This window comes from Anaerostipes sp. MSJ-23 (genome assembly GCF_018918155.1).
In the GTDB taxonomy this organism is placed as follows: Bacteria; Bacillota; Clostridia; order Lachnospirales; family Lachnospiraceae; genus Anaerostipes.
Genome location: NZ_JAHLPY010000011.1, coordinates 1 through 57,164 on the forward strand (window position 1 = coordinate 1; position 57,164 = coordinate 57,164).

The 57,164-nt window shown below is 36.0% G+C and carries 58 protein-coding genes, 4 tRNA genes, 1 riboswitch and 1 other annotated feature (1 of these 64 running past the window's edge); of the genes, 58 read left to right on the forward strand and 4 right to left on the reverse strand.

Translation table 11 applies throughout. The features are described 5' to 3' along the window. Positions 1-231 precede the first annotated feature (231 nt). The 7 genes from KQI71_RS08055 (at position 232) to KQI71_RS08085 (ending at position 5,790) form a co-directional block, all read left to right on the forward strand. Positions 232-1,425, forward strand: a complete 1,194-nt coding sequence (locus KQI71_RS08055; protein ID WP_216435403.1) for a MerR family transcriptional regulator — start codon at positions 232-234, stop codon at positions 1,423-1,425. 12 nt (positions 1,426-1,437) lie between these two features. Further along, positions 1,438-2,283 carry a dTDP-4-dehydrorhamnose reductase gene (gene rfbD, locus KQI71_RS08060; RefSeq protein ID WP_216435404.1) on the forward strand — a complete coding sequence of 282 codons (846 nt, stop codon included), beginning with the start codon at positions 1,438-1,440 and terminating at the stop codon, positions 2,281-2,283. 17 nt (positions 2,284-2,300) lie between these two features. Beyond that, positions 2,301-2,855, forward strand: coding sequence for a dTDP-4-dehydrorhamnose 3,5-epimerase (gene rfbC / locus KQI71_RS08065; protein WP_216435405.1), 555 nt, complete (start codon positions 2,301-2,303; stop codon positions 2,853-2,855). 27 nt (positions 2,856-2,882) lie between these two features. Next, the gene (gene rfbA, locus KQI71_RS08070; protein ID WP_216435406.1) at positions 2,883-3,764 is read left to right on the forward strand and encodes a glucose-1-phosphate thymidylyltransferase RfbA; all 882 of its coding nucleotides are present in this window, start codon (positions 2,883-2,885) and stop codon (positions 3,762-3,764) included. A gap of 9 nt (positions 3,765-3,773) precedes the next feature. Next, a complete protein-coding gene (gene rfbB, locus KQI71_RS08075; RefSeq protein WP_216435407.1) occupies positions 3,774-4,796 on the forward strand; it encodes a dTDP-glucose 4,6-dehydratase in 1,023 nt (340 codons plus the stop codon). A gap of 9 nt (positions 4,797-4,805) precedes the next feature. Continuing rightward, a complete protein-coding gene (locus KQI71_RS08080) occupies positions 4,806-5,270 on the forward strand; it encodes a VanZ family protein (protein WP_216435408.1) in 465 nt (154 codons plus the stop codon). Between the two features lie 82 nt (positions 5,271-5,352). Continuing rightward, positions 5,353-5,790 (forward strand): hypothetical protein, encoded by a 438-nt coding sequence (locus tag KQI71_RS08085; RefSeq protein ID WP_216435409.1) that lies wholly within the window; start codon positions 5,353-5,355, stop codon positions 5,788-5,790. 63 nt (positions 5,791-5,853) lie between these two features. Here the strand turns inward: KQI71_RS08085 and KQI71_RS08090 are convergent, their stop codons facing one another. Continuing rightward, complete coding sequence (locus tag KQI71_RS08090) at positions 5,854-6,669, reverse strand: HAD family hydrolase (RefSeq protein WP_216435410.1); 816 nt, start codon at positions 6,667-6,669, stop codon at positions 5,854-5,856. 124 nt (positions 6,670-6,793) lie between these two features. Between KQI71_RS08090 and KQI71_RS08095 the strand changes: the two genes are divergently transcribed. The 26 genes from KQI71_RS08095 (at position 6,794) to yihA (ending at position 32,380) form a co-directional block, all read left to right on the forward strand. Next, on the forward strand, positions 6,794-7,555 hold the full coding sequence (locus KQI71_RS08095) for an N-acetylmuramoyl-L-alanine amidase (protein WP_216435470.1): 762 nt from the start codon (positions 6,794-6,796) through the stop codon (positions 7,553-7,555). 349 nt (positions 7,556-7,904) lie between these two features. After that, positions 7,905-8,603 (forward strand): polysaccharide deacetylase family protein, encoded by a 699-nt coding sequence (locus KQI71_RS08100; RefSeq protein ID WP_330655372.1) that lies wholly within the window; start codon positions 7,905-7,907, stop codon positions 8,601-8,603. An 80-nt stretch (positions 8,604-8,683) separates the two neighbouring features. Then, positions 8,684-8,877, forward strand: a riboswitch (cobalamin riboswitch). A 134-nt stretch (positions 8,878-9,011) separates the two neighbouring features. Then, complete coding sequence (gene cbiQ / locus KQI71_RS08105) at positions 9,012-9,773, forward strand: cobalt ECF transporter T component CbiQ (RefSeq protein WP_216435411.1); 762 nt, start codon at positions 9,012-9,014, stop codon at positions 9,771-9,773. Between the two features lie 9 nt (positions 9,774-9,782). Further along, positions 9,783-10,619 (forward strand): energy-coupling factor ABC transporter ATP-binding protein, encoded by an 837-nt coding sequence (locus KQI71_RS08110; RefSeq protein ID WP_216435412.1) that lies wholly within the window; start codon positions 9,783-9,785, stop codon positions 10,617-10,619. 45 nt (positions 10,620-10,664) lie between these two features. Continuing rightward, on the forward strand, positions 10,665-11,411 hold the full coding sequence (locus KQI71_RS08115; protein ID WP_216435413.1) for an energy-coupling factor ABC transporter permease: 747 nt from the start codon (positions 10,665-10,667) through the stop codon (positions 11,409-11,411). Positions 11,412-11,423: 12 nt separating this feature from the next. Beyond that, entirely contained in the window at positions 11,424-11,747 is a 324-nt protein-coding gene (locus KQI71_RS08120) for an energy-coupling factor ABC transporter substrate-binding protein (protein ID WP_216435414.1), read from the forward strand. Beyond that, a complete protein-coding gene (locus KQI71_RS08125; RefSeq protein ID WP_216435415.1) occupies positions 11,722-12,504 on the forward strand; it encodes a sirohydrochlorin cobaltochelatase in 783 nt (260 codons plus the stop codon). The genes KQI71_RS08120 and KQI71_RS08125 overlap by 26 nt, the downstream gene beginning before the upstream one ends. Before the next feature lie 18 nt (positions 12,505-12,522). Next, a complete protein-coding gene (gene cobI, locus KQI71_RS08130) occupies positions 12,523-13,221 on the forward strand; it encodes a precorrin-2 C(20)-methyltransferase (RefSeq protein WP_216435416.1) in 699 nt (232 codons plus the stop codon). 69 nt (positions 13,222-13,290) lie between these two features. Continuing rightward, positions 13,291-14,469 (forward strand): cobalt-precorrin-5B (C(1))-methyltransferase CbiD, encoded by a 1,179-nt coding sequence (gene cbiD / locus KQI71_RS08135; RefSeq protein ID WP_216435417.1) that lies wholly within the window; start codon positions 13,291-13,293, stop codon positions 14,467-14,469. Further along, positions 14,466-15,224: a precorrin-4 C(11)-methyltransferase gene (cobM, locus tag KQI71_RS08140; RefSeq protein WP_216435418.1), complete on the forward strand. Its 759-nt coding sequence runs from the start codon at positions 14,466-14,468 to the stop codon at positions 15,222-15,224. The genes cbiD and cobM overlap by 4 nt, the downstream gene beginning before the upstream one ends. Next, the gene (locus KQI71_RS08145; protein ID WP_216435419.1) at positions 15,221-16,306 is read left to right on the forward strand and encodes a cobalt-precorrin 5A hydrolase; all 1,086 of its coding nucleotides are present in this window, start codon (positions 15,221-15,223) and stop codon (positions 16,304-16,306) included. Before cobM ends, KQI71_RS08145 begins: the two co-directional genes overlap by 4 nt. Further along, positions 16,303-17,034 (forward strand): precorrin-3B C(17)-methyltransferase, encoded by a 732-nt coding sequence (cobJ, locus tag KQI71_RS08150; RefSeq protein WP_216435420.1) that lies wholly within the window; start codon positions 16,303-16,305, stop codon positions 17,032-17,034. The genes KQI71_RS08145 and cobJ overlap by 4 nt, the downstream gene beginning before the upstream one ends. Before the next feature lie 18 nt (positions 17,035-17,052). Then, positions 17,053-19,074 carry a precorrin-6A reductase gene (gene cobK, locus KQI71_RS08155; RefSeq protein ID WP_216435421.1) on the forward strand — a complete coding sequence of 674 codons (2,022 nt, stop codon included), beginning with the start codon at positions 17,053-17,055 and terminating at the stop codon, positions 19,072-19,074. Further along, positions 19,067-21,463 (forward strand): cobyrinate a,c-diamide synthase, encoded by a 2,397-nt coding sequence (locus KQI71_RS08160; RefSeq protein WP_216435422.1) that lies wholly within the window; start codon positions 19,067-19,069, stop codon positions 21,461-21,463. Before cobK ends, KQI71_RS08160 begins: the two co-directional genes overlap by 8 nt. Before the next feature lie 15 nt (positions 21,464-21,478). Then, the gene (locus KQI71_RS08165) at positions 21,479-22,045 is read left to right on the forward strand and encodes a bifunctional adenosylcobinamide kinase/adenosylcobinamide-phosphate guanylyltransferase (RefSeq protein WP_216435423.1); all 567 of its coding nucleotides are present in this window, start codon (positions 21,479-21,481) and stop codon (positions 22,043-22,045) included. Beyond that, on the forward strand, positions 22,039-22,782 hold the full coding sequence (locus KQI71_RS08170) for an adenosylcobinamide-GDP ribazoletransferase (RefSeq protein WP_216435424.1): 744 nt from the start codon (positions 22,039-22,041) through the stop codon (positions 22,780-22,782). The genes KQI71_RS08165 and KQI71_RS08170 overlap by 7 nt, the downstream gene beginning before the upstream one ends. Before the next feature lie 18 nt (positions 22,783-22,800). After that, a complete protein-coding gene (locus KQI71_RS08175) occupies positions 22,801-23,130 on the forward strand; it encodes a bifunctional adenosylcobinamide kinase/adenosylcobinamide-phosphate guanylyltransferase (protein WP_216435425.1) in 330 nt (109 codons plus the stop codon). Continuing rightward, positions 23,127-23,723, forward strand: coding sequence for a histidine phosphatase family protein (locus tag KQI71_RS08180; RefSeq protein ID WP_216435426.1), 597 nt, complete (start codon positions 23,127-23,129; stop codon positions 23,721-23,723). The genes KQI71_RS08175 and KQI71_RS08180 overlap by 4 nt, the downstream gene beginning before the upstream one ends. Continuing rightward, complete coding sequence (gene cbiB, locus KQI71_RS08185; protein ID WP_216435427.1) at positions 23,710-24,696, forward strand: adenosylcobinamide-phosphate synthase CbiB; 987 nt, start codon at positions 23,710-23,712, stop codon at positions 24,694-24,696. The genes KQI71_RS08180 and cbiB overlap by 14 nt, the downstream gene beginning before the upstream one ends. A gap of 12 nt (positions 24,697-24,708) precedes the next feature. Beyond that, a complete protein-coding gene (locus tag KQI71_RS08190; protein WP_216435428.1) occupies positions 24,709-25,758 on the forward strand; it encodes a pyridoxal phosphate-dependent aminotransferase in 1,050 nt (349 codons plus the stop codon). 2 nt (positions 25,759-25,760) lie between these two features. Continuing rightward, a complete protein-coding gene (locus KQI71_RS08195) occupies positions 25,761-27,272 on the forward strand; it encodes a cobyric acid synthase (RefSeq protein WP_216435429.1) in 1,512 nt (503 codons plus the stop codon). After that, positions 27,265-27,783, forward strand: a complete 519-nt coding sequence (locus KQI71_RS08200) for a cob(I)yrinic acid a,c-diamide adenosyltransferase (RefSeq protein WP_216435430.1) — start codon at positions 27,265-27,267, stop codon at positions 27,781-27,783. Before KQI71_RS08195 ends, KQI71_RS08200 begins: the two co-directional genes overlap by 8 nt. 13 nt (positions 27,784-27,796) lie before the next feature. Continuing rightward, a complete protein-coding gene (locus KQI71_RS08205; protein ID WP_216435431.1) occupies positions 27,797-28,438 on the forward strand; it encodes a precorrin-8X methylmutase in 642 nt (213 codons plus the stop codon). A gap of 282 nt (positions 28,439-28,720) precedes the next feature. After that, positions 28,721-30,838 carry a glutamine synthetase III family protein gene (locus tag KQI71_RS08210; protein ID WP_216435432.1) on the forward strand — a complete coding sequence of 706 codons (2,118 nt, stop codon included), beginning with the start codon at positions 28,721-28,723 and terminating at the stop codon, positions 30,836-30,838. Between the two features lie 109 nt (positions 30,839-30,947). Continuing rightward, positions 30,948-31,718: a polysaccharide deacetylase family protein gene (locus KQI71_RS08215; RefSeq protein ID WP_216435433.1), complete on the forward strand. Its 771-nt coding sequence runs from the start codon at positions 30,948-30,950 to the stop codon at positions 31,716-31,718. Between the two features lie 44 nt (positions 31,719-31,762). Further along, a complete protein-coding gene (gene yihA, locus KQI71_RS08220) occupies positions 31,763-32,380 on the forward strand; it encodes a ribosome biogenesis GTP-binding protein YihA/YsxC (protein ID WP_216435434.1) in 618 nt (205 codons plus the stop codon). Here yihA and KQI71_RS08225 read toward each other — a convergent pair. Then, positions 32,372-32,890 (reverse strand): DUF4364 family protein, encoded by a 519-nt coding sequence (locus KQI71_RS08225; protein WP_216435435.1) that lies wholly within the window; start codon positions 32,888-32,890, stop codon positions 32,372-32,374. The genes yihA and KQI71_RS08225 overlap by 9 nt on opposite strands. A gap of 109 nt (positions 32,891-32,999) precedes the next feature. On the opposite strand from KQI71_RS08225, the gene KQI71_RS08230 reads away from it, so the two are divergent. Genes KQI71_RS08230 through spoVAE form a run of 5 tightly spaced genes read left to right on the forward strand, consistent with a single transcriptional unit; the run spans position 33,000 to position 35,878 of the window. Continuing rightward, on the forward strand, positions 33,000-33,626 hold the full coding sequence (locus KQI71_RS08230; protein ID WP_216435436.1) for a stage V sporulation protein AA: 627 nt from the start codon (positions 33,000-33,002) through the stop codon (positions 33,624-33,626). Then, a complete protein-coding gene (locus tag KQI71_RS08235; protein ID WP_216435437.1) occupies positions 33,613-34,029 on the forward strand; it encodes a stage V sporulation protein AB in 417 nt (138 codons plus the stop codon). The genes KQI71_RS08230 and KQI71_RS08235 overlap by 14 nt, the downstream gene beginning before the upstream one ends. Before the next feature lie 15 nt (positions 34,030-34,044). Continuing rightward, positions 34,045-34,509: a stage V sporulation protein AC gene (gene spoVAC / locus KQI71_RS08240; protein ID WP_216435438.1), complete on the forward strand. Its 465-nt coding sequence runs from the start codon at positions 34,045-34,047 to the stop codon at positions 34,507-34,509. Next, a complete protein-coding gene (spoVAD, locus tag KQI71_RS08245) occupies positions 34,506-35,522 on the forward strand; it encodes a stage V sporulation protein AD (RefSeq protein ID WP_216435439.1) in 1,017 nt (338 codons plus the stop codon). Before spoVAC ends, spoVAD begins: the two co-directional genes overlap by 4 nt. Then, positions 35,522-35,878 (forward strand): stage V sporulation protein AE, encoded by a 357-nt coding sequence (gene spoVAE, locus KQI71_RS08250; RefSeq protein ID WP_216435440.1) that lies wholly within the window; start codon positions 35,522-35,524, stop codon positions 35,876-35,878. Before spoVAD ends, spoVAE begins: the two co-directional genes overlap by 1 nt. A gap of 138 nt (positions 35,879-36,016) precedes the next feature. Here spoVAE and KQI71_RS08255 read toward each other — a convergent pair whose 3' ends face one another. After that, positions 36,017-38,545, reverse strand: coding sequence for a transglycosylase domain-containing protein (locus tag KQI71_RS08255; protein ID WP_216435441.1), 2,529 nt, complete (start codon positions 38,543-38,545; stop codon positions 36,017-36,019). 94 nt (positions 38,546-38,639) lie between these two features. Here KQI71_RS08255 and KQI71_RS08260 point away from each other — a divergent pair, with 94 nt between their 5' ends. Together KQI71_RS08260 and KQI71_RS08265 are read left to right on the forward strand one after the other, a co-directional pair. Then, positions 38,640-38,942, forward strand: coding sequence for a DUF6514 family protein (locus tag KQI71_RS08260; RefSeq protein ID WP_216435442.1), 303 nt, complete (start codon positions 38,640-38,642; stop codon positions 38,940-38,942). After that, positions 38,926-39,579, forward strand: a complete 654-nt coding sequence (locus tag KQI71_RS08265; protein WP_216435443.1) for a YigZ family protein — start codon at positions 38,926-38,928, stop codon at positions 39,577-39,579. Before KQI71_RS08260 ends, KQI71_RS08265 begins: the two co-directional genes overlap by 17 nt. A gap of 67 nt (positions 39,580-39,646) precedes the next feature. Here the strand turns inward: KQI71_RS08265 and KQI71_RS08270 are convergent, their stop codons facing one another. Beyond that, complete coding sequence (locus KQI71_RS08270) at positions 39,647-41,314, reverse strand: 2-isopropylmalate synthase (RefSeq protein ID WP_216435444.1); 1,668 nt, start codon at positions 41,312-41,314, stop codon at positions 39,647-39,649. Positions 41,315-41,378: 64 nt separating this feature from the next. After that, positions 41,379-41,623: a binding site (T-box leader), on the reverse strand. Between the two features lie 136 nt (positions 41,624-41,759). Here KQI71_RS08270 and KQI71_RS08275 point away from each other — a divergent pair. From KQI71_RS08275 to lon, 18 genes are all read left to right on the forward strand, one after another. Continuing rightward, on the forward strand, positions 41,760-42,134 hold the full coding sequence (locus KQI71_RS08275) for a hypothetical protein (protein WP_216435445.1): 375 nt from the start codon (positions 41,760-41,762) through the stop codon (positions 42,132-42,134). 89 nt (positions 42,135-42,223) lie between these two features. Further along, complete coding sequence (locus KQI71_RS08280; RefSeq protein WP_216435446.1) at positions 42,224-44,611, forward strand: response regulator; 2,388 nt, start codon at positions 42,224-42,226, stop codon at positions 44,609-44,611. After that, positions 44,601-45,362, forward strand: coding sequence for a response regulator transcription factor (locus tag KQI71_RS08285; protein ID WP_216435447.1), 762 nt, complete (start codon positions 44,601-44,603; stop codon positions 45,360-45,362). The genes KQI71_RS08280 and KQI71_RS08285 overlap by 11 nt, the downstream gene beginning before the upstream one ends. A 118-nt stretch (positions 45,363-45,480) precedes the next feature. Continuing rightward, positions 45,481-46,113, forward strand: a complete 633-nt coding sequence (locus KQI71_RS08290) for a cytidylate kinase-like family protein (RefSeq protein ID WP_216435448.1) — start codon at positions 45,481-45,483, stop codon at positions 46,111-46,113. A 75-nt stretch (positions 46,114-46,188) separates the two neighbouring features. Beyond that, on the forward strand, positions 46,189-47,436 hold the full coding sequence (gene urtA / locus KQI71_RS08295) for an urea ABC transporter substrate-binding protein (protein ID WP_216435449.1): 1,248 nt from the start codon (positions 46,189-46,191) through the stop codon (positions 47,434-47,436). Positions 47,437-47,455: 19 nt separating this feature from the next. After that, positions 47,456-48,361: an urea ABC transporter permease subunit UrtB gene (gene urtB / locus KQI71_RS08300; RefSeq protein WP_216435450.1), complete on the forward strand. Its 906-nt coding sequence runs from the start codon at positions 47,456-47,458 to the stop codon at positions 48,359-48,361. A 17-nt stretch (positions 48,362-48,378) separates the two neighbouring features. After that, positions 48,379-49,476 carry an urea ABC transporter permease subunit UrtC gene (gene urtC / locus KQI71_RS08305; RefSeq protein ID WP_253287998.1) on the forward strand — a complete coding sequence of 366 codons (1,098 nt, stop codon included), beginning with the start codon at positions 48,379-48,381 and terminating at the stop codon, positions 49,474-49,476. A gap of 9 nt (positions 49,477-49,485) precedes the next feature. Then, entirely contained in the window at positions 49,486-50,250 is a 765-nt protein-coding gene (gene urtD / locus KQI71_RS08310; protein WP_216435451.1) for an urea ABC transporter ATP-binding protein UrtD, read from the forward strand. Then, entirely contained in the window at positions 50,250-50,942 is a 693-nt protein-coding gene (gene urtE / locus KQI71_RS08315; RefSeq protein ID WP_216435452.1) for an urea ABC transporter ATP-binding subunit UrtE, read from the forward strand. Before urtD ends, urtE begins: the two co-directional genes overlap by 1 nt. 233 nt (positions 50,943-51,175) lie before the next feature. Next, positions 51,176-51,246 (forward strand) — tRNA-Gln (locus KQI71_RS08320). A gap of 5 nt (positions 51,247-51,251) precedes the next feature. Continuing rightward, positions 51,252-51,324 (forward strand) — tRNA-Lys (locus KQI71_RS08325). Between the two features lie 84 nt (positions 51,325-51,408). Continuing rightward, positions 51,409-51,479 (forward strand) — tRNA-Gln (locus KQI71_RS08330). 5 nt (positions 51,480-51,484) lie between these two features. Beyond that, positions 51,485-51,557, forward strand: a tRNA-Lys gene (locus KQI71_RS08335). Positions 51,558-51,735: 178 nt separating this feature from the next. After that, positions 51,736-52,575 carry a MetQ/NlpA family ABC transporter substrate-binding protein gene (locus KQI71_RS08340; protein WP_216435453.1) on the forward strand — a complete coding sequence of 280 codons (840 nt, stop codon included), beginning with the start codon at positions 51,736-51,738 and terminating at the stop codon, positions 52,573-52,575. Positions 52,576-52,725: 150 nt separating this feature from the next. Beyond that, positions 52,726-53,736, forward strand: a complete 1,011-nt coding sequence (locus KQI71_RS08345; protein ID WP_216435454.1) for a methionine ABC transporter ATP-binding protein — start codon at positions 52,726-52,728, stop codon at positions 53,734-53,736. A 1-nt stretch (position 53,737) separates the two neighbouring features. Continuing rightward, positions 53,738-54,400, forward strand: coding sequence for a methionine ABC transporter permease (locus tag KQI71_RS08350; RefSeq protein WP_216435455.1), 663 nt, complete (start codon positions 53,738-53,740; stop codon positions 54,398-54,400). An 88-nt stretch (positions 54,401-54,488) separates the two neighbouring features. Then, positions 54,489-54,983, forward strand: coding sequence for a ubiquinone biosynthesis protein (locus KQI71_RS08355; RefSeq protein WP_216435456.1), 495 nt, complete (start codon positions 54,489-54,491; stop codon positions 54,981-54,983). Positions 54,984-55,136: 153 nt separating this feature from the next. Further along, on the forward strand, positions 55,137-57,164 hold the 5' portion of the coding sequence (gene lon / locus KQI71_RS08360) for an endopeptidase La (RefSeq protein WP_216435457.1). Its footprint extends 249 nt past the window's final position; only the first 2,028 of its 2,277 coding nucleotides appear in the window; it begins with the start codon at positions 55,137-55,139; its stop codon lies off the right edge, out of view.

The window sequence follows — 57,164 nt, forward strand, 5'->3', positions numbered from 1 at the left end:
TTCCATGTATGGACTTAGCACCAATTTCTGCTGTTGTTCGATCATAAAAACACCGCCTATATTTGATAGATACATTGTACCAAATATAGACGGTATTATCTACTTTTTCAGTGCCCTCGATTGAGGGGCAGGGGAGTTGAATAGGCGAAGCCTATTTTTTGTAAAAATTTGCTTGACCATTCCCTTACGTCACCCTTTATGATAGTCTATAGAGACAAAGGGGGTGTTTTGATGACGAAAGATGGATATTATACATCCGGAGAGTTTGCAAAGAAGGCAAATGTAACATTAAGAACCGTTCGCTATTATGATCGTCAGGGAATTTTAAAGCCGAGTAAGATTGCAGAAAATGGTTATAGATTGTATACAGATGCGGATTTTGCAAAGCTTCAGAAAATTTTGTCATTGAAATATCTTGGTTTTTCTTTGGAAGAGATTATGACGATGACAATCAATGATGAAGATCAGGATTTTATTCGGGAATCTATTGGTTTGCAGCTGTACCTTGTTCAAAAAAAGATGGAACATTTAAAGATGGTGGAACACTCTTTGAGAGATATGGAAGAGCAGATGGAACATGCACAAAAAATTGATTGGAATGAAATGATTAATCTGCTGCATGTGACAAATATGGAACATGGATTGGTAGAACAGTATAAGAACGCTTCGAATTTAGATATCCGAATCAATCTTCATCAGAAATATTCTCAAAATCCGATTCCATGGTTTGATTGGATTTATGATCATTTAAATTTACAAAAAAAGGATCAAGTATTAGAGCTTGGATGTGGAAATGGAGAACTTTGGAAGGGACATGAAAATGATTTACCGGAAGGGGTTCATGTGATTTTATCTGATCAATCGCAAGGAATGGTGAAAGATGCAAGAAAATATGTGGGTGATGGAAATGGACAGATTTCTTATGAAACGATCGATTGCAGGAAGATTTTGAAAGAAGACGCTTCGTTTGACAAGGTGATTGCAAATCATGTGTTGTTTTATTTGGAGGATAGGAAGAAGGCACTGAAAGAGATTCGAAGAGTGATGAAGTCAGATGGAGTATTTGTATGCAGTACTTATGGAAGCAGTCATATGCAGGAAATTACAAAGCTGATGAAAGACTTTGATGAAAGAATTACGTTATCAGATCATCGTTTATATGATGTTTTTGGATTGGAAAATGGGAAAAAACAGTTAGAAGAAGTTTTTTCATCAGTAGAAGAAGTTGATTATGAAGACGAATTGCTTGTTGATCAGCCGGAACCTTTAATTTCTTATATTCTTTCCTGTCATGGAAATCAGCAGGAATATTTGAATCATCGTTATATAGAATTTAAAGATTTTGTGAGAAAGAAGATAGCGGCAGAAGGTGTGATGAAAATTACAAAATCTGCTGGAATTTTTATTTGTAAATGTAAATCTTAATAAGGAGGAATTATGAAAGTTTTTGTTACAGGAGTTAAAGGCCAGCTCGGTTATGATGTGATGAATGAACTTGCAAGTCGTGGAATCGAAGCGGTCGGTGTAGATATTGAAGAAATGGATATTACCAATGCTGATCAGGTGAGAAAAGTCATTACAAAGGCAGCACCAGATGCGGTGATTCATTGTGCGGCCTATACAGCGGTAGATGCGGCAGAAGATAATGTTGATATTTGCAGAAAAGTTAATGCAGAAGGAACGGAAAATATTGCAAAAGTCTGTGAAGAGTTAGACATTAAAATGATGTATATTAGTACAGATTATGTATTTAATGGAAAGGGAAGCCGTCCATGGAAGCCGGATGATGAGAGAGAACCATTAAATATCTATGGACAGACAAAATATGAAGGAGAACTTGCGGTTGAGAAACATGTAAAAAAATTTTTTACAGTCCGTATTGCATGGGTATTTGGAGTTAATGGAAAGAATTTTATTAAAACAATGTTAAATCTTGGAAAAACTCATGATCATTTAACTGTTGTCAATGATCAGACGGGTTCACCAACATATACTTATGATCTTGCAAGACTTTTAGTAGATATGATTCAGACAGAAAAATATGGAAGATATCATGCAACCAACGAAGGGCTTTGTACATGGTATGAGTTTGCATGTGAAATTTTTAAGCAAGCAGGAATGAAGGTATCAGTTGCACCGGTAAGCAGCGATGAATATCCAGCGAAAGCAAAACGCCCGGAGAATAGTCGTATGGATAAGAGTAAACTCGTAGAAAATGGATTTACTCCGTTACCGTCTTGGCAGGATGCTTTAAGTAGATATTTAAAAGAAATTGAGTATTAAGAAAAAGGAGAATTATCATGGGAAAAATTACAGTAACACCTTGTGAAATTGAAGGACTTTATGTGATTGAGCCAACAGTTTTTAAAGATGAAAGAGGATATTTTGTAGAAACTTATAATCAAAATGATATGAAAGAAGCGGGACTTGATATGGTTTTCGTACAGGACAATCAGTCAATGTCTACAAGAGGTGTACTCCGTGGACTTCATTTCCAGAAACAGTATCCACAAGGAAAACTTGTTCGTGTAGTTCGGGGAAAAGTATTTGATGTTGCCGTTGATTTAAGATCAGAATCTAAAACTTATGGAAAATGGTTTGGTGTAGAACTATCGGCAGAAAATATGAAACAGTTTTATATTCCAGAAGGATTTGCTCATGGTTTTTTAGTGCTTTCTGATGAAGCAGAATTTTGCTATAAATGTACAGATTTCTATCATCCTGGAGATGAAGGAGGACTTGCATGGAATGATCCTGAAATTGGCGTTGAATGGCCATTAGAAGAAGGAGTTGATCTAATCATTTCTGAAAAAGATCAGAAGTGGAAAGGGTTAAAAGATACATTTAAATTTTAAAATGCCCACGGGGAGAAAGGGAAACAAATGAAAGGAATTATACTTGCCGGAGGTTCCGGTACAAGACTGTACCCATTAACAATGGTAACATCGAAACAGTTATTGCCAATCTATGATAAACCAATGATTTATTATCCGCTTTCTGTATTAATGAATGCTGGGATTCGTGATATTTTAATTATTTCCACACCGGATGATACTCCAAGATTCGACTCCTTATTAGGAGATGGTCATCAATTTGGAATTCATTTATCTTATGCTGTACAACCATCTCCAGATGGACTTGCTCAGGCATTTATCATTGGGGAAGATTTTATTGGGGATGATAATGTTGCGATGGTACTTGGAGATAATATTTTCCATGGACATGGACTGAAAAAAAGACTGTTGCGTGCGGCAAATAAAAAACAGGGAGCTACCGTATTTGGATATTATGTGGATGATCCGGAACGTTTTGGAATTGTTGAATTTGATTCCGATGGAAAAGCAATTTCGATCGAAGAAAAACCAGAAAAACCAAAATCTAATTATTGTGTAACTGGTCTGTACTTTTATGATAATCGTGTGGTAGAATATGCGAAGCAGCTTAAACCATCTGCCAGAGGAGAGCTGGAAATTACAGATTTAAATAAAATTTATTTAGAAAATGGAGAACTGGAAGTTGAATTACTTGGTCAAGGATTTACATGGCTGGATACAGGAACACATGAATCCTTGGTAGAAGCGACTAATTTTGTGAAAACAGTAGAAACACATCAGCATAGAAAAATTGCATGTTTGGAAGAGATCGCATATCTAAATCACTGGATCACAAAAGATCAGCTATTAACAGACATTGAACCATTAAAGAAAAATCAGTATGGACAATATCTACTGGATGTTGTTGCAGGAAAATTTTTGGATAAGTAGGAGAAAAAAATGAAAATATTAGTAACCGGTGGAGCCGGATTTATTGGAGGAAATTTTGTTCATCATATGGTGAATAAATATCCAGAAGATGAGATTGTAAATCTTGATTTGTTGACATATGCAGGAAATTTAGAGACATTAAAACCAGTAGAAGACAAACCAAATTATAAGTTTGTCAAAGGAGATATCGCAGATCGTCCATTTATTATGGATCTGTTTGAAAAAGAAAAATTTGATATTGTTGTGAACTTTGCAGCAGAAAGTCATGTAGATCGTTCGATTGAGGATCCTTCCATTTTTGTAAAAACCAATGTAGAAGGAACGGTTGTATTGTTAGATGCAGCAAAAAAATATGGTGTGAAACGTTATCATCAAGTATCCACAGATGAAGTTTATGGAGATCTTCCATTAGATCGCCCGGATTTATTCTTTACAGAAGAAACACCGCTTCATACATCAAGTCCATACAGCAGTTCGAAGGCAAGTGCTGATCTGTTTGTATTAGCTTATTATCGAACATTTGGACTTCCAGTAACAATTTCTAGATGTTCGAATAATTATGGACCATATCATTTCCCAGAAAAATTAATTCCATTAATGATTAGTCGTGCGCTGGCAGATGAGGAACTTCCAGTATATGGAAAAGGAGAAAATGTTCGTGATTGGCTGCATGTATCGGATCATTGCGAAGCAATTGATTTGATTATTCATCATGGAAAAGTTGGAGAAGTTTATAATGTCGGAGGACATAATGAACGTACAAACTTAGAAGTTGTAAAGACGATTTTAAAAGCACTGGATAAACCAGAAAGCCTGATTAAATTTGTAACGGATCGTCCTGGACATGATATGCGTTATGCAATTGATCCAACCAAACTTGAGACAGAACTTGGATGGAAACCAAAATATAACTTTGATACTGGAATTGCGCAGACAATTCAATGGTATTTAGATAACAAAGACTGGTGGCAGAACATTTTATCTGGGGAGTATGCAAATTACTTTGATAAAATGTATGCAAACCGTCTATAGGGGCTTTGTATGAAGAACTTTCATAAAAATACAAAACGGCTGTTATACTGGGGGATAACAGCCGTTTTGATGGTTCTTATTTTTTCTTTCTCTGCAAAAAATGGAACAACTTCCTCTAACATGAGCATTCATTATGCAAAAGAATTAGCAAAATTTCTAGGCTGGATTGGAATTTTTCAGATTCAATCATCCGCTGATCTTATGATGCATGCGAAAAATGTTCATACATTTGTAAGAAAAACTGCACATTTTACAGAATATGCTGTGCTCGGATTTTTTACTTATCGGGCAGTATCTTGTGATATAGATAATCGAAAAAAGGCGATGTTAACTGCACAATTGATTTGTACCGGTTATGCATCTACGGATGAGATCCATCAGCTTTTCGTCCCTGGACGAGAAGGAAAAGTTTTTGATGTATTCATTGATAGCTGCGGAGCCTTTTGTGGAATTTTGTTCTCTGCTTTTTTGTAAAAGAGGATCCTTTTCTTTTTGGATATGTTATGATTGAGATAATAAAAAAGGTTGGTAAATCGAGAAGGAAGGGAGAGAAAGAATGAAAAAAAGAGTTATTTTCTTCGTTACAATTTTATGTTTTGGCATAATGATTGGGTGTAAAGAAAAAAATCAGCCAAAGAAAAAGAGCATTCAGCCATTTTGTGGAGAATGGAACTGTGAAAAGACACCACTGGAACATAAAAATTTATATTCTGGGTATTTGAGATTAGTCGTTAAAAAGAATGGAAACTTTATAATGTATGATGTAGAAGCTGGAAATCCAGGAATTGAAGGAAAGATGGTCATCAATTCTAAAAAGGAACTTACTTTAAAATGTAAAAATTCTGAAGATTTCGATCCTCCTGTTGGATGGGGAAAGATGCACAAGACACAAAAAATTAAATATCAGTTTATAAGAAAAAATAAAAAGAAAAAACTAAGACTAACTTATGGAAAAGGAAAAGGGAAAACAACTCTAGTATTTTATAAAAAATAAAAAGAAGGTCGAATTCCTAAAGAGATATATGATTTCTAAGGAGGACATTCGACCTTTTTTCATCTATCTTAATAATAAGTGTTTTTCAATAAAGTTTGCAATCCCATCATGATTGTTATCTTCGGTGATATAATCAGCAACACTTTTTGTCTTCTTACTTCCGTTTGCCATGACAACGCCAACACCAGCATGTAATGTCATATCATAATCATTATCAGCATCTCCAAATGTGCAAAGATTATCCATCGAAAAATGATGAAGTTCCATGACTTTTTTTAGACCAAAAGCTTTAGAAATTCTTGGATCCATATATTCAAAAAGCAATTTGCTTGTCTGAAGACAGGCAGATTTAAACTTTTCACTGTGGAAAGTCTTACTACGCTTAATGACCTCGGGCATTACTTTTGGATTGCATACGATTAGAAGTTTTAACTGTGGTTTTCTTAAAAATTTATCAAAATCAATAACTTTATAAGGAAGTTGATCGGTTTTAGAAAGCTCTTTTATTAAGTTATCTTCCTTTGGGGTGTATAGGACGCCATCTCCATGAATACAAAAATTGACATCCATATCTTGAAAGTGTTTGATAATATCTTGAATTAGTCGGCCATCTAAAGGATAATTTTGCTCATAGTGGTCATAAGCATAATCATAAATTTCTCCACCATTGCTTCCAACGATCATATCGACCATTCCATCGATGCCCCAGATGGGAAATAGGCGTTTAATACTAGGAACATCTCTTCCGGTGGAAATACCAAATAAAATACCGTGGTCTCGAAGTGATTGGATTGCTTGGATTGTTTTGAAAGTAATGATGCCATGATCGTTTAAAAGGGTGCCGTCAATATCACACATAACTGCTTTGATATGATTCATAATCTTTAGTTTCTCCTGTTTGTATAAATTTTTTTCCCTACATTTTATATTGTACCATAATTTGGTACACAAATCTTAAAACAGTGCATATCTTATCAGAAGAGAAATAGATGTGAGGTTTACGATGGCAGGAGTCATTTTAGATGCCGGGCATGGTGGATATGACGCTGGTGCACAATATAATAGAAGAAAAGAAAAGGATGATAATCTCCGTCTTGCACTTGCAGTAGGAGAGATTCTTTCACAAAACGGAATTCCAGTTTCTTATACAAGACAGAGTGATATTTATCAGTCACCGACACAAAAAGCAAGAATTGGAAATGAAAGTGGGGCAGATTATTTTATTTCTTTCCATAGAAATGCAAGTCCGAATGCGAATCAATATCATGGAGTAGAAACATTGGTATTTGATGACAGTGGAAGAAAAGCCGAAATGGCAAGAAATATCAATGCAAATCTCGAAGATATTGGGTTTCGAAATATTGGGGTAAGGGAACGTCCAAATCTTGCGGTTCTTCGAAGGACCGATATACCAGCAATTTTAATCGAGGCTGGTTTTATCAATTCAGATCAGGATAATCAACTTTTTGATGAACGTTTTGGGGACATTGCAAAGGCGATTGCAGATGGAATTATGAAGACAATTGGAAGTGGACAGCAGGCACTGAGGGGAATCTATCGGGTGCAGATTGGATTGTACAGCAATTTTTCAAATGCTCGCTATGCATTAAATGAAGCGTTAGCACAAGGATATGATGGGGATATTGTTTATGAAGAACCATATTATGCTGTACAGCTTGGAGAATTTGATACGCTAGATGAAGCTGTAAAATTGGAAAATGAGCTTCGTCAAAAAGGGTATGATACTCTTGTTATAAAAAAATAAAAAGAAAATGTGCTATATCAACAAACACGGATTGAAAGAAAGTTAGTCTGTGTTTGTTGGTCGTAATTTTGCAGTGTATAAAAGATGAAAGTATCAGATAAAAATAAGAAGAATATTAAAAATAGATAGACGATGATTAAAATCTTTTCGCAGTATAATTGCTAAGGAGCATTAAATTAGATAGGAATTGCTCTTTTTGATTGTAGGAATGTTTGTATTTGATATGACATAAACTAGAGGAAAAGATGGGAAATCTGAAATGAAAGTTTTTTGGAAATATCTGGTTTTTGGAATGGTTATTCTAGGATTTGGCGTTTTTTTTCGGGCAAATCGTATTCAGGAGAATTCTGTGAAATTTTTGAAGAACAATGTATATGTCTGGAGTGAAAGTGATGCAAGAAAGCTTCCGATTTACTGTGTGGATACAAAGAAAAAAGTATTAAGTCTTACCTTTGATGTTGCCTGGGGAAACGAAGATATGAAAGAAATCCTTGAAATCTTGAAAAAGGAGGATGTGGTAGCCACCTTTTTCTTTTGTGGAGATTGGATTCGTCGATTTCCAGAAGATGTAAAACGTGTTTCAAAAGCAGGACATGATATTGGAAATCATGGAGATCGTCATAAATATATGACAAAGCTTTCTGATCAGGAGCAGCAGGAAGAAATCAGAGGAGCAGATGATAAAGTAAAAGGACTTCTTGGGATGTCAATGGATTTATTTCGGCCTCCATATGGAGATTATGACAGCCGTGTGATAAAAAATGCAGAAAAAATGGGGTACTATAGTATTCAGTGGTCAATTGATAGTCTTGATTGGCAAGAACCACAACCAGAAGACTTGATCAAAAAAGTATGTGAACATAAAAAGTTGGCGCCTGGTGGAATCATTTTGATGCATACTGGAACAAAGTGTACAAAAAAAGCATTGCCACAGATCATCCGTAAATTAAAGAAACAAGGATATACGTTTGTGCCAATTTCCAAGTTGATTTATCGAAAACATTATCGAATCAATCCGGAAGGAAAGCAGATGTTATTTTATCAATGAAGAAACTGCAGGATTCTTGTCAAATTATTAACAAGAGTCTTGCAGTTCTTTTTTTCCTATGCTATACTGAGAAAGTTGCGAAAAATTGAACATAAGAAGGTGCCTGACAGAAATAGGTCAGGATAATAGGGAATCAGGTGAGAATCCTGGACAATCCCGTTGCTGTGTAAGCGGAGTGTTTTTTGTGCCTTTGGGTAGTCACTGTTGAAAAATGGGAAGACAGAGAAACATGTGGATGCGAAGTCAGAAGACCTGCCTTTTTATGCGTAACTTTTAGTTCTGCGGTCGACGGACACTAAGAGACAGATCCTTTGAAAAAGTAATAAAATATTCGAAGGATTCTTTCTGATACCCGTTTGTAACCGAAGATATGGTTCAAATGGGATTTTTTCATTTTAGGAGAAAAAAATGCAAATTGATTATTATGCTTATCAATCAAAAATGAATACATGGAATAGAGAATGGAAAGTCATTGTCTGTGTGGTTACGCTATGTTTTATCATAGGATTGAATCGTTTGCCAATTTCCTTGGTGTCACTTGTGGTTATGAGTAGTTTGACACTTTTTTGTGGAAAGACGCCATGGAAGATTTATCGACGTTATATGATGGTACCGTTCGTTTTTTTGGTGATTAGTGCTCTTGCGATTGCATGTGAGGTTTCTTTTCACGCACTTGGTACATGGAATCTATCGTTTCACTTTTTTTATTTATGTTTTACAAAAACAAGTGTAGATCGTGCCATTGGAGTGTTTTTTAAGGGACTTGCCGGAATGAGTACACTATATATGCTTTCTTTTTCAACGCCAGTACATGAGATCATTGTAGTGCTTAAAAAAGTACACCTGCCTGTAATGCTTGCAGATTTGATGAATTTAATTTATCGATATATTTTCCTTCTGTTTGATGTAGCGGCACAGATGCAGACGGCAGCGAAAGCCAGACTTGGATATCGAAATTTTCGAATTTCCATGAAAAGTTTTGCTATGATGGGTGGAAATTTATTTTTCCTATCGATGAAAAAAGCGAATGCATATGCAGATGCTATGGAGGCAAGAGGATATCATGGAGAATTATTATTTTTAACAGAAGAACATCCGGTTTTATGGTGGCAGGTTGTTGGAAGTTTAGTTTTTTTTGTAGTGTTAGTGATTATTTTTAAACAATGTTAGGATGAAAATATGGAAAAAACGATAATAGAGACAAAAGATCTGTCTTTTTCTTATGAGGAAAAGCAGGTATTAAAGAAAATAAATGTTAGCATTCGAAAAGGTGAAAAGATTGCGGTTATGGGCTGTAATGGAGCTGGAAAATCAACATTTTTTTTGAATTTAAATGGAGTTTTGCAGCCGGATGATGGAACTATTTTTTTTCACGGAGAAAAGATGGGAAAAAAGAATTTTTTAAAGCTTCATGAAAAAGTAGGGTTTGTATTTCAGGATGCGGATAGCCAGATGATTGCATCAAATGTAAAGGCAGAAATTTCTTTTGGACCAATGAATTTGGGCCTTTCCAGGCAAGAGGTGGAAAAAAGAGTAGAGGATGCCGTTGCCTATATGGAGCTTGGGGATTTTATAAATCGTGCACCGCACTATTTAAGCGGTGGTGAGAAAAAAAGAGTGAGTATTGCGGATATTCTTGCTATGCAACCGGAAGTTTTGATTTTTGACGAACCAATGGCAGCATTAGATCCGGTGAATGCACAAAATGTAGAAGAGGTTTTAAATCGAATTCATGAGGATGGAAAGACATTGATCATTGCAACACATGATGTAGAATTTGCCTATCGTTTTTCAACAAGAATTCTTGTGTTTTGTGATGGAGATATTATCGCAGATGGAACACCAGATGAAATTTTTCATAGAGAAGATGTCTTAGAGCGTGCGCATTTAAAGCAACCTTCCATTATGACAATATGGGAGGCTTTGGTGGATCAAAAGATTGTTCCAGAAGAAATTAATCCACCCAAAACAGCAAAAGAAGCAGCAAAAAAAATCCAAGAGGATTTTTATATATAAATAGAAGAAACTAACTCATTGTGTCAAAAAGGGAGGATTTTAACAATGACAAAGAAACAAAAGAAAATTTTTCAGTGGAGTGTGGCATTTGCGATTGCTTTTGCAGTCTGTCCAAATGTTCATGCAATGCATATTATGGAAGGATATTTACCACCTTCTTACTGTATTCTCTGGGGTGTAATTTGTATTCCGTTTCTTGTAAAGGGATTTTTTGGAATGCAAAAAATGACAAAAAATAACAGAAAATCAATGACAATGCTTGCTATGGCGGGAGCATTTATTTTTGTTCTATCTGCATTGAAAATTCCATCTGTAACCGGAAGTTGTTCTCATATGACTGGAACCGGACTTGGAGCTATTTTATTTGGACCAGGAATTGTTAGTATTCTTGGAATCATCGTATTATTATTCCAGGCAATTTTACTTGCTCATGGTGGATTAACAACTCTTGGAGCGAATACATTTTCTATGGCAATTGCAGGACCTTTAGTATCTTATGGTATTTATCATGGATTAAAGAAGTGTAATGTAAATCGTAAAGTAAGTATTTTCCTTGCAGCTGCAATTGGAGATTTATTTACTTATTGTGTAACAAGTATTCAGCTTGCACTTGCATATCCAAGTGCACATGGTGGAGTTGCAAAATCAGCAGTTCAGTTTCTAGGAGTCTTTGCTCCAACACAGCTTCCATTGGCCATTCTTGAAGGAATTTTAACAGTTATGATCATGATTGCTTTGGAAACTTATGCAAAACCAGAACTTGGAGCAATCGGATTTAAAGAAGCAGAATAAGGAGGAAATACAATGAAGAAGAAAAATGTAAAGACAATGATTTTGCTTTTGATTGCAGCAGCAGCTATTATTATTATTCCTCTGTTTGCACTTCAGGGTGCAGAATTTGGAGGATCTGATGATGCGGGAAGTCAGAAAATTGAAGAAATTCAGGGAAAAGGATATAAACCATGGTTTACACCAGTTTTTGAAAAAGCATTACATGGAGAAATTCCAGGGGAAGTGGAAAGTCTTCTGTTTTGTGTTCAAACTGGAATCGGGGTTGGGATTCTTGCATTCCAGCTTGGAAAGATGGTAGAAAGGAAAAAATATGAAGACAGGGACGATCGTCGTTAGCTTTGGAACAAGCCATGCAGATGCGAGACAAAACAGCCTTCGTGCAATTTATCAGGATATTGTACAGGAAAAAAAAGAAGATTTTATCGATGAAGCCTATACAAGTGGCATGATTCTTGATAAACTCTCTAAGGAAGGAATAGAAATTGATACGGTTGATCAAGCACTTCAAAAAGCAGTGGAAAAAGAAGTCACAGATCTTTTTGTTGTTGTCACTCATATGATTCCTGGAATTGAGTATCAGAAAATTCTTGGAATCATCGATCATTATAAGGATCAATTTAAAAATATTAAAGTTACAACACCGGTTCTTGATAAAGAAGAAGACTGTCAGTCACTGGTTCCTGTCTTAAAAGAAATGTTTTCTTTTGAAGACTCCTATGAATATATTCTAATGGGGCATGGAAGTGAAGATGCGGCCAATATTCGTTATGCACAGATGAATGAAGCATTAAAAAAAGCGGGCCTTTTTTATGTAAGGATTGCTTCAGTGGAAGCAAAACCGGATCTTTCTGATGCTATGCAGCATTTAGAAGCAATGGAACAGAAAAAAAAGGTGATATTATATCCGTTTATGGTTGTTGCAGGGGATCACGCAAAAAATGATATGGCAGGAGATGAAGAAGAGTCCTATGCGACAATGTTAAAAAAAGCCGGATATGAAGTGGAAATTCATATCAAGGGACTTGGAGAGTATCCACAGTTTCGTAAGATTTATCTTGAAAAATACCGGAAAATTTGTGACCTTTCAAAATAGATAGACAGGGGAAGCAATATGGCAGGAAAATTATATGGTGTCGGCGTTGGACCGGGAGATCCACAACTTTTGACGCTGAAGGCGGTAAAAATCATAGAATCATGTGAAATCATCGGAATTCCATCAAGGAAAAAGGAAACTTGTACGGCCTATCAGATTGCAAAGGGTGCCGTTCCTTTGATTGAGGAAAAAGAAATTGTTTGTATTCCGGTTCCGATGACGACAGATGAGAAAAAACTTGAGAGTGCGTATCAAAAAGGAAGTGCCCTCTTAGAGTCTTTTATGGATAAAGGAAAAAATATTGCCTTTTTAAATCTTGGAGATCCAACGGTTTATGGTAGCTATATGACGATTCACGCTCATGTGCGAAAGGATGGATATGAAGCAGAAATTGTGAATGGTGTTCCATCTTTTTGTGCGGTGGCAGCGACGTTGGAACTTTCTCTTGGAACAAGAAATGAAAATATCCATATTCTTCCAGGATGTTATGATGAGAAAGAGATCACGAAAGAAGATGGAACAAAAGTGTTAATGAAGTCTGCCGGAAAGATTGGCGAAGTAAAGAAAAAATTACTGGAACTTGAGTCATCTGGGCAGGCAAAAGCATATGCTGTTGTGAATTGTGGGATGAAAGATCAAAAAGTTTGTGAAGATATTCAGAAACTGGATGAATCTGCGGGATATTTTACAACGGTTATTTTAAAAGATCAGAAATAAAGTAATAGGCAGACATCGTCTGCCTTTTTGCTGTGTAAGAAGAATTTTTGACGGATTAAGGATAGAAGTATGGAATCATATGTAAGAAAAAATCAAAAAAAGTTAAGATGTGGTTTTACGACAGGGACATGTGCAACAGCTGCAGCGAGTGCAGCTGCTACAAGGCTTCTTTTTGGAATTGTAAAAAAAGAAGTTCGTGTGCATACTCCTAAGCAGGTTATACTATCCATACCGGTTTATGAAGAAAAAACGGAAATAAATGCTGCACAATTTTTTGTAGAAAAAGATAGTGGAGATGATCCGGATGTGACAAATCATACAAAAATCCATGTTTGCGTACGTAAGGTTTTTGAAAAATATAAATCGAACTATGTTTTTTATGATTCTGTTTATCCATTGTTATCATTGGATGGTGGAATTGGTGTTGGTCGGGTTACAAGAGAAGGATTGGAACAAAATATTGGATACGCAGCGATTAATAAAGTTCCAAGGAGTATGATTTTTCAAGCGGTGGAAGAAGTAAGAAAAATGGCATCCTATGAGGGAAGGCTGCATATAACGGTGATCGTTCCAGAAGGGGAGCGCTTAGCAAAAAAAACATTTAATCCGAAACTTGGAATTGAAGGGGGAATTTCAATTCTTGGAACCAGTGGGATTATTGAGCCAATGAGTGAAAAAGCGATTGTGGATACGATCGAAACGCAAATACGGCAGTTAAGTCGTCAAGGAGAAAAAAGTCTTCTTGTCACACCTGGAAATTATGGGCAAAGTTATGCAGCAAAATATTGTGGGTTAAATTTGGAAGATAGTGTGAAGTGCAGCAATTATATTGGAGAGACTATTGATCTTGCAGTTTCTTATGGGATGAAGCGTTTCCTCTTAGTTGGAAATATTGGAAAACTCTGCAAGCTTGCAGCAGGAATTATGAATACACATTCTAAAGTAGCAGATGGAAGAAAAGAAATTTTTATTACACATACCATTTTTTCAGGAGGGACACGATGGATGGCAGAGGAGCTTGCAGATTGTATTACGACAGAAAAGATGCTGGAAAAATTGGAAGTATGGGGACTTAGGGAAGACGTGATGAAAAGTATTTGCCAAGAAATTACGAAAGTATTAAAACATCGTATGGGGGAAGATATGGAATTTGGGGTCCTTTTATTTTCGGAAAATTTTGGATTCCTTGGAGAAGTAGGAGATGGAAAAAAATTAATAAGTCAAATCAGGGAGGAACAAAAAAGATGATTCATTTTGTAGGAGCAGGACCAGGAGCAAAAGATTTAATCACATTACGTGGATATCGGCTTTTAACTCAAGCAGATGTTGTGATCTATGCGGGATCATTGGTAAATCCTGACCTTCTTCAGGACACAAAAGAAGGGTGTGAAATTTATAATAGTGCTTATATGACATTGGATGAAGTCCTTGGAGTTATGGAAGTGTCAGAAGAGGAAAACCAATCTGTGGTTCGGCTTCATACGGGCGACCCATCTCTTTATGGTGCAATTCGAGAACAGATGGATGCATTGAGAGAGAAAAAAATTCCATTTGATATTTGTCCAGGAGTGAGTTCATTTTCTGGTGCAGCAGCGGCACTCGAAATTGAATATACATTACCAGAGGTTTCTCAAAGCTTGATTATTACAAGAGCACAGGGAAGGACGCCGGTTCCTCAAAGGGAATCTTTGACTTCCTTTGCGGTTCATCAGTCTACGATGGTTTTGTTTTTGTCTTCTTCATTAGCGCATAAAGTGAGAGAGGACTTAATCCGTGGAGGTTATGATAAGCAGACGCCGGCCGCAATTGTGTACAAAGCAACATGGCCAGAAGAAAGAAAAATTGTAACTACTTTAGATCGTCTTCCGTTTGTGATGGAGGAAGAAGAAATTACAAAAACGGCTTTGATTATCATTGGAAATATCCTTGGGGATTTTTATGAAAAATCAAAATTATATGATCCATCATTTACAACAGAATACCGGAAAGGAATTCAAAAATGAAAATATGGATGGCAGCCTGTAGTAAAAAGGGCTATGAACAGATGATAAAAGTGAAAAATTTATGGATGAGGCAGGATCCAATGACACAATTTTGGACAGTTGTAAAGTGTAAATCTATGCCGAAACAATCGATTCCAGAAAGTCTTTCAAAAAATGTAAAAGAAGCTTTTTTCTGGGCAGATGCCATGATTTTTTTCTGTGCCACTGGAATTGCTGTTCGAATGGTTGCACCATGGATTTTACATAAATCGAAAGATCCGGCAGTTCTTACAATGGATGAGACAGGAACTTTTATTATTCCTTTATTATCCGGGCATGCAGGTGGGGCTAATGAACTTGCAAAGAGGATCGGTAAGATGACAGGAAGTCTTGCAGTAATCACGACGGCAACGGATCGAGAGCATTTATTTTCGGTGGATGACTTTGCAAGAAAAAACCATTTAGTTTTATCTGACTGGAACAAAGCAAAAAAGATGTCAGCGGGTCTTTTAGATGGAAAAGAGGTAAAGATCTTCTCTAATTTTTATATTGAAGGAGAAGTCCCGCGTCAGATAGAAGTTTGTACTATAAAATCAGAAAAAGAAAAGCAAAGTTTTCTAAAAGAGGATGTTTTTATGATTGTGTGGATTTCTTTGGATCCACCATCAAAAGATTTTTTGAAAGAATATGGGGAAGAAAATATATTATGGCTTGTTCCAGCGGCTGTAATTGCTGGTGTCGGATGCAGAAAAGGAATCTCTTATGAAAAAATCGATTGCGCCATTTATGAGACGTTTAAAGAGGAAGGAATTTGTATAAAGGCATTGGATTTGATAGCGACGATTGATTTAAAGAAAGAAGAGCCAGGGCTTGTATCTTGGTGTCAAAAATATAGGAAGAAGCTTTGTTGTTTTTCTTCAGAACAATTACAAAAAGTCCCAGGGCATTTTCATTCATCGGCTTTTGTTAAAAAAGTTACTGGAACGGACAATGTATGTGAGAGGAGTGCAGTAGCCTGTGGGGGAGAATTGATTTGCGGAAAGAAGAAAAAGGATGGTGTAACGGTAGCACTGGCAAAGAAGAAAGTGAGGATAAAATTTTGAGTTCATTATTATATATTGTAGGGATTGGACCTGGAAAAGTAGAGGCGATGACAATGGAAGCCAAGCAGGCATTAAAAGAAAGCGAGGTAATTGCCGGTTATACCGTATATGTGGATCTAATACGTCCTTATTTTAAAGAAAAAGAGTATATAATGACTGGAATGAAACAGGAAAAAGAACGTTGTAAATTGGCATTGCAGTCTGCACAAAGTGGAAAAACAACATCCGTTGTATGCAGTGGAGATGCCGGTGTCTATGGAATGGCAGCACTTTTGATTGAGATGGGGAAAGAATATCCTAATATTGAAATTCAGGTGATCGCGGGTGTTACAGCTGCATTATCAGGAGCCGCAGTTTTAGGAGCACCTATTGGACATGATTTTGCAGTAATCAGTTTGAGTGATTTGATGACACCATGGGAAAAAATTGAAAAACGTCTCGCTTGTGCAGCAATGGCAGATCTTATTATCTGTCTTTATAATCCATCTAGTCGGAAAAGAAAAGATTATTTAAAAAAAGCCTGTGAAATTATTTTAAAATATCAGCCAGAGTCATTAGTTTGCGGATATGTAAAAAATATTGGAAGAGAAGGAAAAGAGGCAAAAATTCTTTCTCTTGGTGAGTTGAAAGATACAACCGTTGATATGTTTACAACGGTATTTATCGGAAATAGTCAAACAAAACAGATCAAAAATCAGATGGTAACGCCAAGAGGTTATCAATTATAAGTAAGAAAGGAGACGAAAATGGCGGCAATTACAGTTTTTGGAGGTACAACAGAAGGAAGAATTCTTGCGGAGGCATTTGGGGATACCTCTCTTGAACTGTTCGTATGTGTTGCAACATCTTATGGGGCATCTCTTCTTCCAAAATGTAAAAACATTAACATTCATACCGGACGTATGGATGTGCAGGAAATGAGAGATTTTCTTTTAAGTCATACATCAGGCTGTTGTTTGGATGCAACACACCCTTATGCTCAAGATGTAACAAAAAATATTAAAGAAGCTTGTAAAGAAGCTGGAATTTTGTATGTTCGTATTTTCAGAGAAGAAGGAGCTCATCAGGAAAAAGAACAGGGAATTTATTATAAAAAGGATCTTAGACAAGCCATTAAGTTTTTAAAAAAACAGGAAGGAAATATTTTGATTACAACGGGTAGTCGTGATTTAGAAGCTTATACACAAATTCCAAATTATGAAGAACGGTGTATTGCGAGAGTTTTACCTGGAATTGAGGTCTTACAAAAATGTGAAAGTCTTGGATTTCATGGAAAACATGTGATTGCGATGCAGGGACCTTTTGGTGAAGATTTCAATTATTGGATGTTAAAGGAAACAAAAGCTTCTTGGCTTGTAACAAAAAATTCTGGGCGCACTGGAGGTTATGAAGAAAAATGTGCAGCCGCAATACGTGCCGGCGTTGGAGTTGTTGTAATAGGGAGACAGGAAAAAGAAACAAAAGAAGCAATGGATGTTTTGGAAGCAATTGAATGGGTAAAAAAAAGATATAATCTCGCTATTGATGAAAAATGGCTCGATGATTTAAAAAAACGCCAGATTTATCTGATAGGAATGGGGCCTGGAAATCCTAAAATGATGACAATTTTAGCAAAAGAGGCATTGGAAAATAGTGATGCTGTCATCGGTGCCGGAAGAGTTCTTCAAATATGGGAAGAAGATACGAAAAAGCCCAAATATAATTGCTATAAGAAAGAAGATATTTTTGATATTTTAAACGATCATCCAGAATATCAAAAAATATCGATTGTTTATTCTGGTGATCTTGGGTTTTATTCTGGAGCAAGAGGGATGAAAGAATTATTTCCAGATGCAAATGTGCATATGATTTCTGGAATTGCATCCCCGGTTGCATTTTTAAATGAGCTTGGAATTCCGTGGAGTGAAGTTTTTTTGACAAGTTGTCATGGAAAACATCAAAATTTATTGTCTTTGATTCAGGAACATCGTTATGTATGCAGTTTGCTTGGAAGTGAGAATACAGTAAAAGATACATGTGAGCAATTAATTGCGTGTAAAATGACGGATGTAAATGTTGTCCTTGGAGAAAAAATTTCTTATCCAGAAGAAAATGTAACGAGAGGAAATCCAAAAGATTTTCTTTCTATAAAATATGATCCGCTTTCTATAGTTTTATTTGAAAATCCGAGAGTACAAAAAGAGGTAAAAGGGTTCGGAAAAAAAGATACTTCTTTTATTCGTGGAAAAGTTCCAATGACAAAAGAAGAAGTGCGTACGATTTTATTATCGAAATTACATTTAAGGAAAGATTCCATACTTTATGATGTTGGAGCCGGAACCGGATCAGTATCTATTGAAGCGGCCCAAAAATGTAAAGATGGAATGGTTTATGGAATTGAGAAGAAGGAAGAAGCCATCCATTTGCTGCATAAAAATAAAAAGAAATTTGGCGTTTCTAACTTTAAAATTATAGAAGGAGAAGCTTCTGAACAAATAGATATCTTGCCACGACCAACGCATGCATTTTTAGGAGGAACCGGAGGCAAGATGATGGCAATCATAGAAAAAATCCGAGAAAAAAATAAGGATACACGGTTTTGTATAACATCGGTTACACTTGAAACATTGAAACAACTTGAAATACTGCAAAAAAAATTTCCAGAGTATGAAACGATGGAAATCATTCAGATTCAAGTATCAAGAGCAGAAACGATGGGAAAATATCATTTGATGAAAGCACAGAATCCAGTTTGGATTGCAAGTTTTGGAGGAAAAGAAGATGAGTAATCATATGGCAAGAGTATTATTTACAGCGCCTAAAAGTGGAAGTGGCAAGACGATGGTCGTTTGTGGAATGATTGAAGCACTGAAACGAAAAAATAAGATTCCTGCTTGCATAAAATGTGGACCAGATTATATTGATCCGATGTTTCATCGGAAGGTTCTTGGAATTGATTCTGGTAACCTTGATTCATTTTTTACAGAAGGGGAGACGATTCGTTATCTTCTTGTAAGAAAGATGGAGAATGCGGATATTACTTTGATGGAAGGGGTCATGGGATATTATGATGGTCTTGGAGGGCAGTCTGAAAAGGCAAGTACTTATGAAATCGCTCAAATTACAAAAACGCCGGTTATTTTAGTAGTGGATGGACATGGAGCTAGTGTTTCTTTGGCAGCGGTGATTCAAGGAATGATAAAATATCGGAAAGATAGTAATATTCAGGGAGTGCTTTTAAATCGTGTATCTGCTGGTTATTATGGACGGTTAAAGGAACTGATTGAAAAAGAATGTCAGGTAAAAGTTGTTGGATATTTACCGGATATGAAAGATCTTTATGTTCCATCAAGACATTTAGGATTAATTACTCCGGAAGAAATGAAGGAATTTCATCGATGGGCAGAACAGATTGCAATTCAGATGGAAGAAAGTGTCGATCTTGAAGCAATCATGGAAATTGCTGCACAGGCACAAAAATGCGAGGGAAAGAGACCACAACTTCCAAAAATTCATGGAAAAGTAAAGCTGGCGGTTGCAATGGATGAAGCCTTTTCCTTCTATTATAAAGAGAATTTGGAATTGCTTTGTGAGATGGGAGCTCAGATTGTTACTTTTTCTCCTCTGCATGATGAATCTTTGCCAGATGATATTGATGGAATTTTGTTTGGTGGAGGTTATCCGGAAAACTATGTAAAAGAGTTGGAAAAAAATAAGAAGATGCGTATGCAGATCCAAAGACTTTTAAAAGACAAAATGCCGTGTCTTGCCGAATGTGGAGGCTTTTTATATTTACAAAAAAGCTTAGAAGGCAGCCATGGAAGTTATGGAGAAATGACAGGAGTTTTTGATGGAGAAGGGTTTAAAACGTCAAAACTTAAACGATTTGGTTATGTGCAGCTTGAAATAAAGACGCCAGGGATTCTTGGCGAACGTGGTCAGATCATTCGTGGACATGAATTTCATTACTGGGATTGTACAAAGAATGGAGAAGATTTTGTGGCAAAAAAACCAACGGGAAAAATTTCTTATGATTGTATGATTCATACGCCATTTGTGGCAGCTGGTTTTCCGCATCTTTATTATTATAGTCATCCAGAAATGATACATTCTTTTCTTCAGGCATGCAAAAGATTTCAAGCACAAAGGCTTGCAAGAAAGCATTGGGATGCGATAGCAAAACCAATTGATAGTCTTGGTCAGTTGGAAAAATTGGTTATCCAGTTATGTAAAATTTCAGGCGATTCAAAACCCTGGAACCTTCAAAAAAGAGCTTTGCTTATTTTATGTGCGGATCATAGGGTCGTAGACGAGGGAGTTACTCAGACGGGAAGTGAAGTTACAAAGATTGTAGCTGAAAATTTTGCAAAAGGATGCTCTACGGTAAATTATATGGCTGAAAGTGCCAATGTTGATATTTATACGATTGATGTTGGAATGGATACTGCGGCTTATCCGGAAAAAAATCTTGTGCAACATGCAGTTATTGATCGAAAAATTGCAAGAGGAACCAGAAATATTGCAATAGAAGCGGCTATGACAAGAAAACAATATGAGCGTGCCATAGAAACTGGAAGGGAGCTAGTGAGGGAATTAAAGGAGAATGGTTATCAGGTTCTTTCAATAGGAGAGATGGGAATTGGAAATACAACTCCATCTAGTGCGCTTACATCTCTTTTCCTTTCAGAGCCTATTGAGAAAGTAACTGGACGAGGAGCTGGATTGTCAGATCAATCATTGGAAAGAAAAAGAATTGTTGTAAAAAAGATCGTAGACCGGGTAAAGAAAAACAAAAATAATACACCAGAGGAAATTCTTATAGAAGCTGGAGGTTATGAAATTGTGGCAATGACTGGTATATTTCTTGAAGCAAAAAGACAGAGAATACCGGTGATTCTTGATGGAGCGATTTCAGCCGCCGCAGCACTGGCAGCAGCAAAGATCGATCCAGGAACGGTAGAAATCATGATTGCTTCTCATGTATCTAAAGAAGGTCTTGCACCGTTGATTTTAAAAGAACTTGGCCTTCGTGCGATTGTCCATGCAGATATGAGCCTTGGAGAAGGAAGTGGAGCCATAACATTGTTTCCTTTGCTTGACATGGCAATGAATGTTTATAAAAATATGGGGACTTTTGAAGAATATAACATTGAAGAATATAAAAGATTTCATTCATAGAAAGGAATAGAAAGGATGCTATATCTTATCACCGGTGGAAGTGCCAGTGGAAAATCAGAATATGCAGAAAATCTTGCAGTAAAAAAACATAGAGAAATATTTGGGGATGGGAAGCTTTTGTACGCAGCTTTTATGTATCCGTATGATGAAGAATGTAAACAGAGAATTGAACGACATAGACAAATGCGAAAGGAAAAAGGATTTGAGACGATAGAGCCTTATATATGCAAAGATGATATTTCATTTGGTAGGAGAGATGTTGTTTTGATGGAATGTATGTCGAATCTTCTTGCAAATGAGATGTATTTGGACGGTGGGGTAACCAAACGTTATCCAGGAAAATGTTATGAAGATTTAGAAGATATCATTATATCTTACATAAAAAAGGTAGAGGAAAACGTCGGATGTGTTGTCATCGTAACCAATGAGATATTTGCGGATGGAATGCCGAAGGATTTAGAAATGCGTTCTTATGTTACAATCCTTGGGCAAATCAATCAGAAACTTGCAAAGATGAGTACGGCAACAGTGGAAGTGGTTTGTTCGATTCCTGTTTTTTTGAAAGGAGAAGAGAAATGTTAAAATCCATGATCATTGCATTTTCAACGTATTCTAAAATTCCAATGCCGCAGATTGAATGGGATAAGAAAAGTATGCACTATAGTCTTTGCTTTTTTCCATTTGTTGGGCTTGTCATTGGTGTCATCTTTGTATTTGGATATGAAATTCTACGATGGATTGGATTTGGGAAAATAGCAATTTCAGCTATTTTAACAGTACTTCCGGTGTTATTAAATGGAGGAATTCATATGGATGGTTTTCTTGACACCATTGATGCAAAAAGTTCTTATCAACCAAAGGAAGAAAAACTTCGCATTTTAAAAGATCCACATATGGGTGCATTTGCAGCAATTTATGGATGTGTCTATTTGTTGCTTTCGTTTGGTCTTGTTAGTGAGATAAATCAGCATACCATTTTTCTTGTTGCAGCAGGATTTATATATTCAAGGATTTTAAGTGGATGGTCTATCAAGACTTTTTTAAAAGCAAAACATGATGGAATGGCGGCAACGACTTCAGATGCAGCATCAAAAAATGTAAAGTGGATTCTTATAATAGAAGGAATTTGTACAGCCATTGGAATGCTAGCTTTTGACTTTGTACGAGGTGGACTTTGTATTTTAGTAGGATTGGGTTGCCTTTTTTACTATAGAAAGATGGCTTACAAGGTTTTTGGTGGTATTACAGGAGATATTGCTGGATATTTTTTACAATTGTGTGAGATTTTTATACTTGCGATTTTGGCGGTTGCAAAGTAGATAAGAAAGGATAGAAAAATGATATTTATTACAGGAGGAGCTGGACAGGGAAAATACTCCTATGCAACAAAGCAGTTTGGAGGAGAGAAAAAAATTATTGATCATTATCATAAAAGGGTAGAGGAACAATTAAAAAAAGGTTTGGATCCGATGGAAGAAGTAAAAAGATTTTTAGAAGAAGAAAAACCGGATATTGTGATCAGTGATGAACTTGGATGTGGTCTTGTTCCGATAGAAAAAGAGGAAAGGGACTTTAGGGAATGTTCTGGAAGAGTCAGTTGTTATCTTGCCGGACAGGCTCAAACCGTAATTCGTGTTCTTTGTGGAATTGGGGAGAAAATTAAATGAAACTTATCATGATCCGTCATGGAAAAACAAAAGGAAATGTTGAGGGACGTTATGTTGGTTGTACAGATGAAGATATTCTTAAAAGCGAGCGATCACGGCTTCAAAAAAAGAAATTGCCACAGATAGATATTCTTTATGTAAGTCCAATGAAACGTTGTGTTGAAACTGCAAAAATTCTCTATCCGGGAAAAGCTCCTTTGTTTGTGCCTGATTTTCGAGAGTGTGATTTTGGGGCGTTTGAATATCAAAATTATAAAGAATTGAATGGAAATAAAGATTATCAAAAATTTATTGATACGATGGGAATGAGTGGTTTTCCTGGTGGGGAGACAAGAGTACAGTTTCAAAAAAGATGCTGTATGGCCTTCGAGAAAATTTTAATGGGGTTAAAAGAAAAGGAAAAAATAGCAATGGTTGTACATGGTGGAACGATTATGGCAATCTTGGATGCGTTTTCAGATCCTCATCAGGACTATTATGGTTGGCAGATTGGAAATGGAGAAGGATTGGAAATGGACGTTTGCCAGAAACAAGATAAGATTTGCCTAACATCCATTCATAAGATTGAGACAGGAGGGCATGGCATTGAATAAAATCGTTGTCATATGTGTGGGATGTTTGTTAGATTGGATAATTGGAGATCCACATTGGCTTTGGCATCCAGTTCAAGGAATTGGGCAATGCATCGTGTGGATAGAAAAAGGACTTCGGACTTTCTTTCACATATCTGATCAGAAAGAAGAAGATCGCACGAAAAAAATATGGTGTGGAGGAATTCTTGTTTTGCTTGTATTGCTTTTTTCCTTCTTTGTCTTTGGAGGAATCTTGTGGATTTGTGGAAAAATTCATCCAGCAATTCAAATGGCAGTGGAATGTATTTTTTGTTGGCAGATGTTGGCGGCAAGATCTCTTCAGAAAGAAAGTATGAAAGTTTATGATGCATTAAAAGAAGGAGATCTTGAAAAGTCAAGAAAGGCAGTTTCTATGATTGTTGGTCGTGATACCTCGGTTCTTGATCAGAAAGGAATTACAAAAGCAGCTGTTGAGACGGTAGCAGAAAATACATCAGATGGAGTCATCGCACCATTATTTTACATGCTTCTTTTTGGACCGATGGGAGCGTGCCTTTATAAGACTGTAAATACAATGGACTCAATGATTGGATATAAAAATGAACGTTATCTTTATTTTGGACGGGTGGCAGCTAGACTGGATGATTTTGTAAATTATATTCCGGCAAGAATTTCCGGATTATTTATGATTTTTGCTTCTTTTCTTTTACACCTGAATGTTAAGGGGGCATGGAAAATTTATAAGAGAGATCGAAAAAAACATGCTAGTCCTAATGCAGCCCAGACAGAGGCAGTTTGTGCAGGTGCTTTATCAATTCGTCTAGCAGGGGATGCCTGTTATTTTGGAAAGTTATATAAGAAAGAATTTCTTGGAGATGACCTTCGTCCAATAGAAACAGAAGATATCAGGCGAGCATGCTCTTTAATGTATGTAACGGAAATTCTTGTATTTATTGTAGGTATTTTGATCATAGGATTGTGGATGGTGAAATAAAGGAGGATTCAGATGGAAGAAAGTTATCAACATGGAGGAGATATTTACAGAAATGATGTTTTATATGATTTTTCTGTAAATACGAATCCTTTTGGAATGCCGCAAAAAAGTGTGAAAGCAGCGGTTAAAGGGATTTCTCTTGCAAAATGTTATCCAGATAGTCAGGCAGATGCTTTAAGAGAAGAAATTGCGAATAAAAAACAGCTTTTAAAAGAACAAATTTTGGTCGGGAATGGAGCCGCGGAATTGATTTATGGACTTTGTCAGGCAATTCAGCCTCAAAAGGTACTTACTGTCTCTCCATGTTTTCAGGAATATGAAGAAGCAGTTTGTTCTTGTAATGGAGAAATGCAGTTTTGGAATTTAAAGGAAGAAAACAATTTTTCATTAGAAGAAACTTTTATAAAAAAGATTACGGAAGATATCGATCTTGTTTTTTTATGCAATCCTAATAATCCGACGGGTCAATTAATTTCCAGACAACTATTAGAAAAAATAGCAAAACGTTGTGAAGAAATGAAGGTATGGTTTTGTCTTGATGAATGTTTTCTTCCATTTCTTAAAGAGGAAGCATCTTATTCTATGCTTTCTTCGATTTGTGATTTTCCACATTTAATGATTCTACGGGCATTTACAAAAATTTATGGAATGGCAGGATTACGTCTTGGATACGGAATAAGTTCGAATGGAAAACTTCGAGAAAAAATACAGCGAGTAATTCAGCCATGGAATACATCAATACCAGCGCAAATGGCAGGCGTTGAAGCATTGAAAGATGATGCATATCTTTTGATGACAAGGCAGCTAATTGAGAGAGAAACACAATATTTGATGAGAGAGATGCAAAAAGGCCTTGCAGAAAAAATTTATGAACCATCGGTAAATTATATTTTCTTTAAAGCTAGAAAGGATTTAAAGGAAAGGCTTCTTGAGAAAAAAATCTTAATTCGTTCTTGTGATAATTATCATAATCTTTGCAGAGGTTTTTTTCGGATTGCCGTGCGGGAAAGAGAAGAAAATCAGGCCTTAATAAGAGCGTGGAGGGATTTAGAAAGGAAATGACAATGAAGCAAAAAAAAGCAAAATCGATTATGATTCAGGGGACAATGTCTAATGCAGGGAAAAGTTTGATTGTAGCGGGACTTTGTCGAATTTTTGCACAGGATGGATATAAAGTGGCACCATTTAAGTCTCAAAATATGGCATTAAATTCTTTTATTACGAAAGAAGGACTTGAGATGGGAAGAGCACAAGTTGTTCAGGCGCAGGCGTGTGGTGTGGAACCTTCGGTAAAAATGAATCCAATTTTATTAAAGCCGACAACAGATATGGGATCTCAGGTAATTGTTAATGGAAAAGTCCAAGGAAATATGCGTGCCATGGATTACTTTAAAAAGAAAAAAGATTATATTCCGGTAATCAAAAAAGCTTATGAACAGTTGGCATCGGAGTATGATATTATTGTGATAGAAGGAGCAGGAAGTCCAGCGGAAATTAATCTAAAACAGGATGATATTGTAAATATGGGAATGGCGGCCATTGCAGATGCACCAGTACTTCTTGTTGGGGATATTGATCGGGGAGGTGTGTTTGCACAGCTTTATGGAACGGTTGAATTATTAAATGTGAGTGAAAAAGAAAGAATTAAAGGGCTTATTATTAATAAATTTCGTGGAGATGAAGAAATTTTAAAGCCGGGACTTTCTATGCTTCATAATCTTTGTAAGAAGAAGGTCGTTGGGGTGATTCCTTACCTAAATGTTGACATTGAGGAAGAAGATTCTTTGGCAGAAGAACTTTCACAAAAAGTATGTACAAAAGCTATTGATATTGCAGTTATAAGGTTTCCAAAGATTTCTAATTTTACAGATATGCAAGCACTTTCTATGGAAAAAAATATCTCTGTTCGATATGTAAATAAAAAATCAGAGCTTGGAAACCCAGATGTTATCATTCTTCCAGGAACAAAAAATACAATGAAGGATCTTTTGTGGTTACGTGAAAGCGGTTTGGAAGGAACTATTTTAAGGCTTGTATCTAAAGGAAGTCTTTTGTTTGGAATTTGTGGTGGATATCAGATGCTAGGGGAGAAGATTACGGATGTAAACGGAATTGAGGGAAACGGAAGTATTCGTGGACTTGGATTAATCCCGATGAATACAATCTTTGAGCCGGAAAAGACAAGAACGCAAATCGAAGGGATTACATTAGATGCACTGGGAAGTCTTGCTATTCTCTCTGGGAAAAAAATTAAAGGATATGAAATTCATATGGGACGATCCATTTTTACGCAAGAGCATCAGGCATTTGCAGTTTTTAAGGGAAAAAAAGATGGATATTGGAAGGAAAACGTGATAGGAACTTATCTCCACGGTGTTTTTGATGAAGAAGAGTTTCGCAAAGCATTTTTGAAATTTTTATTTCAGAAGAAAGGATTGGATCCTAAGGAAATTTCAGATCTTACACTGGAAGAGTATCACAATCAGCAGTATGATCTTTTGGCAGATGGTATTCGCAGCCATCTTGATATGAAAGAAGTTTACCGGATTTTGGAGAAAGGTGGAAGTCATGCTTGAAATTTATCATGGGGATGGAAAAGGAAAGACAACAGCGGGAGTAGGACTTTGCCTACGTGCAGCAGGAGCTGGTTTTTCAGTATGGTTTTTTCAATTTATGAAGGATGGAACTTCTGCAGAAATTCCAATGTTATCAAAAATTGATGGGATTCATGTTGTTTATTCAGATGTTTTTTTTGGATTTACGAAAAATATGACGCAGGAACAAAAACAACAGATGAAAGAACAATATAAAAAAATGTTGCAAAAGGCAGAAGAGATTGCAAAAAATTCAGAAAAAGAAACGTTAATTGTATTAGATGAAGTTCTTCATGCTTGTAATCAGAAGTTACTGGATCAAAAAGTATTGAGAAAATTTCTCGCTGCATATAAGGATCAGATAGAAATTGTATTGACTGGAAGAAATCCATCCAAAGATTTAATGGATCTTTCCGATTATATATCTGAAGTAAAAAAACAAAAACATCCTTATGATCGTGGAATTGCGGCGAGAAAGGGAATTGAGTTTTAAGAAAGGAAAAAACATGAAAAGATGCAAGGTTTCGCTGGAAAAAGTACTTCCGGCAGAGATTGAACAAAGAAGTTTTGAAATCATTACACAAGAACTTGGAGATCGCATATTAGACCCTATTGAGGCACCGGTTATTAAAAGAGTGATTCATACAACTGCAGATTTTGATTATGTTGATCACTTGTATTTTTCTGATGACGTGGTAAAATCTTTACAGAATGCACTTAGAGATGGAGCATGTATTGTCACAGATACACAGATGGCAAGATCTGGGATTAATAAACGCGAACTTTCGAAGTATGGTGGGGAAGTGTTATGTTTTATGAGTGATGAAGATGTTGCCATTGAAGCAAAAAGAAATAAAACAACAAGAGCTGTTGCCAGCATGGAAAAAGCATCTAGACTTTCAAAGCCTGTCATTTTTGCTATTGGAAATGCGCCAACGGCACTCGTTCGCCTTTATGAATTGATGCAAGAAGAAAAAGTTCATCCGATAGGCATCATTGCAGTTCCAGTTGGATTCGTCAATGTTGTGGAATCAAAGGAATTAATTATTAAATCTGGATGTCCATCTATTGTGGCACGAGGAAGAAAAGGCGGAAGTAATGTTGCAGCAGCAATTGTCAATGCCTTGTTGTATGAAATGCGCAAATAAGAAAAAATATTTTCCCTTAAAAAAATAAAAAAATACGCCCAAAACGTCCAAAAAACACAAAAAATAAGAGAAAAAACATAAAAAAATGCGAAAAGTACTACATAAAATACAAAAAAAGGCTTGATTTTAAAAAAAAATCATTGTATCCTATAACCAATGAAGTTACTGACAAGGGCGTCAAACAATTAGTTTCATATTGTTTGTCGTCCCTTTTTTTCTATAACGGGAAAAAAATAGATAGATTATAATACTTCAAATGTAAGAGAAGAAAGGAAGAACTCTATGAAGGAAAAAATTAATGTATCAGAAATTTTTGGATCTCATGTGTTTAATGACAGTGTTATGAAAGCTCGTCTGCCAAAAGCTGTTTACAAAGATCTGAAGAAAACAATCGAAGAAGGAACAGAATTAAATCCTGCAATTGCTGACGTTGTTGCAAATGAAATGAAAGAATGGGCTATTGAAAAAGGTGCAACTCATTTCACACACTGGTTCCAGCCATTAACAGGTGTAACTGCTGAAAAGCATGACGCATTTATCAACCCAACAGATGATGGAAAAGTTCTTCTGGAATTCTCCGGAAAAGAACTGATCAAGGGAGAACCTGATGCGTCTTCATTCCCATCAGGTGGATTAAGAGCAACATTTGAAGCTCGTGGATATACTGCTTGGGATTGTACATCACCTGCATTCATTAAAGAGACAAAAGATTCTTGCATTTTATGTATCCCAACAGCTTTCTGCTCTTATAAAGGAGAAGCATTGGATAAGAAGACACCACTTCTTCGTTCTATGCAGGCACTGGATATTCAGGCAACAAGATTATTAAATGTTTTAGGTAATAAAAATGTAAAACGTGTCAGTACATCTGTTGGACCAGAACAGGAATATTTCCTTGTTGATGAAGAAAAATATAAACAGAGAAAAGACTTAATTTTTACAGGACGTACTTTATTTGGGGCAATGCCTCCAAAAGGACAGGAAATGGATGACCATTACTTTGGTATTATCAAACCAAGAATCGAAGGATTCATGAAAGATTTAAATATCGAAGCATGGAAACTTGGAATTAGTGCAAAGACAGAACATAATGAAGTAGCACCTGCACAGCATGAATTAGCACCAATTTATAATTCTAATAACGTAGCAACAGACCACAACCAGTTATTAATGGAAACAATGAGACGTGTTGCAAGACGTCATGGATTAAAATGCCTGCTTCATGAGAAACCATTTGCAGGAATCAATGGTTCTGGAAAACATAACAACTGGTCTATGGTGACAAATGAAGGAAAGAACCTGTTAGACCCAGGAAAAACTCCTCATGAAAACCAGCAGTTCTTACTGATCCTGGCAGCAATTATTGCAGCTGTTGATAAACATGCAGATTTACTTCGTATGTCTGCTTCTACTCCAGGAAATGACCACAGATTAGGAGCTAACGAAGCACCTCCTGCAATCATTTCCATCTTCCTTGGAGATCAGTTAGAAGATGTTGTAAAACAGTTAGTAACAAGAGGAGAAGCAACAGAATCGAAACATGGAGATAAATTAGCATCTGGTGTACATTCTCTTCCTGACTTTGAAAAAGATGCAACAGATCGTAACCGTACATCACCATTTGCATTTACAGGAAATAAATTTGAATTCCGTATGGTTGGTTCTACACAGTCTATCTCAGATCCAAACGTTGTATTAAATACAATCGTTGCAGATATATTCTCAGATATTTGTGATAAATTGGAAAAAGTAGAAGGTGGAAAGAAAGCTGTTGAAATGGCAGCTCATGAATTGACAAAAGAATTATTAACAGAACATCAGAGAGTTATCTTCAATGGTAATGGATATTCTGATGAATGGGTAGCAGAAGCAGAAAGAAGAGGACTTCCAAATCTTCACAGCATGGTAGATGCGATCCCAACTTTGACAACAAAGAAATCTATCGAAATGTTCGAAAAATTTGGTGTATTTACAAAAGAAGAATTGGAATCTCGTGTAGAAGTTCTGTTTGAACAGTATTCTCAGACAATCAATATTGAAGCATTAGCTACACTTGATATTGCTAAGAAACAGATCGTACCAGCCGTTATGAAGTATCAGAGAAAACTGGCAAATGGCGTTGCTGAATTAAAAGCCGTTGGCATTGATAGTTCTGTACAGGAAACTCTGCTGAAAGATATTACAGCAAACTTAAATGATATGTTTGCAGCAATTGCAACTCTGGAAGCCGATGTACCAAAAGCACAGAGTCTGGAAAGTGAAGCACAGGCACGTTGCTATCATGATACAATTTTTGCAGATATGAATGCAGTTCGTGAACCAGCAGACAAACTGGAAATGTTAGTTGCAAAAGAAGATTGGCCAATGCCAAGCTATGGAGATCTGATCTTCGAAGTATAATTTTTACAATTTTTATAAATGAAGAAAAGGTACCGGAATTTTCCGGTATCTTTTTTTGTTTTTCGTATATGCTAATTCTGTGATCTTAAGAAAGAAATGAGGGAAAACAATGGGACGAAAAATCACAGGATTTGTATGCATGTTTCTTTTGATGGCATGCTTTGCATGGCAGATGGCACAAGATCATGTAGATCTCATGCATATTGCAGGACAACAGGAAGGGGAGGGAGGACTTCTTGCAAGTAATTTAGCAAATAGTAAAAAGGTATATCTGACATTTGATGATGGACCATCAGATCATACTGGCGAGATTCTTGATATTTTAAAAAAACATCATGTAAAGGCTACTTTTTTTGTCATTGGGAAAGAAACAGAAACAGCGAAAAAAATGTATCAAAGGATTGTGCTGGAAGGCCATACACTTGCGATGCATTCTTACAGCCATAATTATGACCAGATTTATTCTTCCGTCGGTGCTTTTGGGAAGGATATGAAAAAACTTCAAAATTATTTATATGAGGTTACAGGAACAAAACCAGTGATGTTTCGCTTTCCTGGTGGGAGCAGCAATACATGTGCTGGAGACATCCGGCCATTCATCCGTTATGTGAACAGACAAGGATGGCTTTATTATGATTGGAATGCATTAAGCGGAGATGCACTTGATTTTCAGGCAAGTTCTGAAAAATTAAATGAAAATATTTTAAAAGATGTTCGGAGACAGAAGACAAGTATTGTTCTTATGCATGATCTCCATGAGACCATTCATACGGTAAAAGGATTAGATTCCTTGATTACAACATTGAAAAAAGAAGGTTATCATATTCTGCCAATTACTCAGAATACAAAACAGATTCATCATGTATCCGTTGACAAATAAAGGCAGGTACCGTAAAATAAGGTTTCAGATAAGGAGAAATAACTATGATTATAAAAAGTGTTGATTTAGAAACCGTATGCGGAATTACCAGCCGCCTTCCGGAGAATAAGCTTCCGGAGGTGGCCTTTGCCGGGAAGTCTAACGTAGGAAAGTCTTCCTTGATCAATGCATTAATGAACCGGAAATCTTATGCAAGAATTTCAGCTAAACCTGGAAAAACTCAGACCATCAATTATTATAATATTAATCAAGAACTTTATTATGTAGATCTTCCAGGGTATGGATATGCAAAGGTGACACAGTCAGTGAAGGAGAAATGGGGACAGATGATTGAAAATTATCTTCAGTCTTCAAAACAGTTAAAACTTGTATTCCTCCTAATTGATATTCGTCATAAACCATCGAAAAATGATGTACTCATGTATGATTGGATCTTACATAATGGATATCATCCGGTGATTATTGCAACAAAGCTTGATAAATTAAAAAGAAGTCAAGTACAAAAACATATCAAGGAAATTCGTACAGAACTTCAGATGGATAAGGAAACCCCTGTTTTTCCATTTTCTGCATTATCCAAACAGGGAAGAGAAGAAATTTGGGATTTTATTGAAGAAAAAGTCCTGAACATAGAAGCTCAGGACGAAGAAAAATCAGAATAATAATTGTTGAATCAGGGATGAATAAACATCTGAATGTTTATCATTCCAATGATCACAAATATGGACAGCCTGTTCTCTTGAAACAACATTTAAATTTAATTCAAGAAGCAGGGTGTCTTTTTCTTTGATTTTTAAATGTACAGTATATTCTCCACGCTTTGCAGGGAAAAAATCGGCTTCCAGATCTGTCTCTTTTCGCAATTCATATTCTTTTTCATCAAGAAACTGTGCAATGTCTTTCTTGATAGAATCTGAAATCTGATAGCTGAACATTTCAATTGCTTCATCTCCAATTTCCGTCAGATAATAATGACTCATATTACGGATTGTTTTCGTACGAAGCATTTCTTCTTCTTCTAATTCATGAAATGCTCGTTGTACATTGAAATAGTTTGTATATCCTTTATCAATGATAAATTCACAAATCTGGGAGTTGCTTAGTGGGAAATCTACCTTTTTGATTAAATATAAAATCATTAACTTATATAAAGTCAGCTGGTTATCTTCCATATTAAGAACCTCCTAGTCTTATCTATCAAATCATAACATTTTCAACCGCTTCTTGCAACTTATGAATGAAATAGAAAAAATTACAGATAATAAGAAAGAGGTGATGAAGATGAAAACAGTTTATATAAAGGCAGAGGATAGTGTTTGTCTGAATCATAGAGATGTAAAAATAGAAGATATTCTTTCTTTATATTGTAGTGATCCAGATTTGGCTTATAAAATGAAAAAAATGAATTTTTATTGTTTTCCACAAAAGGGAAATCAAAGAAAAGTAATTTCTATTTTAAAAGTTGTGGAAATAATAAAAGAAGTTGATAAAACAATAGAAGTGGTTAATATGGGACCGGAAGATTTTATGATCTACTATAAAGAAAGGAAAGAAGAAAAAAGATGGATTCATTGGATAAAACTTGTATTTGTTTCATTGGTTGCCTTTTTAGGGGCAGGATTTTCTATTATGACTTATAATACAGACGTTGGAATTGATGATCTTTTTCACAATATGTATGAGTTAATTATGGGAGAAACTGCGAAAGGACCAAATCTTTTGCACTTTTCTTATACGGTAGGTCTTGCTATGGGTATTATCATATTCTTTAATCATGCAGGAAAAATAAAATTAAATGATGATCCTACGCCATTTGAAGTCCAGATGAGACTTTATGAGAGGGATGTCAATGATACGTTAATTATTGATGCAGATCGTAAGAAGGAGGAAGAAGATGTGGATTCGTAAAATCATTTTAGTTTTTTATGGACTTGCATCCGGAGGATTAATTGCAGGAAGTTTCCTTGCATTTTTAAGTATGGTGGGGGTGATTCCAAGGCTTGCAGGTCTTACAAAAACTATTCGTTATGCAAGAACTTATGAAAATTGTATTGCACTTGGAGGAGTTCTTGGAACGGTTGTTTTTTTATATCGGTGGCATCTTCCATTTGGAAAAGGAATGTTAATCCTTTTTGGATTATTTGGCGGCATTTTTGTAGGATGCTTGATTGGAGCATTGGCAGAGATGTTAAAAAGTCTTCCAATATTTTCACGAAGATTTGTATTAAGAGATGGGATTCCTTATATTATTTATGCCATTGCCCTTGGGAAAATGTTTGGATGTTATCTTCAGTTTTATATCATTCGATAAGAAAGGAGTGGAAAAATGAGACATGAACCAACCAAACAGGAATATTCACAGATGGTGGAAGAGATGACACCAAAGCATAACAGTTTGTTAAATTGTATTCGAGCATTTTTCGTTGGAGGTGCGTTTTGTCTGCTTGGAGAAATGATAAAACAGACAATGATGAAAGTATTCGATATTAGTAAAAAAGACGCACTTTTATATGTAACAATAGAGCTTGTTTTGCTTAGTGTGATTCTTACAGGATTTAATCTGTATGGGAAAATTACAAAATTTGGAGGTGCTGGAGGCTTGGTTCCAATTACGGGATTTGCAAATTCTGTAGCTTCTCCAGCGATTGAATATCAGAAGGAAGGACAGGTATTCGGAATCGGTGTTAAAATTTTTACGATTGCGGGACCAGTAATTTTGTATGGCATTTTTTCAGCTTTTCTTGCTGGTATCTGTTATTTTCTTGGAACACAATGGGGGTGGATCGGATGAGTCAGATGAGAGGAAAAAGCAGTATTGTATTTGAAAAAGCTCCTTATTTGCTTGGATGGTCTTCAATTGTTGCCCAAAAAGAAGGAGAGGGACCGCTTGGTGATCTATTTGATGAGGTGATAGAAGATCCTTTCTTTGGAGAAGAAACATGGGAAATGGCAGAAGGACATTTTATGAGACAAGCAGCAATGTTGGCGATAAAAAAAGCTGGACTTGCAAAAGAAGAGATTCGTTATGCGTTTGCAGGAGATTTATTAGAACAAAATACGGCGACTTCTTATGGATTAAAAGAGCTTGAAATCCCACTATTTGGTTTGTTTGGAGCGTGTTCAACTGCAGGGGAATCTTTATCTTTAGCTTCTATGATGGTTGCAGCAGGGTATGCCACACATGCGCTAGCAACAGCTTCCAGTCATATTGGAAGTGCAGAAAAACAATTTCGGTTTCCATTAGAATATGGAAATCAAAGACCACAATCTGCAACTTGGACGGTGACAGGTTCTGGTGCGTTTATTGTGTCAAGAGAGAAAGGACCAGTAAAAATTACCGGAATTACGACTGGAAAAATTGTTGATTATGGAATGAAAGATCCTATGAATATGGGAGCATGTATGGCACCGGCAGCAGCGCAGGTAATTTATCAACATTTTCAAGATTATGGGAAAGAACCAAAGGATTATGATGCGATTTATACAGGAGATCTGGGAGAAGTTGGAAAAGATATTCTGATTCGACTTTTAAAAGAAAATGGCTATGATATTTCTGAGGTACATGGAGATTGCGGATTAGAAATTTATGAAAATGAAACACAAGATACACATTCTGGAGGATCAGGATGTGCATGTAGTGCAGTTGTTCTTGCTTCTATGTTAATGCGCCGGCTGATTAGTGGATATTGGAAGAAGATTTTATTTGTACCAACCGGGGCACTGATGTCAAAGACAAGTTTTAATGAGGGTGAAAGTGTATGTGGTATTGCACATGCAGTGCTACTAGAAAGAGAGGAAGCATAATGGAATATGTCAAAGCGTTCTTTGTTGGAGGATTGATCTGTGTAATCGTACAAATTTTTATGGATCATACCAAATTGCAGCCTGGACGTATTATGGTATTGCTTGTGATTTCTGGAGTTTTGCTTGGTGCGCTTGGAATTTATGAAAAAATTGAGGCATTTGCTGGATGTGGTGCGACCGTACCATTGTCTGGGTTTGGGTTCAGTCTTTGGAAGGGAATGAAAGAAGCCGTTGATCAGCATGGTTTTCTTGGTTTATTTGAAGGAGGATTCACGGCTGCGGCAGTTGGAACTTCAGCAGCACTTATTTTTTCCTATCTAGCATCGTTGATTTTTCAACCTAAAATGAAACAATAAGAAAATTATTATTTATAATAAAAATGCAACCAGAAGGCAACAGCAATTAGTACTCCACAAATGACTCATCACCATTTATGGAGTACTGTTTTATGTGTAATTTATTATCATAAGAAACCGATGCAAAATGGTTGTTTTTTAATGTTTATTACATATACGGTTGGCAAAGTTTGATGGCAAAAGATATGGTGTATCATCCGTGCGTCCTTTGTTATGATTTTGGCGGATGAGATAAACTTTTTTCTCAATCTTTGATTTCGGACAGTTACCAGATGCAGGAAGTCCGGAATCTTTGCATATATTTATAGCTATATGAATATCACATGTTTGAGAAGGAATGGTTCCTTTTGCAAAGTATTCTTCTGTTGTCATATCACCGCGCTGATCGTGGTCACACACACCTGGAATAGCCAATTTACCAGATTTCTTGCAAATTTTGGCTTTAATAATACCTGAAGGTCGGTTGAAATTAACGTTAGTTTCCTTTTTTTCCTTTATAATTTGATTCATAACTTTACTCCAAATATTTTGTTCCGGATTTTTAGAATCAAAACGGCTATCTTTGTCATATCCCATCCAAACAGAAGCCGTATGATATGGTGTATATCCGCTAAACCAGTGATCATACTGATTTTGTGTTGTTCCGGCTTTACCGGCAACTGCCATTTTGGAAGAAAGTTTTGCCTTTGTCTCTTCTTTTATACCTTCCTGCATAGCATCTGTTAAAAGAAATGCGGTGGAAGGTTTCATAACTTGTTTTCCAGCAGAAGAACGGCTTAACAATACATTGCCATTTTGATCGACAACTTTTGTATAAAGAGAAGATTTATGATATTCTCCGCCATTAGCAATCGACGCATAAGCGTTGGTAAGTTCCAGATTGGAGACACCATAAGTAAGATTTCCAAGTGCCAATGACTGGCGGACATCAGTGAAAGTTGTACCATTATCTGTTATCTGATTTTCTACAAGAGAAGTAAAACCGAGATTTAAAAGATATTGGTAGGATTTTTTTGGTGTTATATCTGCGATTGCCTTTGCAGAAACGACATTTATGGAATTTGTAATGCCTTCTCTTATCGTAGAATAACCATGATATCTTTCATTATTGTTTTTTACGATACGATTGGTGTCTAAATATTTATATGGAGCATCATTATAAACGGTTGCAAGTGTTTTTCCATTGTCAAGTGCTGGAAGAAAGGCAGATAGCACGTTAAATACAGAACCTGGTTGGCGTTGGGTGCTAGTTGCTCGGTTTATACTTAATCCAGAAGTTCTTGTGCCACGTCCACCGACAAGAGCTTCTACATTTCCAGTTGATTGATTCATAATTGTCATTGATACCTGAGGTTGTATCGTTGTAGAGAGAAATTCTCCAACAACGGTGGAACCAGAGGACCGGATATGATCCCGAAATTTTTCAGCAACGGATTTTGCCTTTTTTGCACTTGAAAAAATCAAGCTATTTCCAAGATGGTGTCTTTTCATATAAGATAATACATTGTTTTCTGTGTAAGTAACATCATTTCCATTTGTATTTTTTACCGTTAGCGTATAAGTTAAAGACACTTTGGTACGGGAAGGATAGTTTTTTGGGTCACTTGTTACATGGTCTGCAATTTTTTGAATTTCGCTATCTTGTGTGGAATAAATTTTAAGACCTCCACTGTAAATTGCATTATAAGCTTTGGTTGCATCATATCCAAGCTGGCTTTTCAGATCATGTACGATCTGAAGGATGAGTGCGTCTTCAAAATAAGAGTTTGGATTATTTTCATTGGATGGTTTATCCGCATTTTTTTGAATTCTTGCATAAACATCGTCACTAACCGCTTTTTGATATTCAGATTTTGTGATATAATGTTGTTCCAGCATATTTTTTAATACTTGAAGCCTTCTGGCAGCATTATTGTCCGGATGAGTGATCGGGTTATAACGTGTCGGGTTCTTTGGAATACTTGCAAGAACCGCACATTCTGACAAAGTAAGGTCAGAAACACTTTTGTTAAAATATTTCTGCGATGCAGTCTGCACGCCGAGGGTTCCTTCCCCAAGATTAATCGTGTTTAAATATTCTTCCAAAATATATTTTTTGGAGGCGATGTCTTCTAATTCAAGAGCCATCGATTGTTCCTTAATCTTACGTTCAATTTTTTCAACAGTCGTTTTTTCAGGCTGAATGCCCAAAACATTATTTTTAATCAGTTGTTGTGTCAGAGTGCTTCCTCCCTGGTTTAAATTATTATTTTTCATACCGAGAAAAGCTGCACGGACGATTCCATAAAGATCAATTCCATTATGTGTATAAAAGCGTTCGTCTTCGATAGAAATAAAGGCGTGCTGAAGGCATTTTGGAATTTCAGATAACGGAACATAGATCCGATTGGAATCATGATTGGAAAGCGTTTTGATCTTCTTTCCTTTATTGTCATAAATGGTTGTAATATAACCTTTTGAGTGGACGGATTCTTTTGAGATCTGCGGTGTTGTTTTTAAAACACCACGCACAAATCCGACCGAAAGACCAAGGCCGGCAACAAGGACGGCGATGGAAATAATCAAAATATATTTAAATAAAAAAAGAGAGATTCTGGAATGTTTGCGAATTTGTTCAGATGAAAGTGTTTCTTTCTTTTTCCATACATTGTGCTTGGTATATTTCATAAAAAACCTCCTGGGTGTCATTATATCAGATAACGATGTGCAAGTAAACAAAGTGCCAGAGGGAGAAATGCAATTTTATAAGGAGAAAAAATCTATGAAAACAAGACAGTTAAAAGGGAAAAATCGATTTTTAGATGACAATGTACAGGAAAATGTAGTATCCTATTATTTAATGGAAGATCAGGAGCAGAATGTTTATGGAATAGGAATTGAGAAACAAAAAGAAAACAGTGATGTGATAGAGTGGGATGAAATTGAAAAAGTCTCGCATTCCATGGCTTATGTGGAACGAATTGTTAGAGCTCTGATTTGCTATCAGGTGACGCCGGTTTCCCTGGCAGAGTCTGTCGATATGCTTATGGTAATGGAGGAAGAAGAGGATGATACAAGCTTATAAAACAATCTACGAAGGTGGAGAAGGTGAAATTTCAGAAAAAAAATCAAGATTTATCGCTCATACAGCCCATGTAGAAAATGAGGAAGAAGCAATGGCATTTATAGAAAAGATTAAAAAAAGCTATTGGGATGCTAGGCACAATTGCTGGGCTTATAGTGTTGGGACAAAGCAGCCAAACCTTCGTTGCAGTGATGATGGAGAACCGAGTGGAACTGCAGGAAAGCCGATGCTTGAAGTGATTCAGGGAGAACAATTATTTGATACGGTTATTGTTGTTACTCGATATTTTGGAGGAACATTGCTTGGAACAGGAGGACTGATTCGTGCTTATACAAAGAGTACGCAGGAAGGAATCAAAAACAGTCAGGTAATTATAAAATGTCTTGGGCAGAGAATTAAAATTCAATGTGATTATACAACTGTTGGAAAGATCCAGTATTTGATTGCGTCAAATGAGATACCAGTTCTTGGGACAGATTATACAGATGTTGTTACCTTTGACTTGATTGTTTCATCAGATTTGGTTACACAAACAGAAAAACAGTTGATAGAAGCAACGAGTGCAAAAATAGAAATTGTCAAAGAAAATTTTTGCTATTTTGCTGAAATTGATGGAAAAATTAAAATATTTGAATAAGAAAAGGAGGCTGTTGCAAGAACAACGCCTCCTTTTTCATATTTTATAAAAACAAAAAGCTTTAAATTTAATTTTTACTATCTAGACGATTTACAGCGCTAATTAATGCAAGAACAGAGGCTGTAATAATATCTTCATGGATACCAGCTCCCCATGTGATGGTTCCGTTTGGTTCCTGAATAGCTACGTAAGCACATGCTTGTGAGTTAGAACCAACATTTAACGCATGTTCTTGATAGGTAACGATAGAATAATTCATATCACTATGACGTTTCAATGCATTGCTGACAGCGTCCAAACGTCCATTTCCCTTTCCGTGATAAACTTTTGGAATACCTGCTTTATCTAGAGAAATTTCTGTTTCAATACCACCATCTTTTTGTACAAAGTGAACTTCCTTTAATTTGTAAGGAGAATCAACATTGACATAGACATTTTTAAATACTTTCAAAATATCTCTAGGAACTAATTCCTGATGACGTTTATCAGAGACGTCTTTAATCATATAACCGACATCTTCACGCATTTTTCCAGGAATATGGAAACCAAAGTTTTCTTCCAGAACGTAGCTGATGCCACCTTTTCCAGATTGGCTGTTAATACGGATTACATCACTTTCATATTCACGTCCAATGTCTTTCGGATCAATTGGAAGATAAGGAATATTCCAGTGTTCTGGATGCTTTTCATCTCTCCAATGCATTCCTTTTGCAATGGCATCTTGATGAGATCCGGAGAAAGCCGCAAATACTAGTTTTCCAGAGTAAGGCTGACGTTCATAAATAGACATACGTGTCAAACGTTCAAATGCCTTGGATAATTCTGGCAAATTGGAGAAGTCAAGTTTTGGATCAACACCATGTGTATACATATTTAATGCTAGAGTAACGATATCTACATTTCCAGTACGTTCTCCATTACCAAATAAGGTTCCTTCGACACGGTCTGCACCGGCAAGAAGAGCAAGCTCGGTATCTGCAACTCCACATCCGCGGTCATTATGAGGATGAATAGATAATACAACATTTTCACGATATTTCATATGTTTGCTCATATATTCGATCTGGCTAGCGTAAACATGAGGCAGGGATAGCTGTACGGTAACTGGAAGGTTGATGATAACTTTCCAATCAGGACGTGGCTGCCACACATCAAGAACAGCATTACATACATCCAGTGCATAGTCAATTTCTGTTCCAGTAAAACTTTCTGGAGAATATTCAAATAAGAAGTTTCCTTCTGTTTCATCAGCTAGACGTTTTAATAATTTAGCACCGTCTGTAGCAATTTTCATGATCTCTTCTTTTGATTTTTTAAATACCTGTTCTCTTTGAGCAACAGAAGTAGAATTGTATACATGAACAATTGCTTTTTTTGCCCCTTTCAATGCTTCAAATGTTTTTTTGATAATATGTTCTCTAGCCTGGGTTAGAACCTGAATTGTAACATCGTCAGGAATCAGATCTTTTTCGATCAATGTACGTAAGAAATCATATTCTGTTTCTGAAGCTGCAGGGAAACCGACTTCGATTTCTTTAAAACCAACCTGGACAAGATATTTGAAAAATTCAACTTTTTCATCCAGACTCATTGGAATGATTAGTGCCTGGTTTCCATCACGAAGATCGACACTGCACCATGTAGGAGCTTTTGTGATGTACTCTTTTTTTGTCCAGTCAAGAGAAGTTTCTGGTGGCATAAAATATTGTCTTTGATATTTGTTTGGGTTCATCATGAATATGAACCTCCTTTCTTATAATCGATAAATAAAAAAACTCCGAATCTAGTCCTTTTGCAAGGATAGAGACGAAGATCATTCCGTGGTACCACTCTAATTCACATAAATATTATGTGCACTCATTTCCGATACGGGTCTTAAGAGACCGATATCTCTCCAATATAACGGTTGGAAACCGGCACTGCCTACTATAAGTTCAGCATGCTACTCAAAGGCGAGTTCAAATATACTTAACAACTGCTTCACACCAACCAGCAGCTCTCTTTATGCCTCGGATATTCTACTACTCCTTCTCAATGTATTTCTTTTTTTATTTAATGACAATCTAACATAATTTATGGAATGTGTCAACATACAAAATGTAAAATGTGCTCTTTTCCGGAAGACAAAATTGTGATAAAGTAAAAGAAACTATATAAAAAACCGGGAAGGAGAATGACGTATGAAATTTTGGGAATATTTAAAGAAGGAAGAGCCATCCCGTGAAAATGAGGAAGCAAGGAAAAGAATTTACAGGCTGCATCAGCAGGCAGGAAGCCTTACTTATATTGAATTTATGGAGAAGATGAAAGAACAAAAAGGATCAATGGAGGTAGAGTTTGTTCGAGGAGAATTAAAAGAAGGAGATAGTATCTATTTTTATGACCATCGCGGAGAGAAATCTGGCTGTGGAGAAGTTATAGAACTTTTGATTGGAAAACAAGAAAATAAAAGTCGTTTTTCTGAACAGGGAAATAAAGGAAGAATTCTTTTCCATTATGAGGAACCAGTGACGGAAGAATTTTGGAAAAGTCAGTATGTAAAGGATAAAAAGTAATAAAAAAACGACAGGACGAAAAGAGGACAAAGAGGTCAAAAAAGGCTCTTTGTCTTCTTTTTTTATACAAATAGAAGGGAGAGGTTCTATTGAAACTAAAAAAGAAAGGGTTAACCAATCAGATGATTATGGGAAGTGCCTGTTTTCTCTTTTGTGTGGTTTTCATTATTCCACTGATTAGTTGTTATTATGTTAATCAATGTGTAGAAGAGGAGGCTAAGGCACAGAAAAAGAGATATGATTGGACAAAACTTGGAGAACAGCTTGAAGATGCATCAGATTATTTGACGAGTGAGGCAAGGCAGTATGTGATCACCGGTGATTCAGGACATTTCTATAATTATTGGGAAGAAGTGTGTGAAGTGCGTGCAAGAGATGATGCGCTGGAAAAGTTAGAAAAGGGAGGTCTTTATAGTCGCGAGGAAACGCTTTTAAAGAAAGCAAAAAAAAATTCAGATGAGTTGATAAAAACGGAAGAATTGGCGATGAAAATGAAGATGGATGTTTCTGGGGTAACGATTAATCATAATGCAAAGAAGAAAAAGTATAAAGAGAGAGTTGAACATGTGATTCTTCCAGCTGCCTATAAAAAAATGACAAAATCGCAAAAAGAAAAACAGGCGATTGCTCTTTTATATGATGATGCTTATGAAGAAGCAAAACAATCAATTATGATCCCAATTCATGCATTTCAAAAAAGTATTAATGAAAGAATGGATACAGAAGTAAGAAAAAAGGGATCAGGAAGAGCCATGGCTTTGAAAGTGCAAACAGGAAGTCTCTGTCTGCTTCCGGTGATTATTGGAGCATGGATTGTACTTATTGCAAAGCTATATGTCAGACCAGTTCGTGAATATACAAAGGCAATGGCTAGTAAAAAAGAGAAACAGATTCGAGTGCTTCCATCTGGTGTTTATGAAATGCGTTATCTTGGAAAAGAATTTAATCATCTTTCAGAAAGATTGCAAAAGGAAAGTGAGAGAGCAAAGCAAGCCAGTCAGGCGAAGACAGAATTTTTAGCAAAAATGAGTCACGAATTTCGTACACCATTAAATTCTATTAGTGGTTATTTATATTTATTAGAAAAAAGCCCACTAACAGCAAAACAAAAAGACTATTGTCATTCTATGCATCTTTCTTCGCAAGGATTATTAAAATTGATTGATCAAGTTTTAGATCTTTCGAAAATAGAGTCTGGGCAGATGGTTTTTGAATATCGTCCTATGAAAATAAAAAATATGATAATGCAGGTAGAAAAAATGATGCGTCCGACGGCACAGGAAAAAGGACTTTTGATGGCCATAGAATTTGATGAAAAGCTTCCAAAGACTGTGATCGGGGATGAGTTTCGGCTAAAACAGATCTTATTAAATCTTGTTGGAAATGGAATTAAGTTTTCAAAGTATGGAAAGATTACATTAAAAGTATGTTTATTGGAAAAGAAAGAACAATATGATCGTGTATTTTTTTCTGTAACAGATCAAGGAATTGGAATTCCGAAAGATCGAATTGGGGAAATTTTTCAGGATTTTGTACAGAGTGATACAACCATTACAAGAAGATTTGGTGGAACTGGGCTTGGCCTTCCAATTACGAAAAAAATGATTGAAGAATTCAATCATGGGAAAGATACGTTGCATGTAAAATCAAAAGAAGGACAAGGTTCTTGTTTTTCTTTTACTATGAATTTTCAGAAAGCAGAGCAGAAAAAAAAGGAGACTGAACATTCAAATGAAAAAAAAGAAATAAAATTTTGTGGACAAAAAATTTTGCTTGTTGATGACGATACTATGAATTTAAGAGTGGAAAAGGAAATTTTGTTTCAGGCAGGGTTAGAAGTAAAGACGGCAGACAGTGGAAAGAATGCTATAAAAGAAGCAAGAGAGGCCCTTTATGATCTGATTCTGGTTGATATTCGGATGCCAGACATGAATGGATATGAATTGGCAGAAAATATAAGAAAAATTGTCGGATATGAGAAGATTCCAATCGTAGCACTGACGGCAGATGCAATAGGAGAAACCAGAGAAAAAGCAAGAAAGGCGGGAATGGATTATTGTCTCATGAAACCATTGCGTCCAGGCCAATTGCTTCATGTTTTGAATCATGAACTTGTATTAGAGCAGGAAGATACATCTATTTTTCTTGGGGAAGAATTATTAAAAACTGTGGGAGATGACAGACAGACATATAAAGAACTGATCGAAATGTTTTTAAAGAGTCAAGAAAAACAGTTTCATGTAATCCGTCAGGCTATGATGGAAAATGATGATGAAACGGTAGAAAGTGTCTTGCACAAAATGAAGGGAAGCGCAGGAAGCCTCTACTGTAATCTTTTTTATATAACATTGTGTAAAATGCACCAAAAGGCAAAAGGTGGGCAGAGGATTAAATTAGATGTTCTTATGGATGTATGGGAACAAACAAAACAAGTATTGATAAAAGAAATAAAAAATGAGGTGAGAGATGATGTATAAGGTTTTGATTGTGGAAGATGATGAAAATATGCGATTTTTGTATACAAAGATGAAAGAGTGGGAAGAATGTGGGTTTCGCATTGCAGCAACGGCAGAGAATGGAAAAGAGGCGTTGGAAAAGATAGAAAAACAGTCGTTTGATATGGTTCTGACAGATATTCGTATGCCAGATATGGATGGAATTGCTTTATTAAAACGGATCAAAGAAATGGAAATACCACTTGTAACGGTTCTTGTAAGTTCTCATGATGAGTTTGAATATGCCAGGCAGGGAATTTTATTTGGAGCTTTTGATTTCCTTGTAAAACCAGTAAGAAGACAGCAGCTTAAGGAAATGCTTCTTCGGGTTAAGGAAGTTTTCCAGATAGATAAAGAAAGAAAAGGATCTGTTGATTTCTCAGATATTGTTATGGAAAAGCTTATGTTTGACAAAAAGGATGAATTTATAAGAAAGGTATGCACTTTTTGCGCAGAAAATATAGAAGAAAATGTAACAATGGAACAGTGTGCCAAAGAGATGGGAATCAGCAAAGATTATTTTGGAAAGCTTGCAAGAGCACATTTTCATGTATCTTTTAAAGAAATGATGAATCAGATGAAGATAGAATATGCCAAAAAACTGATGAAGGAAGAATCCCTAAAAGCTTATGAAATCAGTCAGATTCTTGGGTATGCCTCTCCGGATTATTTTACTAAGATTTTTAAACAATATACAGGAAAAACACCGAGTCAATACCGGCAAAATTCATAAAAAATCAGATAATTCCTGCTTTTTATAGGATAATTCCTGTTTTTTTGGGTGTTCTCTTTTTAGAAGCCATGATAAGATACAACCATCCAAACAAGACGACAGAAAGGAGAGACCGACGATGAAAAATTATGTAATCACCATCGCAAGGGGATTTGGAAGCGGTGGAAAATATGTAGGAAAACAATTGTCAAAAAAACTTGGAATTCCGTGTTATGATAGTAAAATCTTATCGATGGCATCGGAATATAGTGGAATCAATGAAAATCTTTTTCATCAAGTGGACGAACGATTAAGAAAAAAATCAATTTTCAGACGGCGTTCTCGTATGGCAGGAAGAGATTATATTGTTGGACCAACAGAAAAACAATTTACATCGGATGATAATCTATTTCGTATACAAACGAAAGTGATTGAAGATCTAGCCGAAAATCAATCCTGTATCATTATTGGAAAATGCGCCAATCATATTTTGAGACAAAAAAGTAATGTTGTAAGTGTTTATATTGAGGCACCAAGAAAAGATTGTGTGGCAAGTATCCGGGATCTTCTGGCAGTGACAGAAGAGGAAGCAAACCATATGATACAAGAAACAGACCGTTATCGGAGTGATTATTATAAATACTATAGCGGTGGGGACGAATGGACGAATCCAATTTTATATGATATGACATTAAATACAGGGAGGATTGGACGAGATCAGAGTGTGGAACTGATCATACAATATTTGAACATAAAATTTCAAAAAAAATAGAAAGAATCAATCAATGGCAAAGAGGTCGTTATCGAAAAATCGGTAATGGCTTTTTATTTTGAAAGGAGAATTGTTATGAAGAAAGGGTACTGGAAGAAGGGAATTGTTCTTGCAATGACAGCTATCTTAGCATTTGGTGTTGCAGGGTGTGGAAAAAGAAAAGATACAGGAAGTAGTAACGGAGGAGGAGATACTGTAAAAGTTGGAATTTTACATTCTTTGACTGGATCTATGGCGATTAGTGAAGAGGCAGTACGAGATGCTGAAGTTCTTGCTATCAATGAAATTAATAAAAGTGGAGGCGTTTTAGGAAAGAAAATTAAATATGTAGAAGAAGATGGAGCTTCCGAACCTTCTACCTTTGCAACAAAGGCAGAGAAGTTGATTGATAGTGAAGGAGTGGCAACCGTGTTTGGATGCTGGACTTCTTCTTCAAGAAAGGCGGTAAAGACAGCATTTGAAGATTATAATAATCTGTTATGGTATCCAGTACAGTATGAAGGAATGGAATCTTCTAAAAACATTGTTTATACTGGTGCCGCACCAAATCAGCAGATCGTACCGGCAATCGAATATCTGAAGAAAAAGGGATATAAGAAAATGTTTTTGCTTGGATCTGATTATGTATTTCCAAGAACAGCCAATATGATCATTAAAGCACAGGCAAAAGCACTTGGTATGGAAGTAGTCGGAGAAGAATATGCCGATATGGATCAGACAGATTTTGCTGCAGTCATTGCAAAGATTGAAAAAGCGAAACCAGATGTTATTGTTAATACATTAAATGGAACTGGAAATGTATCGTTCTTTAAGCAGATGGCAGAGAAAAATTATACAAGTAAAGATTATATGACCATGTCATTTTCTATTGCGGAGGAAGAGGTAAAAACGATCGGAGCCAAAATTCTAAAAGGTCATATGGTTTCATGGAATTACTATGAGACAACGAATACAAAAGAGAACAAAAAATTTGTTGCAGCGTATAAGAAAAAGTATGGTAAAAATCGTGTAACTTCTGATCCTGTAGAAGCTGGTTATGATGCAGTATATCTATGGAAAGCAGCAGTGGAAAAGGCAGGAAGTTTTGATGTTGATGACGTAAGAAAAGCGATTAAGACAGGAACGATCTCCTTCCAGGCACCAGAAGGAAAAGTAACGATTGATGGAAATAATCAGCATCTTGCAAAACCGGTTCGCATTGGTGTGATCAAGGGTGATGGTTTAATTTATACAACCTATGAAACAAAGGGAACTGTGAAACCGGATCCATATTTAAAATCCTATGACTGGGCAGTGAAAGCAAAGCTTCAGCCATTAGAATAAAAGAAACGAGGTGTTGCAAATGGTACAGTTAATCAATACATTATTTAACGGGTTGAGTTTGAGTTCCATTGTTCTTTTGACATCACTTGGACTTGCAATTACTTTTGGTCTGATGCGTGTGATTAACATGGCACACGGAGAGTTTGTAATGATTGGAGCTTATACAACCTATGTTGTTCAAAATGTGTTTTCCGGCTTTTTGCCGGAAAGCATCCAATGGATTTTTTATTTTGCAGCAATTCCGATTGCTTTTGGAATTACCTTTTTATTTGGAAGCATTCTTGAAAAACTTGTTATTTCAAGATTGTATGGAAGAGAAATGGATAGTCTTCTTGCTACTTGGGGAATTAGTTTGATTTTGCAGCAGGCTGCAAGAAGTATTTTTGGGACACAAGGAGTGAATGTAACAGCACCTTCCTTTTTACAGGGAGGATTAAAAATTGGAGGATGTACATTCTCTTATAATCGTATTTTTATCATTTTTCTTGTGCTTCTTTGTCTCATAGGTATGTACTTTGTTATTTATCGGTCAGGATTTGGAAAGAAAATGAGAGCCGTTATGCAAAATCGTCCGATGGCACAGTGTATGGGAATTGATTCAAGAAAAGTCGATAATATTACCTTTGCCATAGGATCTGGACTTGCGGGTATTGCAGGATGTTCCGTTGCATTGTTGGGATCTATTGATTCAACCATTGGACAAAGTTATATTGTTAATTCCTTTATGGCAGTTGTTCTTGGAGGTGTTGGAAAGCTTGCCGGTACGGTTCTTGGTTCTGGAATTATTGGATTTTCCAGTATCTTTACAGAAAATTATACATCATCAACGATTGCAAAGGCATTGGTTTTATTAATTGTAATTATTTTTCTTCAGAAACGACCGCAAGGTTTATTTGTCATCAAGAGCAGAAGTTTGGATGAGTAAAAGGAAAGGAGGCTTCTATGAAAAAAATAAAAAAACAGGGAAGCAATATCTGCTTTCTGATAATTGTCATCTTATTAGCACTTGTTCCTATCATGTATCAGTATGAGTTGATTGAAGCAAGTTCAACGGTTTTATTTATTGGAAAATGTATGGCATTTGCCATTGTAGCGATTGGACTGGATTTGATTTGGGGATATACAGGAATCCTAAGTCTTGGTCATGGGTTATACTTTGCTCTCGGAGGATACGCCATGGCAATGTATTTAAAACTTCAAAGGACTGGAGGAGGTATTACAGATTTTATGCACATTGGAGGTTTAAAAGAGCTTCCTCTTGTATGGAAGCCATTTTTAAGCCTTCCGGTATCCATTTTTTTGATTTTATTTGTGCCGGGAATTTTGGCAGGAGTTATAGGATATTTTATTTTTAAAAATAGGGTAAAGGGTGTTTATTTTTCTATTATCTCTCAGGCACTGACATGGGCAGCATATTCTATTTTTATTGCGTTATCTCCTTATACAAACGGAAATGTCGGAATTACAGATATTCAGTCTGTATTTGGAAGTATTAAAGGTTCCATGAATTTTGGAAATCTTCAGATTTTATTTTATAGTGCATTGATTTTACTAATTCTTGTTTATGCAGGAGCAAAATTTTTAACAGGACGCAAATTTGGAAAGCTTTTAATTGCGATTCGTGATGGAGAAAATAGAACTTATTTTTCTGGATATCAAGTGAGTCGTTACAAAACATTTATTTATGTATTATCTGCGATTTTAGCAGGAATTGCAGGAGCAATCTTTGTAAACTTTAATGGAAGCATTACACCAAATCAGATGACGATAGCATATTCGATTACTATGGTGATTTGGGTTGCAGTCGGTGGAAGAGGAACGATTATTGGTGCTGTGATAGGAGCATTTTTAATTAATATGTGCGAATATAAATTAAGTTCCGGAGGACTTGTAGAAGTATGGCAGTATTTGATAGGAGCAATTTTCTGTATTACGATTATCTTCTTCAAAGGTGGAATTATAGGAATCGTTAGAGATCATCTTTTTGCTTCTGGAAGGAGAAAAAAGGCAGAGAGGAGGGAGCTAAGACAGAATTCTTAGCGTGAAATTATGAAAGAAAATGTATTAGAAATAAAAAATATTTCGGTATGCTTTGATGGATTTTATGCATTGACTGATGTAACAGCAAATGTAAAAAGAAATAGCATTCATTTCTTTCTTGGTCCAAATGGTGCTGGAAAAACAACGCTTCTTGATATTATTTGTGCAAAAACAAAGCCAACAAAAGGAAATGTTCTTTATTATCCGAAAGAAGATAAAGAAATGCGTCTTACCGGAATGAAAGAATATAAAATTGTACAGGCAGGTGTCGGAAGAAAGTTTCAGGTTCCTTCAGTTTTTGTTAATTTAACGGTTGAAGAAAATATGATTCTTTCTTTGAAAGGGCATAAAGGGATTTTTGATAGCATTTTTCGAAAACCAACAAAAGAAGAAATAGACAGTATCCATGAAGTCCTTGAAAAAGTTGGACTTTTAGAAGATATAAATACAAGGGCTGGGGCACTGGCTCATGGAAAAAAACAATGGCTTGAAATTGCGATGCAGATTGTGCAGAAGCTAGAAATTATTATGTTAGATGAGCCGGCAGCAGGAATGGGAAAACCAGAAACATTTCGAACAGGAGAAATTTTAAAACAAATAAAAAAAGATTGTACAATTATTGTTATTGAACATGATATGGATTTTGTCAAACAGATCGCAGACAAAGTAACAGTTCTTCATGAAGGAAAAGTTTTAATGGAAGGCGACATTAATACTGTTTTAGCAGATAAAACAGTTCAGTCTGTATATCTTGGAAGAGGAGGTGAATCTTAATGCTTACATTATCAAATGTAGATGCTTGTTATGGAGAAAGCAGAATTTTGCGAAAATTATCTATGGAAGTTCCGAAAGGAAAAATCGTAAGTTTAATTGGAAGAAATGGTGTTGGAAAGAGCACAACGCTTCGTAGTATTATGGGTTTGATCAAAACACCAGAGGGAAGTATTAAGATGGATGGTGAAGAATTGATACAAATGCCAACTTATAAAAGAGTGCGAAATGGAATTGGGTATGTTCCTCAAGGAAGAGATATTTTCCCACAGATGACAGTAGAAGAAAATTTAGAACTTGGGTTGCAGCCGCTTGGAGGAAAAGGAAAAATACCAGATTATATTTATGATTTGTTTCCAATTCTTCCACAATTTGCAAAGCGAAAAGGTGGAGCACTTTCTGGAGGACAGCAACAGCAGCTTGCAATTGCAAGAGCTCTTGTTGCGGAACCCAAAATTTTAATTCTTGATGAACCAACCGAAGGAATTCAGCCTTCGATTATCAAAGATATTGGTGTGGCGATCAAAAAAATCAATGAATGGAAAGGAATTACCATTCTTATGGTGGAACAATATCTTGACTTTGTATTAGAACATACGGATTACCTCAATGTTATGGAAAAAGGTGAGATTGTATATCGTAAAGAAACAAAAAAAGCGGATGCGGCAGAGGTTCAAAAGTTAATGACGGAATAAAAAATAATATTTTTTTCAAATTTTTTCTTCAGGTTTGCTGTGAAAAAAACATTTGCAAGCCTGAAGATGAAAAATTAAAAAAAACATTTGCAAAAAAATACGAAAAATAGCGGTTTGTAAGGAAATTATTTAAAAAATAGAAAAAAATTTAAAAAAAGTGTTGACAGATGGTAACAATGCATGGTAATATTAACGAGCTGCTTGAGTGAAGAGCTTAAGCAGAACAAAAATGATGGGGTATCGCCAAGTGGTAAGGCACAGGATTCTGACTCCTGCACCGCTGGTTCGAGTCCAGCTACCCCAGCTCATGGGTGTGTAGCTCAGGTGGTAGAGCACTTGACTTTTAATCAAGTTGTCCGGGGTTCGAATCCCCGCACGCTCACTACAACAAAAAAAGTTGTAAAAAGTTCTTGACAAACAAGAAAAAGTTTTGTATAATAAAATAGTTGTGTAAAACACAGAATGATGGGGTATCGCCAAGTGGTAAGGCACAGGATTCTGACTCCTGCACCGCTGGTTCGAGTCCAGCTACCCCAGCTTATGGGTGTGTAGCTCAGGTGGTAGAGCACTTGACTTTTAATCAAGTTGTCCGGGGTTCGAATCCCCGCACGCTCAGTAAGAAAGAAAACCGTAAGTTAAAAAACTTGCGGTTTTTTGTTTGGAAAAATGATACAATCTTGATATAGTTAAAAACTATAGCTAACATTAGATGATAAGTATTATACAAGAACTTTTTTTACTGATATGATAAGTTCATCGAAAATAATAAAAAAGAAATATGAGGTGATGTAATATGAGAAAATTATGGAAAAAAGTATTTGCAGTTGTACTTGCAGGAACGTTTATCACAGGTGCACTGACAGGGTGTGGAGCAGGAAAAAATGAAAGTAAAGAAAAGAAAACAGAAAAAATTGTTGTTGGTGCTAGCCCTTCTCCACATGCAGACATTTTAAAACAGACAAAGGATATTTTAAAGGATAAAGGATACGAATTAGAAATTAAAGAATATTCAGATTATGTACAGCCAAATACAGCATTGGAATCTGGTGATCTTGATGCAAACTATTTTCAGCATAAACCATATCTGGATCAGTTCAATAAAGAAAAGAAAACAAATCTTGTATCAGCAGGAGTGATTCATTATGAACCGTTTGGAATTTTTCCTGGGAAGACAAAAAATTTAAAAGATTTAAAGGATGGTGCAGAAGTGGCAGTACCAAACGATACAACTAATGAAGCAAGAGCACTTCTTTTACTGGAAGCACAAGGATTGATCAAATTAAAAAAAGGAGCTTCTTTAACAGCAACGAAAAAAGATATAGTACAAAATAAGAAAAATCTTAAAATTCAGGAACTGGAAGCTGCACAGATTCCAAGAACATTGAAAGATGTTGATATTGCAGTTATTAATGGAAATTATGCATTACAAGCTGGATTAAAAGTGAATAAAGATGCACTTGCAGTGGAAGATTCGAAATCGGTTGGAGCAAAAACTTATGGAAACGTTGTAGCAGTTAAAAAAGGAAATGAAAATAGTAAAAAAACAAAAGCACTGATTGAAGCTTTAAAGAGCAGTCAAGTAAAAAATTATATTCAAAAACATTTTAATGGTTCTGTAGTTCCGTTATTCTAATAATGAAAAAGAATCAATAAAAAGATTGAAAAAGTCAGGAAGAATTGGTATCATTGGAGTGTTGAAAAAATAAAAAATAACGGTTGGAAATTTTCCCCTGTTTTCCATTGGGAAGCAGGGGAATTTCCAGCTTGAGAAAGGATGGAAAATATGATTGAATTAAAAAATATCAATGTGGTTTTTGGATCCAAAGGTCATGAATTTAAGGCAGTCAAAGATGTAAATCTTACCATCGAAAAGGGAGAAATTTTTGGAATTGTAGGTCCAAGTGGTGCCGGGAAAAGTACATTGGTTCGTGTTATCAATTTATTACAGCGGCCAACCAGTGGACAAGTTCTGATCGAGGGAAAAGATATTACTCAATTAAATCGGAAGGAGCTTAGCAAGATAAGATTAAATATTGGAATGATCTTTCAGCATTTTAATCTGATCAGTGGTTCTACGATTGCAGAAAATATTGCTTTTTCTTTATATGCGAATCATTATCCAAAAGAAAAGATAAAGGCAAGAGTAAAAGAACTTTTAGAGCTTGTTCATCTTCCGGAAAAAGCAGATGATTATCCTGCTAATTTAAGTGGTGGACAGAAACAAAGAGTTGCGATTGCGAGAGCATTAGCGAACAATCCACATATTCTTCTTTGTGATGAGGCAACATCAGCACTGGATTTGGAAAATACAGAAGAAATTGTTGCACTATTAAAGGAAATTAATGAAAAAACAAAAATTACGATTGTATTTATCACACATGAGATGGATGTGGCAAAAAAATTATTTGACCGTATTGCATTTATGGAACAAGGGGAGGTAAAAGAAGTTACAGATATTTATACTGCCTTTACGGAACCTAAAGAACCAATTGCTAAGAGCCTGGTGGAAAGAGTTTTAAATGTTAATGTACCACAAGCGCTTGTCTTAAAAGAAAATGAAGAGCTGCTTCGACTAAGTTATACTGGAGATGATTCTTATGATCCTGTTATCAGTATTGCTTCGAAACATTACGACATTACGATGGATATTATCAATGGAAAAGTGGATTATATTGGTGAAAAGCCATTTGGTGTTTTGGTTGTGATTTTAAGGGGGGCAAAAGAGGAAAGAGAAAAAGCACTTGCTTATATTAAAAAAAATGTTTATAAAATGGAAAGGTTAGGGGGAAAATAAGATGAATGAGACAATTGAAATCATAAGATCAGAATTTGCCCAAGCATCGTTTGAAACATTTGAGATGGTATTGATTTCCATGGTTGCAGCAGCAGTGGTTGGAACAATTCTTGGATTGGTTCTTCATTTAACGTCCAATCCTATGTTTTATAAAAATCGAATTGTGAATGGAATTGCAGGAACAATCGTGAATATTATCCGTTCTATGCCATTTATTATCTTGATTATTGTATTGATTCCATTTTCGAGAATTATTGTTGGAACGTCTATTGGAGCGATCGCGGCATCGGTATCACTTTCGATCGCATCCATTGCATTTTTTGCAAGACTTGTAGAAGGCGCTTTTAGTGAAGTAGATAAAGGAGTGGTTGAAGCAGCTATTGCGACGGGAGCAAGTATTCCATTGATTATTCGTAAAGTATTATTTGTGGAAGCAATGCCAGCATTGATTCGTGCATTGACTGTGACTTTTGTAAGCATTATTGGTTATTCAGCGATGGCCGGTGCTGTTGGCGGCGGAGGAATTGGAAATCTGGCAATTATGTATGGATACAACCGTTATGAGACGGGAGTTCTTTTATTTACTGTCATTGTTCTTATTATTATTGTACAGCTTGGACAGTGGATTGGTGATAAAATTGCATTAGCGGTAACAAGAAAATAAAAAAATAGAAGTTTGTAAATATTTTCTTTTCTTCTGGAAATAATAAAGGTATATCCTAGAAAATCTTAAGAAGAAAAGGAGAAGTTACATGAAAAAAACAATTTGGACCTTATGTATGATGTGCGTGTTTGCACTAGGAATTTCGTTTGTATTTACCGGCTGCGGAAATCAGAATAGGAATGATACCACAGATATGACGACGGAGGAAAATGCAGCGGGAAATGTATCATCAGCAACAGAAGATGATAGTCTTGCAGATGATGTTGGAGAGGCTGCAGATGATCTTGCAGATGGAGCAGAAGATGCAGTAGATGATGTTGCAAATGGTTTTGACAGTTATGATGATGCACATGACTATCTTTTAAACAAGCTTAGTACAGACAATTCAGATGGACAGTATGAAGTGCGTAATGAAAAAAAAGATGTCACAGAGTATAAAGACGGAGCCAAGGGATATCATTTTGAAATCTATGATACATCTGATAGCTCTGGAAAAAAATTCGGAGATTTTTATGTAGATAAAGAAAATGGAAAGATTTATAAAAAAGACACAAAAACAAAGAAAATCGAAGAATATAAATAAGAAGAAACAAGACCAAAGAGTTCTGCCAAAAAGGTGGGGCTCTTTTCTTTTACAATACTTTACAAAGCAAGAGAAGTGTGGTATTCTTAGCTTAAAATTAGCACTCACATAAGTAGAGTGCTAACAAATACATAAACAAAGGAGGAGAGTGTTATGATTACAATACCTGTTTATGACATGATTATTTTGCCTGGAATTACTTATTATTTTAAAAAAGATGTATTTCAGGAATTGAGTATAAAAGATGCACAAAAAGGAGATGAAGTCCTTTTCCTTTTCATGAAAGAAGATAGAACAAGGGAAGAAATGAAGGAAGATGATTTCTATCCAATTGGTATCATGGGAACTTATCAGGGAAATGATGAGAATGGAAATATTAGTGTGAAGACGACAACGAGTGTTGATGTCAGAGAATTAACAGTAACAGAAGATGATATGAAAGTATCTGTTGAACCAAGAGAAGAAATTGAAGATATTACAGAAGAAGAAAAGAAAGAAAAATTTGGGCAAATGAAAGATGCTCTTTTAAAGTTTGTTCAGGGATTTCAATGGGGAGTTATGGCAAGAGGCTATATTCTTCATTGGAAAACGATGGAGGAAGTTGTTTCTTCTCTTGCAGGTTATTTAAATCTTACCAATGAGGAAAAATATGAGATCTTAGCTGCAGATCATTTATCTATTCGAACAGAATTGATTGAAAAGGCTGTTTATGAATTTATGGAAATGACAAGAGTCGGCCAGGAAGCAGAAAATGATCAAGTAGAAAGTTATGAAAAGGTTTATCGAGAAGATGCAATCAAAAAACAGATTGATTTTCTACAAAAAGAGCTTGATGAAATGCATCCGGAAAATGTATCGGATGTCCGTAGATTTGAAAAAAAGATCAAAGAATCCGGTATGAATGAAGAGGCAAGAAAAGAAGCAGATAAAGTTTTAAATCGGATGAAACAAGAAGGAAAAGACAGCCATGAATATGGTATGCTTTATGATTATCTTGATTTTGTAACAGGACTATCATGGAAAAAAGAAGATATGAAAGATGTCGACCTTACAGAAGCAGAAGAAATTCTTGATAAGGAACATTATGGACTGAAAAAAGTAAAAAGACGAATTATTCAGCAGTTGGCAGTCATGGCGTTAAATAGAAAACAGTCAGGTTCGATTTTATTGTTTGTTGGTCCTCCTGGAACTGGAAAAACAAGTATTGGTCAGAGTATTGCAGATGCTTTGCATAGAAAATATGTAAGAGTGAGTCTTGGAGGCGTTCGTGATGAGGCAGAAATTCGTGGACATCGTCGAACCTATATAGGGGCAATGCCTGGAAGGATCATGGATGGTATGAAGCGTTGTGGGACATCCAATCCTGTCATGGTGCTTGATGAAGTGGATAAACTTTCTAAAGATTATAGTGGAGATCCAGCCAGCGCACTTCTTGAAGTGCTTGATCCAGAGCAAAATAGTACATTTACTGATCATTACATGAATGTGCCATATGATCTTTCGGATGTTTTATTTGTATGTACAGCTAATACGATGGATACAATCCCAGAACCATTGTTAAATCGTATGGAAATCATTCAATTTCCTGGTTATACAGCAGTTGAGAAATTTCAGATTGCAAGAAAGCATTTGCTTCCAAAAGCGATGAAAACCATGGGAATTAAGGCACAAAATTTAAGGGTAACAGACGATGCAATTCGAAAGATTATCAGTGATTATACGATGGAATCGGGTGTACGAGGACTTAAAAAACAGTTGAATACATTATGCCGTTATGCTGCGGTTAAACTGGTAAAGAAAGAGCAAAAGAGTGTGACGGTAAGTCCAAGACGTTTGCAGGAATTTCTGGATCAAAAACCAATTCATCATGAAAATATTCTGGAAGAGAAGAAACCAGGAGTTGTGACAGGTCTTGCTTGGACAGCAGCTGGAGGAGAAATTCTTTTCATAGAAACGATGTTTACAAAGGGAAGTGGAAAAGTTTTGATTACTGGACAACTTGGAGATGTGATGAAGGAATCGATTCAGATTGCGATTACACTTGTAAAATCTCTTTATCCAGAGTATTCAGACAAGTTTAAGGAAAATGATCTTCATGTCCATGTACCGGAAGGTGCAGTTCCAAAAGATGGACCTTCTGCTGGAATTACATTGACAAGTGCTCTTGCTTCTTTAGTGACA

Excerpts from the sequence above, each read along its gene's own strand:
- cbiQ (WP_216435411.1), top strand. The coding sequence starts at position 9,012 with ATGCAAATTGATTATTATGCTTATCAATCAAAAATGAATACATGGAAT.
- KQI71_RS08340 (WP_216435453.1), top strand. The coding sequence starts at position 51,736 with ATGAGAAAATTATGGAAAAAAGTATTTGCAGTTGTACTTGCAGGAACG.
- KQI71_RS08215 (WP_216435433.1), top strand. The coding sequence starts at position 30,948 with ATGGGACGAAAAATCACAGGATTTGTATGCATGTTTCTTTTGATGGCA.
- KQI71_RS08180 (WP_216435426.1), top strand. The coding sequence starts at position 23,127 with ATGAAACTTATCATGATCCGTCATGGAAAAACAAAAGGAAATGTTGAG.
- urtE (WP_216435452.1), top strand. The coding sequence starts at position 50,250 with ATGCTTACATTATCAAATGTAGATGCTTGTTATGGAGAAAGCAGAATT.
- KQI71_RS08110 (WP_216435412.1), top strand. The coding sequence starts at position 9,783 with ATGGAAAAAACGATAATAGAGACAAAAGATCTGTCTTTTTCTTATGAG.
- KQI71_RS08115 (WP_216435413.1), top strand. The coding sequence starts at position 10,665 with ATGACAAAGAAACAAAAGAAAATTTTTCAGTGGAGTGTGGCATTTGCG.
- rfbC (WP_216435405.1), top strand. The coding sequence starts at position 2,301 with ATGGGAAAAATTACAGTAACACCTTGTGAAATTGAAGGACTTTATGTG.
- spoVAC (WP_216435438.1), top strand. The coding sequence starts at position 34,045 with ATGAGACATGAACCAACCAAACAGGAATATTCACAGATGGTGGAAGAG.
- cbiD (WP_216435417.1), top strand. The coding sequence starts at position 13,291 with ATGGAATCATATGTAAGAAAAAATCAAAAAAAGTTAAGATGTGGTTTT.
- urtB (WP_216435450.1), top strand. The coding sequence starts at position 47,456 with ATGGTACAGTTAATCAATACATTATTTAACGGGTTGAGTTTGAGTTCC.
- KQI71_RS08145 (WP_216435419.1), top strand. The coding sequence starts at position 15,221 with ATGAAAATATGGATGGCAGCCTGTAGTAAAAAGGGCTATGAACAGATG.
- KQI71_RS08255 (WP_216435441.1), bottom strand. The coding sequence starts at position 38,545 with ATGAAATATACCAAGCACAATGTATGGAAAAAGAAAGAAACACTTTCA.
- KQI71_RS08165 (WP_216435423.1), top strand. The coding sequence starts at position 21,479 with ATGCTATATCTTATCACCGGTGGAAGTGCCAGTGGAAAATCAGAATAT.
- KQI71_RS08120 (WP_216435414.1), top strand. The coding sequence starts at position 11,424 with ATGAAGAAGAAAAATGTAAAGACAATGATTTTGCTTTTGATTGCAGCA.
- KQI71_RS08195 (WP_216435429.1), top strand. The coding sequence starts at position 25,761 with ATGAAGCAAAAAAAAGCAAAATCGATTATGATTCAGGGGACAATGTCT.
- KQI71_RS08190 (WP_216435428.1), top strand. The coding sequence starts at position 24,709 with ATGGAAGAAAGTTATCAACATGGAGGAGATATTTACAGAAATGATGTT.
- KQI71_RS08275 (WP_216435445.1), top strand. The coding sequence starts at position 41,760 with ATGAAATTTTGGGAATATTTAAAGAAGGAAGAGCCATCCCGTGAAAAT.
- urtD (WP_216435451.1), top strand. The coding sequence starts at position 49,486 with ATGAAAGAAAATGTATTAGAAATAAAAAATATTTCGGTATGCTTTGAT.
- rfbB (WP_216435407.1), top strand. The coding sequence starts at position 3,774 with ATGAAAATATTAGTAACCGGTGGAGCCGGATTTATTGGAGGAAATTTT.
- urtC (WP_253287998.1), top strand. The coding sequence starts at position 48,379 with ATGAAAAAAATAAAAAAACAGGGAAGCAATATCTGCTTTCTGATAATT.
- yihA (WP_216435434.1), top strand. The coding sequence starts at position 31,763 with ATGATTATAAAAAGTGTTGATTTAGAAACCGTATGCGGAATTACCAGC.
- KQI71_RS08230 (WP_216435436.1), top strand. The coding sequence starts at position 33,000 with ATGAAAACAGTTTATATAAAGGCAGAGGATAGTGTTTGTCTGAATCAT.
- KQI71_RS08225 (WP_216435435.1), bottom strand. The coding sequence starts at position 32,890 with ATGGAAGATAACCAGCTGACTTTATATAAGTTAATGATTTTATATTTA.
- urtA (WP_216435449.1), top strand. The coding sequence starts at position 46,189 with ATGAAGAAAGGGTACTGGAAGAAGGGAATTGTTCTTGCAATGACAGCT.
- rfbD (WP_216435404.1), top strand. The coding sequence starts at position 1,438 with ATGAAAGTTTTTGTTACAGGAGTTAAAGGCCAGCTCGGTTATGATGTG.
- KQI71_RS08260 (WP_216435442.1), top strand. The coding sequence starts at position 38,640 with ATGAAAACAAGACAGTTAAAAGGGAAAAATCGATTTTTAGATGACAAT.
- KQI71_RS08355 (WP_216435456.1), top strand. The coding sequence starts at position 54,489 with ATGAAAAAAACAATTTGGACCTTATGTATGATGTGCGTGTTTGCACTA.
- KQI71_RS08175 (WP_216435425.1), top strand. The coding sequence starts at position 22,801 with ATGATATTTATTACAGGAGGAGCTGGACAGGGAAAATACTCCTATGCA.
- KQI71_RS08090 (WP_216435410.1), bottom strand. The coding sequence starts at position 6,669 with ATGAATCATATCAAAGCAGTTATGTGTGATATTGACGGCACCCTTTTA.
- KQI71_RS08095 (WP_216435470.1), top strand. The coding sequence starts at position 6,794 with ATGGCAGGAGTCATTTTAGATGCCGGGCATGGTGGATATGACGCTGGT.
- KQI71_RS08080 (WP_216435408.1), top strand. The coding sequence starts at position 4,806 with ATGAAGAACTTTCATAAAAATACAAAACGGCTGTTATACTGGGGGATA.
- cobM (WP_216435418.1), top strand. The coding sequence starts at position 14,466 with ATGATTCATTTTGTAGGAGCAGGACCAGGAGCAAAAGATTTAATCACA.
- KQI71_RS08170 (WP_216435424.1), top strand. The coding sequence starts at position 22,039 with ATGTTAAAATCCATGATCATTGCATTTTCAACGTATTCTAAAATTCCA.
- KQI71_RS08345 (WP_216435454.1), top strand. The coding sequence starts at position 52,726 with ATGATTGAATTAAAAAATATCAATGTGGTTTTTGGATCCAAAGGTCAT.
- KQI71_RS08350 (WP_216435455.1), top strand. The coding sequence starts at position 53,738 with ATGAATGAGACAATTGAAATCATAAGATCAGAATTTGCCCAAGCATCG.
- KQI71_RS08235 (WP_216435437.1), top strand. The coding sequence starts at position 33,613 with ATGTGGATTCGTAAAATCATTTTAGTTTTTTATGGACTTGCATCCGGA.
- KQI71_RS08085 (WP_216435409.1), top strand. The coding sequence starts at position 5,353 with ATGAAAAAAAGAGTTATTTTCTTCGTTACAATTTTATGTTTTGGCATA.
- cobK (WP_216435421.1), top strand. The coding sequence starts at position 17,053 with ATGGCGGCAATTACAGTTTTTGGAGGTACAACAGAAGGAAGAATTCTT.
- KQI71_RS08265 (WP_216435443.1), top strand. The coding sequence starts at position 38,926 with ATGATACAAGCTTATAAAACAATCTACGAAGGTGGAGAAGGTGAAATT.
- spoVAD (WP_216435439.1), top strand. The coding sequence starts at position 34,506 with ATGAGTCAGATGAGAGGAAAAAGCAGTATTGTATTTGAAAAAGCTCCT.
- KQI71_RS08210 (WP_216435432.1), top strand. The coding sequence starts at position 28,721 with ATGAAGGAAAAAATTAATGTATCAGAAATTTTTGGATCTCATGTGTTT.
- KQI71_RS08290 (WP_216435448.1), top strand. The coding sequence starts at position 45,481 with ATGAAAAATTATGTAATCACCATCGCAAGGGGATTTGGAAGCGGTGGA.
- spoVAE (WP_216435440.1), top strand. The coding sequence starts at position 35,522 with ATGGAATATGTCAAAGCGTTCTTTGTTGGAGGATTGATCTGTGTAATC.
- KQI71_RS08055 (WP_216435403.1), top strand. The coding sequence starts at position 232 with ATGACGAAAGATGGATATTATACATCCGGAGAGTTTGCAAAGAAGGCA.
- cobI (WP_216435416.1), top strand. The coding sequence starts at position 12,523 with ATGGCAGGAAAATTATATGGTGTCGGCGTTGGACCGGGAGATCCACAA.
- KQI71_RS08125 (WP_216435415.1), top strand. The coding sequence starts at position 11,722 with ATGAAGACAGGGACGATCGTCGTTAGCTTTGGAACAAGCCATGCAGAT.
- rfbA (WP_216435406.1), top strand. The coding sequence starts at position 2,883 with ATGAAAGGAATTATACTTGCCGGAGGTTCCGGTACAAGACTGTACCCA.
- KQI71_RS08160 (WP_216435422.1), top strand. The coding sequence starts at position 19,067 with ATGAGTAATCATATGGCAAGAGTATTATTTACAGCGCCTAAAAGTGGA.
- KQI71_RS08200 (WP_216435430.1), top strand. The coding sequence starts at position 27,265 with ATGCTTGAAATTTATCATGGGGATGGAAAAGGAAAGACAACAGCGGGA.
- KQI71_RS08285 (WP_216435447.1), top strand. The coding sequence starts at position 44,601 with ATGATGTATAAGGTTTTGATTGTGGAAGATGATGAAAATATGCGATTT.
- KQI71_RS08270 (WP_216435444.1), bottom strand. The coding sequence starts at position 41,314 with ATGATGAACCCAAACAAATATCAAAGACAATATTTTATGCCACCAGAA.
- KQI71_RS08205 (WP_216435431.1), top strand. The coding sequence starts at position 27,797 with ATGAAAAGATGCAAGGTTTCGCTGGAAAAAGTACTTCCGGCAGAGATT.
- cbiB (WP_216435427.1), top strand. The coding sequence starts at position 23,710 with ATGGCATTGAATAAAATCGTTGTCATATGTGTGGGATGTTTGTTAGAT.